The sequence below is a fragment of the Aquabacterium commune genome, assembly GCF_004362855.1.
In the GTDB taxonomy this organism is placed as follows: domain Bacteria; phylum Pseudomonadota; class Gammaproteobacteria; order Burkholderiales; family Burkholderiaceae_C; genus Aquabacterium; species Aquabacterium commune.
The window spans coordinates 173,015-230,685 of record NZ_SNXW01000004.1 but is presented as its reverse complement, the minus strand read 5'-3'; the positions used below and the strand labels follow the sequence as shown (position 1 = coordinate 230,685).

47 protein-coding genes, 1 tRNA gene and 1 pseudogene (2 of these 49 running past the window's edge) are annotated in these 57,671 nt (G+C 61.2%); 26 read left to right on the top strand and 23 right to left on the bottom strand.

The window, feature by feature from the left end; translation table 11 throughout:
- Together EV672_RS09420 and EV672_RS09415 are read right to left on the bottom strand one after the other, a co-directional pair.
- Nucleotides 1-281, bottom strand: the 5' end (the start) of a protein-coding gene (locus EV672_RS09420) for an NAD(P)H-hydrate dehydratase (RefSeq protein ID WP_133608580.1). It extends 1,285 nt beyond the left edge of the window; the window shows 281 of its 1,566 coding nt (coding positions 1-281); its start codon is at nt 279-281; the stop codon falls past the left edge of the window.
- Nucleotides 282-398: 117 nt separating this feature from the next.
- Nucleotides 399-1,316 (bottom strand): DUF3034 family protein, encoded by a 918-nt coding sequence (locus EV672_RS09415; protein ID WP_208110746.1) that lies wholly within the window; start codon nt 1,314-1,316, stop codon nt 399-401.
- 135 nt (nt 1,317-1,451) lie between these two features.
- On the opposite strand from EV672_RS09415, the gene EV672_RS09410 reads away from it, so the two are divergent.
- From EV672_RS09410 to EV672_RS09380, 7 genes are all read left to right on the top strand, one after another.
- On the top strand, nt 1,452-1,904 hold the full coding sequence (locus EV672_RS09410; RefSeq protein ID WP_208110745.1) for a group I truncated hemoglobin: 453 nt from the start codon (nt 1,452-1,454) through the stop codon (nt 1,902-1,904).
- Between the two features lie 94 nt (nt 1,905-1,998).
- Entirely contained in the window at nt 1,999-2,604 is a 606-nt protein-coding gene (locus EV672_RS09405; RefSeq protein ID WP_133608578.1) for a methylamine utilization protein, read from the top strand.
- Nucleotides 2,601-5,066, top strand: coding sequence for a putative bifunctional diguanylate cyclase/phosphodiesterase (locus tag EV672_RS09400; RefSeq protein ID WP_243738607.1), 2,466 nt, complete (start codon nt 2,601-2,603; stop codon nt 5,064-5,066). The genes EV672_RS09405 and EV672_RS09400 overlap by 4 nt, the downstream gene beginning before the upstream one ends.
- A gap of 64 nt (nt 5,067-5,130) precedes the next feature.
- Nucleotides 5,131-5,826, top strand: a complete 696-nt coding sequence (locus EV672_RS09395; protein WP_133608576.1) for a PA4824 family protein — start codon at nt 5,131-5,133, stop codon at nt 5,824-5,826.
- A gap of 435 nt (nt 5,827-6,261) precedes the next feature.
- Nucleotides 6,262-7,416, top strand: coding sequence for a hypothetical protein (locus tag EV672_RS09390; RefSeq protein ID WP_133608574.1), 1,155 nt, complete (start codon nt 6,262-6,264; stop codon nt 7,414-7,416).
- Between the two features lie 41 nt (nt 7,417-7,457).
- Nucleotides 7,458-8,282, top strand: coding sequence for a DUF3293 domain-containing protein (locus EV672_RS09385; RefSeq protein WP_166643516.1), 825 nt, complete (start codon nt 7,458-7,460; stop codon nt 8,280-8,282).
- Nucleotides 8,283-8,671: 389 nt separating this feature from the next.
- Nucleotides 8,672-9,802 carry a hypothetical protein gene (locus tag EV672_RS09380; protein WP_133608570.1) on the top strand — a complete coding sequence of 377 codons (1,131 nt, stop codon included), beginning with the start codon at nt 8,672-8,674 and terminating at the stop codon, nt 9,800-9,802.
- Between the two features lie 94 nt (nt 9,803-9,896).
- Here EV672_RS09380 and EV672_RS09375 read toward each other — a convergent pair whose 3' ends face one another.
- The 5 genes and pseudogenes from EV672_RS09375 to EV672_RS09355 form a co-directional block, all read right to left on the bottom strand.
- Entirely contained in the window at nt 9,897-10,256 is a 360-nt protein-coding gene (locus EV672_RS09375; RefSeq protein WP_133608568.1) for a hypothetical protein, read from the bottom strand.
- Between the two features lie 65 nt (nt 10,257-10,321).
- Nucleotides 10,322-11,107 (bottom strand): hypothetical protein, encoded by a 786-nt coding sequence (locus tag EV672_RS09370; RefSeq protein WP_133608566.1) that lies wholly within the window; start codon nt 11,105-11,107, stop codon nt 10,322-10,324.
- A gap of 298 nt (nt 11,108-11,405) precedes the next feature.
- A pseudogene (locus EV672_RS19015) lies at nt 11,406-11,651 on the bottom strand (PAAR domain-containing protein); the annotation flags it as partial.
- A gap of 44 nt (nt 11,652-11,695) precedes the next feature.
- Entirely contained in the window at nt 11,696-11,980 is a 285-nt protein-coding gene (locus EV672_RS09360; RefSeq protein ID WP_133608562.1) for a hypothetical protein, read from the bottom strand.
- Nucleotides 11,981-12,120: 140 nt separating this feature from the next.
- Nucleotides 12,121-12,372 (bottom strand): helix-turn-helix domain-containing protein, encoded by a 252-nt coding sequence (locus tag EV672_RS09355; RefSeq protein WP_133608560.1) that lies wholly within the window; start codon nt 12,370-12,372, stop codon nt 12,121-12,123.
- A gap of 222 nt (nt 12,373-12,594) precedes the next feature.
- On the opposite strand from EV672_RS09355, the gene EV672_RS09350 reads away from it, so the two are divergent.
- Together EV672_RS09350 and EV672_RS09345 are read left to right on the top strand one after the other, a co-directional pair.
- Nucleotides 12,595-13,212 (top strand): hypothetical protein, encoded by a 618-nt coding sequence (locus EV672_RS09350; protein ID WP_133608558.1) that lies wholly within the window; start codon nt 12,595-12,597, stop codon nt 13,210-13,212.
- 26 nt (nt 13,213-13,238) lie between these two features.
- Nucleotides 13,239-13,652, top strand: coding sequence for a hypothetical protein (locus EV672_RS09345; RefSeq protein WP_133608556.1), 414 nt, complete (start codon nt 13,239-13,241; stop codon nt 13,650-13,652).
- 33 nt (nt 13,653-13,685) lie between these two features.
- Here the strand turns inward: EV672_RS09345 and EV672_RS09340 are convergent, their stop codons facing one another.
- Both EV672_RS09340 and EV672_RS09335 read right to left on the bottom strand, forming a co-directional pair.
- Entirely contained in the window at nt 13,686-14,990 is a 1,305-nt protein-coding gene (locus EV672_RS09340) for a Y-family DNA polymerase (RefSeq protein WP_133608554.1), read from the bottom strand.
- A gap of 9 nt (nt 14,991-14,999) precedes the next feature.
- On the bottom strand, nt 15,000-15,428 hold the full coding sequence (locus tag EV672_RS09335; RefSeq protein WP_243738606.1) for a LexA family protein: 429 nt from the start codon (nt 15,426-15,428) through the stop codon (nt 15,000-15,002).
- 10 nt (nt 15,429-15,438) lie between these two features.
- Here EV672_RS09335 and EV672_RS09330 point away from each other — a divergent pair, with 10 nt between their 5' ends.
- The 6 genes from EV672_RS09330 to EV672_RS09305 all read left to right on the top strand — a co-directional run bounded on the left by EV672_RS09330 (nt 15,439) and on the right by EV672_RS09305 (nt 28,194).
- A complete protein-coding gene (locus tag EV672_RS09330; protein WP_424923136.1) occupies nt 15,439-16,122 on the top strand; it encodes an SOS response-associated peptidase in 684 nt (227 codons plus the stop codon).
- A 306-nt stretch (nt 16,123-16,428) separates the two neighbouring features.
- The gene (locus EV672_RS09325) at nt 16,429-20,706 is read left to right on the top strand and encodes a hypothetical protein (protein ID WP_133608550.1); all 4,278 of its coding nucleotides are present in this window, start codon (nt 16,429-16,431) and stop codon (nt 20,704-20,706) included.
- Nucleotides 20,707-21,361: 655 nt separating this feature from the next.
- Nucleotides 21,362-23,980, top strand: a complete 2,619-nt coding sequence (locus tag EV672_RS09320; protein ID WP_133608548.1) for an AAA domain-containing protein — start codon at nt 21,362-21,364, stop codon at nt 23,978-23,980.
- Nucleotides 23,970-25,190, top strand: coding sequence for a hypothetical protein (locus tag EV672_RS09315; protein ID WP_133608546.1), 1,221 nt, complete (start codon nt 23,970-23,972; stop codon nt 25,188-25,190). The genes EV672_RS09320 and EV672_RS09315 overlap by 11 nt, the downstream gene beginning before the upstream one ends.
- Nucleotides 25,190-26,716, top strand: coding sequence for a phospholipase D-like domain-containing protein (locus tag EV672_RS09310; protein WP_166643515.1), 1,527 nt, complete (start codon nt 25,190-25,192; stop codon nt 26,714-26,716). The genes EV672_RS09315 and EV672_RS09310 overlap by 1 nt, the downstream gene beginning before the upstream one ends.
- The gene (locus EV672_RS09305) at nt 26,716-28,194 is read left to right on the top strand and encodes a sigma-54-dependent transcriptional regulator (RefSeq protein WP_133608542.1); all 1,479 of its coding nucleotides are present in this window, start codon (nt 26,716-26,718) and stop codon (nt 28,192-28,194) included. Before EV672_RS09310 ends, EV672_RS09305 begins: the two co-directional genes overlap by 1 nt.
- 367 nt (nt 28,195-28,561) lie before the next feature.
- On the opposite strand, the gene EV672_RS09300 is transcribed toward EV672_RS09305, so the two are convergent.
- Nucleotides 28,562-29,008, bottom strand: a complete 447-nt coding sequence (locus tag EV672_RS09300; RefSeq protein ID WP_133608540.1) for a hypothetical protein — start codon at nt 29,006-29,008, stop codon at nt 28,562-28,564.
- A 3-nt stretch (nt 29,009-29,011) separates the two neighbouring features.
- A complete protein-coding gene (locus EV672_RS18700; protein ID WP_166643514.1) occupies nt 29,012-29,185 on the bottom strand; it encodes a hypothetical protein in 174 nt (57 codons plus the stop codon).
- A gap of 21 nt (nt 29,186-29,206) precedes the next feature.
- Here EV672_RS18700 and EV672_RS09295 point away from each other — a divergent pair, with 21 nt between their 5' ends.
- The 4 genes from EV672_RS09295 to EV672_RS09280 all read left to right on the top strand — a co-directional run bounded on the left by EV672_RS09295 (nt 29,207) and on the right by EV672_RS09280 (nt 32,637).
- Nucleotides 29,207-29,494 (top strand): hypothetical protein, encoded by a 288-nt coding sequence (locus EV672_RS09295; protein WP_133608538.1) that lies wholly within the window; start codon nt 29,207-29,209, stop codon nt 29,492-29,494.
- 625 nt (nt 29,495-30,119) lie between these two features.
- On the top strand, nt 30,120-31,496 hold the full coding sequence (locus EV672_RS09290; protein ID WP_133608536.1) for a hypothetical protein: 1,377 nt from the start codon (nt 30,120-30,122) through the stop codon (nt 31,494-31,496).
- Nucleotides 31,474-31,794: a hypothetical protein gene (locus tag EV672_RS09285; protein ID WP_133608534.1), complete on the top strand. Its 321-nt coding sequence runs from the start codon at nt 31,474-31,476 to the stop codon at nt 31,792-31,794. The genes EV672_RS09290 and EV672_RS09285 overlap by 23 nt, the downstream gene beginning before the upstream one ends.
- A 219-nt stretch (nt 31,795-32,013) precedes the next feature.
- Nucleotides 32,014-32,637 (top strand): hypothetical protein, encoded by a 624-nt coding sequence (locus tag EV672_RS09280; protein ID WP_133608532.1) that lies wholly within the window; start codon nt 32,014-32,016, stop codon nt 32,635-32,637.
- On the opposite strand, the gene brxL is transcribed toward EV672_RS09280, so the two are convergent.
- The 9 genes from brxL to EV672_RS09235 all read right to left on the bottom strand — a co-directional run bounded on the left by brxL (nt 32,615) and on the right by EV672_RS09235 (nt 48,032).
- Nucleotides 32,615-34,660, bottom strand: coding sequence for a protease Lon-related BREX system protein BrxL (brxL, locus tag EV672_RS09275; protein ID WP_133608530.1), 2,046 nt, complete (start codon nt 34,658-34,660; stop codon nt 32,615-32,617). The two genes, EV672_RS09280 and brxL, sit on opposite strands and share 23 nt — an antisense overlap.
- Nucleotides 34,661-34,671: 11 nt before the next feature.
- A complete protein-coding gene (gene pglZ, locus EV672_RS09270; RefSeq protein ID WP_133608528.1) occupies nt 34,672-37,278 on the bottom strand; it encodes a BREX-1 system phosphatase PglZ type A in 2,607 nt (868 codons plus the stop codon).
- A gap of 14 nt (nt 37,279-37,292) precedes the next feature.
- Nucleotides 37,293-37,931: a hypothetical protein gene (locus tag EV672_RS09265; RefSeq protein WP_208110744.1), complete on the bottom strand. Its 639-nt coding sequence runs from the start codon at nt 37,929-37,931 to the stop codon at nt 37,293-37,295.
- A gap of 92 nt (nt 37,932-38,023) precedes the next feature.
- The gene (locus EV672_RS09260) at nt 38,024-39,181 is read right to left on the bottom strand and encodes an AAA family ATPase (RefSeq protein WP_133608525.1); all 1,158 of its coding nucleotides are present in this window, start codon (nt 39,179-39,181) and stop codon (nt 38,024-38,026) included.
- Nucleotides 39,182-39,247: 66 nt separating this feature from the next.
- A complete protein-coding gene (gene pglX, locus EV672_RS09255; protein ID WP_133608523.1) occupies nt 39,248-42,793 on the bottom strand; it encodes a BREX-1 system adenine-specific DNA-methyltransferase PglX in 3,546 nt (1,181 codons plus the stop codon).
- Nucleotides 42,794-42,814: 21 nt separating this feature from the next.
- Nucleotides 42,815-46,489 (bottom strand): BREX system P-loop protein BrxC, encoded by a 3,675-nt coding sequence (gene brxC / locus EV672_RS09250; protein ID WP_243738604.1) that lies wholly within the window; start codon nt 46,487-46,489, stop codon nt 42,815-42,817.
- Nucleotides 46,490-46,510: 21 nt separating this feature from the next.
- The gene (locus EV672_RS09245) at nt 46,511-47,077 is read right to left on the bottom strand and encodes a DUF1788 domain-containing protein (protein WP_243738603.1); all 567 of its coding nucleotides are present in this window, start codon (nt 47,075-47,077) and stop codon (nt 46,511-46,513) included.
- Nucleotides 47,078-47,085: 8 nt separating this feature from the next.
- Entirely contained in the window at nt 47,086-47,691 is a 606-nt protein-coding gene (locus EV672_RS09240) for a DUF1819 family protein (RefSeq protein ID WP_133608519.1), read from the bottom strand.
- Nucleotides 47,688-48,032: a helix-turn-helix domain-containing protein gene (locus tag EV672_RS09235; RefSeq protein ID WP_133608517.1), complete on the bottom strand. Its 345-nt coding sequence runs from the start codon at nt 48,030-48,032 to the stop codon at nt 47,688-47,690. The genes EV672_RS09240 and EV672_RS09235 overlap by 4 nt, the downstream gene beginning before the upstream one ends.
- A 326-nt stretch (nt 48,033-48,358) precedes the next feature.
- On the opposite strand from EV672_RS09235, the gene EV672_RS09230 reads away from it, so the two are divergent.
- The 3 genes from EV672_RS09230 to EV672_RS09220 are packed head-to-tail and all read left to right on the top strand — an operon-like array spanning nt 48,359 to nt 50,762.
- Complete coding sequence (locus tag EV672_RS09230; protein ID WP_133608515.1) at nt 48,359-49,447, top strand: hypothetical protein; 1,089 nt, start codon at nt 48,359-48,361, stop codon at nt 49,445-49,447.
- Nucleotides 49,431-49,679, top strand: coding sequence for a DUF4224 domain-containing protein (locus EV672_RS19370; RefSeq protein WP_208110743.1), 249 nt, complete (start codon nt 49,431-49,433; stop codon nt 49,677-49,679). The genes EV672_RS09230 and EV672_RS19370 overlap by 17 nt, the downstream gene beginning before the upstream one ends.
- Nucleotides 49,680-49,700: 21 nt before the next feature.
- A complete protein-coding gene (locus EV672_RS09220) occupies nt 49,701-50,762 on the top strand; it encodes a tyrosine-type recombinase/integrase (RefSeq protein ID WP_208110742.1) in 1,062 nt (353 codons plus the stop codon).
- A gap of 51 nt (nt 50,763-50,813) precedes the next feature.
- Here the strand turns inward: EV672_RS09220 and EV672_RS09215 are convergent.
- A tRNA-Ser gene (locus EV672_RS09215) sits at nt 50,814-50,903 on the bottom strand.
- 171 nt (nt 50,904-51,074) lie between these two features.
- On the bottom strand, nt 51,075-51,902 hold the full coding sequence (locus EV672_RS09210) for a symmetrical bis(5'-nucleosyl)-tetraphosphatase (RefSeq protein ID WP_133608511.1): 828 nt from the start codon (nt 51,900-51,902) through the stop codon (nt 51,075-51,077).
- 64 nt (nt 51,903-51,966) lie between these two features.
- On the opposite strand from EV672_RS09210, the gene EV672_RS09205 reads away from it, so the two are divergent.
- Complete coding sequence (locus EV672_RS09205) at nt 51,967-53,259, top strand: hemolysin family protein (protein WP_133608509.1); 1,293 nt, start codon at nt 51,967-51,969, stop codon at nt 53,257-53,259.
- A gap of 75 nt (nt 53,260-53,334) precedes the next feature.
- Here the strand turns inward: EV672_RS09205 and EV672_RS09200 are convergent, their stop codons facing one another.
- Nucleotides 53,335-55,935: a DNA internalization-related competence protein ComEC/Rec2 gene (locus EV672_RS09200; protein WP_133608507.1), complete on the bottom strand. Its 2,601-nt coding sequence runs from the start codon at nt 55,933-55,935 to the stop codon at nt 53,335-53,337.
- A 156-nt stretch (nt 55,936-56,091) separates the two neighbouring features.
- On the opposite strand from EV672_RS09200, the gene EV672_RS09195 reads away from it, so the two are divergent.
- The 3 genes in view from EV672_RS09195 to EV672_RS09185 are tightly spaced (at most 40 nt apart) and all read left to right on the top strand, a layout consistent with a single transcriptional unit that may run on beyond the window.
- Nucleotides 56,092-56,547 (top strand): RidA family protein, encoded by a 456-nt coding sequence (locus EV672_RS09195; RefSeq protein ID WP_133608682.1) that lies wholly within the window; start codon nt 56,092-56,094, stop codon nt 56,545-56,547.
- 2 nt (nt 56,548-56,549) lie between these two features.
- Complete coding sequence (locus EV672_RS09190) at nt 56,550-57,035, top strand: disulfide bond formation protein B (protein WP_243738602.1); 486 nt, start codon at nt 56,550-56,552, stop codon at nt 57,033-57,035.
- A 40-nt stretch (nt 57,036-57,075) separates the two neighbouring features.
- Nucleotides 57,076-57,671, top strand: partial view of a chorismate-binding protein gene (locus EV672_RS09185; protein ID WP_243738601.1) — the 5' portion only. 1,276 nt of this gene lie beyond the right edge of the window; only the first 596 of its 1,872 coding nucleotides appear in the window; the start codon lies at nt 57,076-57,078; its stop codon lies off the right edge, out of view.

Below are 57,671 nucleotides of genomic sequence, written 5' to 3'. Positions count from 1 at the left end.
GCGAGCGCGGCATCGCCCTGCAAACGCTCAGGAGGCACCAGGCTGGCCACCGTCACCGGCCAGCCCGCCGCGCGCAAGCGCTGCGCCACCACCCAGCCATCGCCGCCGTTATTGCCCGGGCCGCACAACACCGCCACGGGCCTGGGCGACCAGCGCTGCACGATGGCATCGGCCACCGCGCGGCCAGCCGCTTGCATCAGGGTGAAGCCGGGCGTGCCCCGGGCGATGGTGGTGGCGTCGGTGCGGGCCATCTGCGCCACGGTGAGGATGTCTGGGCTCATGGGAAACGGTGTGGACGGTCACTGGGCTGCAAAGCCAACCCTGGAGCGTCCACTGTCGCACACACCTGCGCCCCTTGGCACCCGTCGGCGACACCCGGTGCGCAAAAACGCCAGCGCTCAGTAAGCCAGTTGCGCCGAGAGGTAGAGGCTGCGCTGCTTCGGCTTGTTGGCGATGTTGCCCAGCTCCAGCCAGGCGGCGGTCAGGCTGACATGGCGGGTCGGGAACCAGGCCACAAAAGCGTCATAGGCGTTCTCTTCGCGGAAGGCGCTGAGCTTGTCGGGCTTGGCGCGGAACTCGGCGCCCACGGCCAGGTCGTCGCGCAGCAGCACCGCCATGCTGAGCTCGGGCATCAGGCTGTGGCTGTCGCTGCGGTCACCGCCAAAGCCCAGCAGGCCGAACTGGTTGGCACGCGTGGCGCGCAGGGTCGCGTTGAGCAGCAGGTTGTGACCCCACACCGCACCCAGCCAGACCTTGGTGGCGCTGATGTAGAGGTCGGTGTCGGCGTTGCGCCGGGCGCCCAGCAATTGCGGCACCACACCGAAATCTTCATTGACCTTGTGCTGCAGGCCCACGCTGATCTGGGGCCACCAGGTGTCCTGATCGTAAAGGGCGTTGCCCGAGATCCGCCACTTGGCGCCCAGCACGTTCATCCGCGCCGTCTCGCCAGGCACGGTGTCACTGAACTTGAAGCTCCAGCGCGCCATCGACACCTCGACCGTGTCATTCACACCCACCGCCACACCCTGGATGTTGAGGTTGTAGCCGCCCTGGGTGCGGATGTGGGTGGCGTAGGCCGAGGCCCCCATCTGGTTGCTGCTGCCCAAACCGCCCACCACCGCCCAAGGCACCAGGCCGCCGCCGGCCGCACCCTCGACCTGAGAGACGCCCGACGTGGCCAGGATGCGGTCGCCGGCCATCGCGACCGACGCCAGGTTCAGCGCGACGCATGCCACCGCCATCGCTGGGGCTTTGGGGATGGCCCGGAGGCGGAAAAGGCCGGTGGAGGCGATGATGGTGCGGTGGGAGAACAACATGGTGCGAACAGATCGGATCGTCTTCAGTTGAGGGTGATATCGGTCGATAAATGCACAACTGAACCCGGCTCATCGGACGATCGGAAACTGTGCAATGGTGCACATTCGGTGTCGATGCTTCCCAGAGTGACGCCCATGGTCTTGCCCCGCACCCGCCCCCATCCCTGCGCCGCGATCCTGCCCATCCTGATGGTGCTGCTGTTCACCGCCTGCGCGCACCGAGCGAATGACCAGCCTGCGCTTCACCAGCAGCTGGGCGGCACGACCACCATCGACACCTTCACCCACAAGGCCGTGGCCCGCGCTGCGCAAGATCCGCGCACGCGCCGCACTTTCGAGGGCGTGCGCCTGAGCCACCTCCAGCAAAGCATTGCCGCGCACCTGTGCACAGTCGCCGACGGCCCCTGCATTTACGAGGGCGAAACCATGCGCAATGCCCATGGTGACCTGGCCATCACCGGCGCTGAATTCGACGTGCTGGTGCAGATGCTGCGCGAAGAAATGGACGCCGCGAACGTGAGCACCGCCGCCAAGAACGAGTTGCTGCGACGTCTGGCGCCCATGCGCCGGGACATCGTGGTGCGCTGAACACCCCCCCCCCGACACCTGGACGATGCCGAGGACCCCGACCATGCCGCACCTTGCCCCCCTTGCGACCACCGCGCTCCGCACGCTAGGCACCTTGAGTACCGCCACCGTCGCGATGCTGCCCTGCCTGGCCACGGCGGTGCCCGTCGAAATCACCGTGCTGGACGCACGGAATGCGCCCTTGAACGACGCCGTGGTGTCCATCGAGGTCAAGGGCGTCAAGCCCACGGCTGCGGCCGGGACGCAAGCCGAGCTGGCGCAACGCAACCGCAGCTTCGCGCCCAGCGTGTTGCCGATCCAGACCGGGACATCGGTGCTGTTCCCCAACCTCGACACGGTGCGCCACCACGTTTACTCTTTTTCGGCCACACGCCCCTTCGAAATCAAGCTTTACGCCGGCACACCCGCCAGCCCGGTGACCTTTGACAAAGCAGGCACGGCCGTGCTGGGCTGCAACATCCACGACCGGATGGCCGGCTTCATCCATGTTGTCAACACGCCCTACTTTGCCAAGACCTCCGCATCCGGGGTGGCGAAGCTGGACGTCCCTCCTGGCGAGCACACCGTCCAGATCTGGCACCCCAGCCTGGCCGACACCCGCCAACCCCTGCGCCAGCCCTTGAAGGTGCTGGCCACGGGCACTCAGAGTCTCAGCCTGACGTTGCCAGCCAACGGCGCCAGCACACCGCCGGGCAAATGAAAGAAGCACCGCACCGGCAGCTCGACAACATCCGCTGGCACACCCGGCTGAGCCTGCGCATCGTCGCCGTCTTCCTGGGCCTGCTGGTGCTGGTGCAGGTGGTGACGCTCGCGCTGGTGCGCACCGGCATCGACGACAATGCCCGCGAGCACCTGAGCGAACAACTCAACCTCGGTGAGCAGGTGTTCATGCGCCTCCTGCACCAGAACGCCGACCACTTCATCGAATCGACGCGCGTGCTGGCGCTGGACTTCGGTTTTCGCGCGGCCATTTCCAGCAACGACCAGGCCACCATCGCGTCCGCCCTGGTCAACCACAGCGAACGCCTCGGAGCTGGCTTTGCCGTGCTCACGGACACCGCGGGCCACATCCGCGCCAGCACGACCGAGCTGGGCCAGACCGCGGACGGCCTGGTGTCCAGCCTGATGCGGCAAGCTGGCAACGAACAAACGCAGGACAGCAGCAGCATCCATGTGATGGTGCTGGACGGCCGGCTCTTCCAACTGGTGACCGTGCCCGTGAAAGCGCCCTTGACGATTGGCTGGGTGGTCATGGGCTTCAAGCTGGACAACGCCCTGCTGCTGGACATGCGACGCCTCACGGGCGTGGACGTGGTTGTCCTCAGCCGCCAGGGGAAGCGGCCCTGGGAGACCACCTTGTCTCAATTGCCGCAGACCACTGCGAAAGCGCTGTTGACGCAGTGGTCACCCATGGCAGAAGCGGGCCGGGAGCAAGGCCAGGCACCCAGCATGCTGGCCCTGCCCGAGGGTGAGCATGTCTGGCGCAGCATCACGCTCGAAGGGCCCCAGGGGCAGGAGGTGGAGGCCCTCTTGCTGCGCTCGGTGGACGAAGCGATCGCCCCCTACCATCGGCTGGAAGGCACCATCCTGCTGTTCAGTGTGCTGGGGGTGGCTGTGTTTGCAGTCGGCAGTGCATTGACAGCACGGCGCATCGTCGGCCCAGTGCACACGCTGACCAAACTGGCCCAGCGCCTGTCGGATGGCGACTACGCCGTGCCGGTGCCGCAGCAAGGAAACGACGAGATCGGCGCACTGAGCATCGCCTTCGAGTCCATGCGGCAGGCCATGCAGCAGCGAGAAAATGAAATCCGCGCCGTGGCTTTCACCGATGGCCTGACCCAGATGCCCAACTGGGCGCGCTTTTCGGCCGACGTCAAAGAAGCCGTGGCCGACGTGCGCCAGCAGCCTGGCAGCGCCTGCGCCGTGCTCATGCTGGACCTCGACCGCTTCAAGCACGTGAACGATGTGCTCGGCCACGACACCGGCGACCAGCTGCTGCAGCTCGTGGGCCAGCGCTTGCGCCGCCTGATCTTCGACCCCCGCAACACCGTGGCCAGGCTCAGCGGTGACGAGTTCGCCGTGCTGCTGCGCCAAGGCGATGTGGCCCAGGCCAAGGCCGTGGCGCGCACCATCCTCGACCGGCTCGACGCGCCGCTGATGCTCAACGGCCAGACCGTGGACGTCGGCGCCGGCATCGGCATCGCGGTGTACCCGGAGCACGCGAATGACGGCGACGAGTTGATCCGCCGCGCCGAAGTGGCCATGTACAAGGCCAAGCAAACCCATCTCGGCCACATCGTGTTCCGGCCCGAGCTGGACATGCGCTCGGACGAGGCCCTGTCGCTGCTGGGCGAGTTGCGCCGCGCCATCGAGCACCAGGAACTGCGCCTGTTCCTGCAGCCCAAGGTCTGCATGGCCAGTGGCGAGGTCAAAGGCGCCGAGGCCCTCGTGCGCTGGCAGCACCCCACACGGGGCATGGTGCCGCCCATGAAATTCATCCCCTTTGCAGAGCAAACCGGCTTCATCCGCCAGATCACGTACTGGCTGCTGGAAGAGTCCGCGCGCATCTGGCGCCAATGGGCCGACAGCGGCTTGAGGCTGGACCTCTCGGTCAACCTGTCGGCGCGCGACCTGATCGACTCCGACCTGCCCGCCCACCTCAACCGCTTGCTCATCCTGCACGGCGTGCCGCCCGAGCACCTGTGCCTGGAGATCACCGAAAGCGCCATCATGGACGACCCGAACCACGCGCTGCAGACGCTGGAGCAGTTCCACTACATGGGCGTGAAGATGGCCATCGACGACTTCGGCACGGGTTACTCCTCGCTGGCCTACCTCAAGCGCCTGCCGGTGGACGAGTTGAAGATCGACAAGTCCTTCGTGATGAACATGCAGCACGACAGCCAGGATGAAAAAATCGTGCGCTCGGTCATCGACCTGGCCCACAACATGGGCCTTCGCGTCGTGGCCGAAGGCCTGGAAGACCGCCGTGCCTGGGAGCAACTGAGCGCCCTGGACTGCGACCTGGCGCAAGGCTACTGGATCGCCAAGCCCATGCCCTCAGACCAGTTCCTCGCCTGGGCGAGCACCTGGCAACTGCCTGCTCAGCCCGAAGCGGGCGACGCTGTGGCCACACGCCAGACCCAGGATGCCACCGCCTGAGACCAGGGCAGCTCCCTCGCCACCTTCCACAAGACATTCACACGCTGGCGTTAGCATGCTGCCCATGCGATTTTCCACACTCGTCTTGCTGGGCGCCTGGCTGCCACTGGAAGCCATGTCTGCGCGCCCCTTTGTCACCGACGACGCGCGCCTGACCACGCAGGGCAGCTGCCAGCTGGAAACCTGGGTGCGCTCGTACAAAGACAGCCACGAGGTCTGGGCCCTGCCCGCCTGCAACCCGACGGGCAACCTCGAGTTCACCGTGGGCGGCGGCCGCGCGCGCAACAGCGGCGAGCACGGCACCAGCGATTTCGTCTTCCAGCTCAAAACCCTCTTTCGCCCACTGAGCACCAACGGCTGGGGTTGGGGTCTGGGCGTGGGCACCGTGCGCCACCCGGAAATCAGTCCAGGGCCCAACCTGTTGGGCAACACCTACGCCTACGTGCCGATGTCGTTTTCCTTCCAGGATGACCGCGTGGTGGTGCACGCCAACGTCGGCTGGCTCAAGGAGCGCACCACACACCGCAACAACGCCACCTGGGGCCTCGGCGCCGAGTTTCAGACGGCGCAACGGGTGATGCTGATCGCCGAAGCCTTTGGCGACCACCGCCACAACCCCTACGCTCAGATCGGTGGCCGCCTGGCCATCGTGCCCAACCGCGTCCAGGTGGACCTGACCGTGGGCCAGCAAATGGCAGGGCCAAGCAACACCCGCTGGATCTCGATGGGCCTGCGCTTCACGCCCGACGAATTGTTCTGAGCACAACTGCGCCGCGTGGCCTGTGCCAGATGGCGGGTGCGGTGAGATTCGAACTCACGGAGGGCGCAAACCCTCGCCGGTTTTCAAGTTCACGGCTTTATCCAAGCCCATCAATCACTTAGGACAAGATCGTCTCCGCATCTGCTCGAAAAGTAGGCAGGCGCTTTCCTGGGGAAATGCTCCCTTGGACGACGCGTTGCGGAAACGGTTTTTGAGGGGTTCGGCCCCCGCGAAACAGGCCTCCCCCCCGCCCCTCCACGGCCCGTGGAGGGGGGCGCTTCACCGCCCGGCGGGGGCTCGATCGGAGCTGCCCGCACTGCGTTCAGCTCCGCCTCGCTGTGTAGCGTCTTCGGCTCCGTCAGCCGTCAAGGGCTTCGCAAGCGCGGCCTGCGGCCGCGCCCTTGACCGCTGCCTCCACCGACCCGGGAGGTCATCATGATCGAGCCCCGCATCGATTACGTGATGAAGGTTCGCTTGAAGAACCTGGTGGCCGGGGCCGAGGCCCAGCAGATCCATGAACAGAAGGTCGCCAAGGTGGTGAACTTGATCCACAAGTGCCACATTGCAGCGACGCCAGGCATCGCGGCGCTGCTTGGCAGCGACACGTCGAATGCCAAAAAACTGGTGGACAAACTGGTCGCCCAGAAGATTCTTCAAGAATGCCAGGTCGATTTCTGCAGCCGCGCACCACGCGGCGTGGTTTACAAGCTCGGGCCATTTGGCGTGCTGAAAGCCGAGCGGTTGTCCGAAGATTTTGTGGAGTATCGATACGACACAGGGCCCCGAGTTTCTGGCCTGCCGCAAGCTGAACACGACCTGTTGTGCTCTGAAATCGCAGCTCACTGGATTTGCGGGGGCGGCGAGTTGATCGACACGGACTACACCATTCGCCGCAGCCAGACGGCTGAGCAGCCCGTCAAAATCGTCGACCTTGTCCTTGGCCACAATGACGCTTTCTATTCAGTCGAGGTTGAGAAGTCACCGAAGTCTGAGCGAGAGGCCGATCAGATGGTACTGGCTGCGCTGAATTCGACCTGGCGCTTCACCGCGTGGGTTTGCATCGCTGGCGCCACAGCCAACCACCTGCGTCGCATGCTCGATCAGCGACACGTGAACGAATGGGTTTTGAACGGCTCGAACAAATGGGTCAAGTCGGGAACATCGATCCCCCTGCCATTTGAGTTTCGGCGTCGGCAGTTGGTGATTCATGTCGCAAAGGAAGCGCTGCCGCGCACCCCGGTGGAGTGGCTGAATCGCTTTCAAGTGAATTCCACCGAGGCGACAGCCAAGGTTCACCAGCGGGTGCGTACCAAGGGCTGGATCCTCTCCCCTTTGAAACCATCATCGTGGGTGCAAGGGGCTTCTGAATTCGAGTTGTCGCAGCCCTCAAAAAGCGACCACATCCTCGCCGGCACACACCTTGGTGACGGCAACTGGCGGCTGCACCTCGCAGAAGAACCACCAGAATCTGGGCAATCTGTTTTGGCGCGCATCCGCCCGGCCAAAGAATTCGACGGCCGCCCTGCCCCCGCTGGCGTGATCGAGGCCATCGTCGATTGTCTGGACGTCATTGACAGGGTTGGCCAATGAGCAAGAAGCAAAAGTCGTCACCATGGGACGGGTGGGATTACATGCTGTCCATCATGGGTGAGTCCGTCACCTTGGATATTCGTTGGCCCATCATCGACGTCAGCCAGACCTCCGTCACGCTCAATACGCCGGCTGGTGCCCTGACCTTTGCAAAGGGAAATTGGCCCGGTGGCAGTTCGGCCGTGCTGGTCGACGTTGAGGAGGTCGATGAGTTCATCGAACACCTCTCTACCTTCTTCACCGATACCCCAGAGCCCGTGATTCGCCAACTTCATACAGCCGTGGCTTTGATTCGCCGCGAAGATGCCAAGAAGGAGGCCATCGACAGACCGTTCAACCCGCTCGCTTCCTACAACGCAAACCCCAGACCTGCTTCCGCTGCCCGCCAAGCCATGACCACAGCTTCGACCTTCATTCTTTTCGACCGGCCCACCGCTCTCAATCCAGAGTTGGTGAATGCCTATTTGGAAACCGACTACAAGGTGTTTGCATCCGAAGGCGACACCCAGGAGCGCACATTCACGATGCGCGTTGGCCAGGCATGCGAGCCACTGGCCCATCTGTTTCAGGAGCGAGGCATCCAATGCGCCGCCTTTGTCACGGCGTACAACCCGTACAGCGCCGCCCATGAGGACCAGGACAACGAGACACGCCAAGCATCGTTGCTTCAGACCCTGGATCAGCACAAGGTGGTTTACCGGCTGGGCGAAGGGCGCCATCCATTGGGCAGGTGGTCCGCTGAGCCCAGTGTCTTGGCGCTGAACCTGCCGCTGGATGCCAGCAAGCGCCTGGGTATGCGCTTCCGTCAAAACGCTGTACTTTGGTGCGGCGCTGACGCCATTCCCCACCTGGTTCTACTCATGTGAGGGCCGAAGCCTTGATTGGCCTTGGGGTTGCCAGCGATTGCCCCACGGCATGGCCAACGGCTGGAATTTAGGCCGGCGATTCCAACTTTCCCGGACTTGAAGTCCGGGAAAGTTGTCACCAACATGTCGTGTTTCGGCCACCGTCGCCAAGAGACGAAGGCGGGCCCCGCAGATGGCAAATGCCGCCACCGAAGCCAGGGGATGACATCACTCAGATACCCCTTAAAATGCAAGCAGGCACCCGCCCTACTTGCACGCGAGTAAAACAAGGTTCTCTCGTCATTGAATGGCTGCACCACATCGGTCGGCTTTCTTTCGCCCACTCCTCGCAGGGTGCTTAAACGCGTGCATTCCTCCCAGCGAGACAGGGCATCAATGAAAGAATGACCATGACTGTTTCCAACATCGTGCACCGCATCCGCGAGCAAGCCAAAGGCGCCGGCTTCGCACTCAAATCCACCCACACCTACGAACTGCTGGCCTCGGCTTTCGGGCAGGGCACCTGGGCTTCGTTCACCACCCGATACTGGCTCACCGACAGCCCAGATGGCCCAGTCGACGCAGTTGGCGAGCGCCCGGAAACCACCCACACCTTGGTGGCGGCCAGGGCGCTTCAACTGGGGCTGGAACCCGCATCTGCGCCGCAGCTCGGCACCCTCGTTTTGAATGCTGTGCAGGCAGCGCGGCTTGGCAAGGTTGAGAAGGCCGCATTTGATCGGCTTCGGCTCGCAGGGCTGCGCCTGCCGGCCGGCTTGCCCCAGTCCCCTCTGTTCATCTCCCAACTGAGCGCTGCTGCCTCGGCTGGAGATGCTCAGGCCCATCACCGCCTGGCCGCGATTTACCGGTGCAAGCGCCCCAACCCCTACCTCTACGACGAGTCGCTCAAAGGGCGCACTCTCACGGCGCAGGAGACAAAGTGGGTCGACGAGTACCTTGGTCAGGCGCAGCACTATCCGCTGTACCAAGCCCATCTGAAGGCTGCCGCGCAAGGCGGCGTCCGAGCAGCCGCCTTGGAATACGCGGAGGCCTTTGAAGACCCCAGCTTCTTTGAGTTGGCGGACAGATTGTCGGGCCCGGTCGATGCCAAGCGCATGGCCCAAGCGGCACCTGATGCTTCAGCGCGTCACAAATGGCTCAGGGTTGCGGGCCAGCATGACCTTGAATCATTGGAAGAGTTGGCCAGCGAAGGCGATGTGGATGCCATGCAGCAGTTGGCCATCGCCGGGGACGCTTACCACTTGCGCGCACTCGCAGAACGCGCACTGGAAGACGAGAAGCAGATTGAGGCTTGGGCTTGGCAATACATCGCGCTGGCGCATGGACATGACCTGACCAGATCGACGCTTGCGGCACGTCACGACGGCGGCTCACATCATGGCGAGTTCTATGACAGTGACTTCGGTGGCCCACTCTTCGTGGACGGAGAGGAAGGCATCGAACTGCCGCAACTGCCACGCCGCCAAATGGCTGAGGCCAAACGATTGGCGAAGGAACGCATGTCAGCTCAATCTTTGGACTGATTCGAGGAGTCTCCGGTCCTTGAGACAGAGTGCAGACCCAACGAGTCGGCGCTCTGTCTCACGAGCAATCGCCTGCCCCTAGCTGCGCTGCCCTTCAACTCGCAAACCACGCAGCGCGCAACTTCAACCTGGCCCCCAGCCAGGCCGGTGAGCGCCTGACCTCCACGCGGTATCGCCCCTCTTCGGGGCTGCTGCCCTGCATCACCAAAGCATCGCCATCGACGTCGATGCGCTTGGCTGCAAAGGTGCGTGATGGAAAGACATAGAAAAACCGACCGAGCTGTTTTTTGGCGACCGGCTTCAGACCTGCATCCAGCAAGGTGACCACCGTCAACTCTTCCCACGGGTCGTTGTAGTCAGTGACAAGGAGGTACCCGTTTTCAGTCTCGAACTGATCGACAAGTTGCAACCCTTCCAGAGCAACGCCAGCGGGCCTGCCATCGACCAGCAGCATCGTGGTCGTGGACTCCCGATCCCGCACGGGGTCTCGGGGCTCCAAAGCAAACTTGTCGACTCGCTTCACTTCGACTCCGGCCAAAAATAATCAAAAACTTCTGCCGAGCCTACCCCAAGCAAAGCCGCACCAGCGAACATGCTGATGCCGACAATCCAACCGGGTGGCCCGCTCATTGCAAACGCAACGGCCGCACCAGCACCAATGCCACCAACGGCACCTGCGCCCAGGGCTACCCCCTCCTTGGCGGCCTGCCGGGTGCGATCTTCGGCTTCGATCACGTTGTACACAGCAATCGCGAACGTGAACACCAACAGTCCGCGCCCTGCGCGACCAAACCACTTTGCGCCTGCATTCATCTTCTGGCGCGGGCCTCCTGCCGCATGGACGATGTCCATCCATACGAGCTCCTTCTCTGCCTGGCTGAGTGCAGAAAACACCCGGCGGAAGCGCCTACCCGCATAACGCTCCTGTAAGTCAGCCAGCAGCAACCCATCCTTCTTGATGCCTGATGAGATGGCGGCCCCTAGGTCCGTGAGCTTGGCGCGAGCCGCCACCATGACCTGATTGCGCATTTCGTTGGCCGTCTTGGCGCCCTCATGGGGTGTGATCTGCCCCGCCTTGACCTTGGCGGTGATCTCGTCACATGCAGCACGCGATTGCTTGACGTACTCAGCCCTGGCTGCCGGGTCCTTGATCATGGACTGCGCAAACCCTGCCACCTCGACCTGGAATGCCTTGATGGCAAGTTCCAGTTCACTGCCTGTCGCAGCAACAGGCCTGGTGTCAGCGTTGATGGTCGATCGTCCGGAAGTGGTGGTGATCAGCTTGACTGCTGAGCCGTTAGCCATGACGCGCATCCCCCAAGATTTCGCATGTGACCTCGCCTGCGGCATCACCCGTCATGATCAACGCTGTCTTTCCGCTTTCATCGGTGACGCCCTCTACTACTCTGCCACCCGCGCGTAGCCGATACGGCTGATGAGCCAGGGGCATGTCGGTCAGCGAGCAGGTCAAGACAAAGTGCTGGTCAAAGGTAGAGGCCTGCTGCGCTGGCCTATCGCCCACCTTGGAGGTGCCAGTTGCAGAGCTGCTTTCGCTGCCATGTGCTGATGCACCACCACCGCCACCCCCTACCCTTGACACCACTTGGCTGGATATCAAGGTGGCTCCGCAAGCGCACTTGTCGCCGTGCCTTGCAACCGGTGCGCCGTCTACGATCATGGTCGGATCGCCGGTCACGATGACCGTCGTGCCATGGCCCTTTTTCGGGCAAGTGACCTGGTCACCCACTCGGGCCAGTCGTTTGCCGTGGGTATCCGTGGTCATGGTTGACCCCACGACCACGCCCCCATGATCGGTCCGATCGCCGATCACGATGAACGGTCTGCTCATGCGCTTCCCTCAGTTTGATTTGGTGAGGAATGTAGCAGCGCCGATCAGTCCGATGGCAACAGATCGTTAGCCCTCGTGTCCCCATCGTCTTCAGGCAGAAACCGTAGACGCATGGGATCGATTCCCACCATCTTGTTGGCTTCCCTACGCGCCAAGATCCGACTGTGGATCTTGTGCTTCAAGGCAGCGATCGTAGTGACAGGGATGTCTGCGCCAATGATGGCCACCACGCCCCCCGGTGTGACGACCTTGACCACCATTCGGCCCTTGCGGTCCCGGAAGATGCGGTGGTTGTCCTTCGGGTCATTGCTCCAGAACTTTGAATCCATTTGGTTCTCCTGCTGATGCCGACCAACGAGCGCGATCGGCCAAAGCGCTGCCCTCACCCGCATGGACCAGAGCCAGCGGTCATGGACAAGGAGAGTGGCCAGTGAGAACGCCCATCAGGGCACTGGCTGTTCAGAGGGATTCAGTCTTTTGTCGAGCTTGCGGCATCGGCAAGGATTTCATCCTCGACCAGTGCCACGATTTCGGAGGGTCTCCGTTTCAGAGGGACGGACAGTTTGAACAAGGTCTTGATCGTTGGCTGCTGCTGCCCCAACTCAAGAATGCTGATGTAGTTGCGCATCAGATCGGCATCCAGGCCCAACTGCTCCTGGCTGAGCCCGGCCTGCTTGCGCAACCGCCTCAATACTTTACCGAACGCTGTCCCGACTTCCAAGAAAATTCCTCCAATAGTTGGAAGAATTTCGCGTTTCAGCTAATATTTGTCTTCACACAATAATAGGAATTCAAGGTGAAGAAGCGAATCGCTTTGCGCATTCTGGCTGCATCTGCGCTCGCCGCCAGCGCCGCTACGGCCCACGCATTTCTTGGCATCGACTCCCCCTGGTCCATGGGCGATGGCGGCGGCACGTTCCTGTGTGTGCGAGGCGCAGACCGCATGAAGTTGGCCAAGGAATCCGCCGATCTGGACTACCTGCCCTTTGTGCAGAAGGCCTTCGCCGCGCCCACCATCACCTACGTGCCTGACGAGAAGAAGCCTGCTGTTGCCGAGACATGGCATCGTGACGGCGGTGGCTTGAACCTGTACCGCCACACACTGAACAACGACCGCCGCAAGATGATGGAAGCGGCCGTGGACTGGTTCAAGATCTTCTGCAAGGCCAAGGGCGGCGGCACCTACGAGTACCCCATCAACGAGACCACCGAGTTGGTCAACCTGACCCGGCTGGCTTGCCATGCACGCCCAACCACCCCCGAGCAGGTGATGGGCCAAATGCCGATGTTCGGCATCGAAATCAGCCCCGCCGACAACTACACCACCGACCGGCCCAAAGATCCTTTTGTGGCGTTCAAGCATTTCGGCAACGGCAGCTTGGTCAAGGCGGCCTGGGGCTACCCCAAGCGGTACGCCTTCGGCGACCAAACCAATCTGGGCATGGTGGTCGAGGTCAAGGTACCCATGGCCAAGGTGCAGACCGAGGTGGATGGCAAACCCTACGAGAAGTGGGTCAAGCTGATTGATCTGGTGCCGATCCCACGGCAACAGAACCAGTGAGTCTTTTTTCCGATTGAGAACGAATCATGGTCCAAGTGCAATCACTGATGGTCACGGCCATTGAAGGCCGTCGCAACTTCTCCTACGGTCAAGAGCTCCGGGAGGTCTGGTACCGCCGCGACGATGGCATCGAAGGCAGCCTTCAGTACTCGGGCGACTTTGGGGTGCGGGCAGGCAACAAGCTGGCCCTGATCTACTCCCCGGCCATCACCAGCCACTGGCTCGGCATCGTCAACTTCTCGACCGAGCTGTACATCAACTTCGTCCCGAACTGGGTGTCGCGCAAGACCTATCCATTCCCCGACCTGATCTGGCCGCTCAACAAGGCATTCCCGGATCTTCAGCAAAGTGCCTTTGGCAAGCAATCGCCTGCTTTGCATCAGGCCGTGGAGTCGGTCGTTGGGCAATTGATTGCCAGGCTTCACCAGAGAGCCGCCTGATCGGGTGCCGCGCAGGTCACAGCCCCGCACCCCTCATGCGCGTGCGGTCGGCACCTCTCGCCAGTCTGTCGTGTACCTCGGCGTGCGCCTGACCTGCTTCATGCCCCAGGTGTCGGCCCCTTGCTCGATGCCTGAGCTGCCCAGCAACAATGTCCGCTTGCCAAAGCGATCATTGACCTGGTCCATGGCCACCATCAAGCGGGAGCGGTCACGTTGCTCTGGTACAGCGTCGTCAAAGCCCAACTCGCCCTGAACCACGGTGTCTGGGATCAGATCCAGCAGCATGACGCCGGCCTTGGCCAGCTTGTAGCCAGGCTGATAGATGGCCCTCAGGCCTGTGAGCGCGGCATTGGTCAGCTCACTTGTGTCGGCCGTGGGTCGGCGCAGCGGCACCACGATGCTTCGCGAGTAGCGCGGCCCATCCCGGAAGGGTGAAGTCCTGGCAAACACCAGCACTTGGCCTGCCAGGTGGTGCTGCCGCCGCAGCTTCTCCGCCGCCCGGGTGGTGAACTCGCTGATGGCCTCTTGAAGGTGCTTCAGCTCGGTCACGGGTTGGCCAAAGCTCCGGGTGCAGGCGATCTGCTGTTTAGGTGCGGGCACGTTGTCCAGGTCGATGCAGGGCTCGCCCCGCAGCTCACGCCAGGTACGCTCCAGCACCACACCCCACTTGCTTCGCACCAGGTCACCAGGCAACTGCACGAAGTCGTGCACGGTGTGCACGCCCACGGCCTTGAGCTGGGCGCTCAACTGTCGCCCAACGCCCCACACCTCGCCCACCTCGGTGGCCGTGAGCACCTCGCGCAGTTGCTTGTCGCTCAGTGCAGCAAGGTTGCACACCGTGGCCAGCTCGTCGGGGTACACGCCCGGCTTGCGCTCTGCCGTCTTGGCGATGTGGTTGGCCAGCTTTGCCAGGGTCTTAGTGCCCGCGATGCCGATCCCGCACGGGATGCCGATCCATCGATGAATGCGGGCGCGTATCTTCCAGGCCCTGTCCACCAGGTCACCCCTGACGCCGTCCAACCCAACGAAGCTTTCGTCGATGCTGTAGATCTCTTGCGTTGGCCCCAGGCCTGCGGCCAGGCTCATCATGCGGTCGCTCATGTCGCCATACAGCGTGAAGTTGGCCGACAGGGCCACGAGGCCAGCCTGCTCTTCCAGGTGGCGGATCTTGAACCAGGGCTCGCCCATCTTGATGCCCAGGGCCTTGGCCTCGTTGGATCGGGCAATGGCACAGCCATCGTTGTTCGACAACACGACCACCGGGCGGTCGTTCAGGCTGGGCCGGAACACCCGCTCGCAACTCACATAGAAGTTGTTGCCGTCGACCAGCGCAAACACCACAGCACCTCAGACGGGAAACCGCTTGATGCTGGCCGTGACCACGCCCCACACTTCCAGCGTCTGGCCCTCGCGAGGGGTGATGTCGGGGTAGGTGGCGTTGGCCGCGCGCAGCTTGACCCGCCCGGCACGCTGGTACAGGTGCTTGACCGTGAACTCGCCATCGACCACGGCCACCACCACCTGTCCGTGCCTGGGCTTGAGCGCCTTGTCGACCACCAGCATGTCGCCGTCGAAGATGCCTGCGTCGCGCATGGAATCACCGCTCACGCGCAGCAAGAAGGTGGCCTGGGGGTGCGTGACCAGCTCTTGGGTCAGGTCGATGCGCTTGACGGTGAAGTCTTCAGCCGGCGAAGGAAAACCGGCCTGCACCTTGTCGCCCGCCAGCGGCAGCGCCAGACTGCACTCTGACAGGGGCACGGGTTGGCGGAAATCCATAGAACTGTACATGCATACAGTACATGTGCTCGCTACGATGTTGCATATGTGCGCCCACTACGAAGCCGTCTCGAAACCTGAACGAATGCACGACACGTTCAAGGTGGCCATGCCGACTGGCGCGGTGGCCGACGTGTGGCCAGGGTACGCAGGCATCTTTATCCGCCACCCAAGGGAAGCTCAGCAAGACGATGGTGTCGCCCCTTGGCGTGAGGCGATGGCGGGCTCGTTCGGACTGATCCCGCATTGGGCGAAAGACCCGAGCCTGGCCAAGAAGACCTACAACGCGCGCAGTGAGACCGTGGCCACCAAGCCGAGCTACCGGGATGCATGGCGCTTGGGACGGCGCTGCATCATCCCTGCTGAGGCGTTTTATGAGCCGGACTGGCGATCAGGCCGGGCAGTGCCCACGCGCATTGCTCGCGCGGATGGCAAGCCGATGGGGATTGCGGGCATCTGGACAGGTTGGCGGGCGCCCGACGGCACCATCGTGCGCAGCATGAGCATGTTGACCGTCAATGCCGATGAGCACCCGTTGATGAGGAACTTCCATCGTCCGGAGGATGAGAAGCGGATGGTTGTGGTGCTGGAGGAAGGGGGCTTTGAGGCTTGGTTGGATCCGGCTTTGGCGCGGCCAGAGGTGATGCTGGAGTGTTTGCCGGCGGAGAAGCTGATTACAGTCCACGGGAGCTGACTGCATTAGGCTGATCTGAGACGTTCGCCCTTCGCCAGCGAGTGTCAGCTGTCCGCGAAACCGCTCGGTCACACGCTCTTGGCTCGAGCGACCGCTGCATTCTCAAAGCGAACAGTTGGTGGCCCAAACAGCCGACGTCGGCCGGGTGACCGCTTAGATCTCGCACGAGGTAAAAAGCCGAGTCATCGGTGAAACCCGAAATCCTGAACCCGTCTGGCCCTATTTTTCCAATAGCCTAAATGCGTCCCGTGCCAACTGCTGCATCATCAGCCATTGGAGGAAGGCTCCCACGAGGAAACGCACAAGGTGACCCAGAAGCTATTCAACTTGAACCGGGCGCTCTATGAGGTGAGCGGCAAGGACTGGTCCGACACTGACCCCGACATGGCCCGTGTGCTTAAGAAGCTTCTGGCCTGGCCTCAGCTACTCCAAAACAAGTGCTCCGTACTTGTGGGAAGCGCAAATTCAGGCAAGACCTCGGAGTTCCGTCTGCAGGTGCAAAGCCTCCGCGAAGCCAATGCGCATGCCTGCTTTATCGCGGTCCGAGAGCTCATGGACAGCGGGAATGTCGATGACGCTCTGGAGGGACTAGAAGCCAAAGGACTTGCAGCCTGGGACAAGACACCGACCGAAAAGCTCTACCTGTTCGTTGACTCCATCGACGAGGGTGCACTGGGCGGCCCGAGGGACCTCAAGGCATGCCTGCGCAAGCTCGTCAACCGCGTCCGCGGCTCCTTGGACAGTGTCACTTGGGTACTGTCGACGAGGCCGGCTGTCTTGAATCAAGAGGTCATCAAGGTCATCGAAGACGCCCTGGAGGTGGCGATTCCCCTCACCGCAAGAACCGCTGCAGCGCCCTCATCGATGGCGCAAGCTGCAAGTAGCAGCACGGTGTCGCGGCCCGCGACAGCTTCAGCGCAGCAAGTCGCGAAGGTCTATCGCCTCGCTCCTTTGTCACGAACGCAAGCAAAGACGCTTCTCGAGGATGCGTACAGCTTTCAGGGCGTGGACGCACTTGTTCAAGAAGCTGATCGCCTGGGCTTGGGACATCACCTTCTTACGCCGGGGAAATGCAAGCTTCTGACCAAGCTGGACCTGCTTTCGAATCCGCCCTCGAGCTTGGGCGAAATCTACGCACGATCGGTTGTCGCCCATCTTGATGCGCCGAACAGCGGCCGCGTTCGTTTAACAAAGACCTCCCGGGAGGAGTTGGACGCCGAGGCATTGCGGCTCGCTTGCGCCAGCACCCTCTGCGAGCGCTTGAACATCGAACTGCCGTCTGAGTCCGATGAATCCAGTCCGTTGGCTCTGTCCGCCCGGACGATTGTTCGTGCGTTGCGCGAATCGGACCTGACCTACTTGCTGGGCAGCGACTTCTTCGAGGAGTCGGGCCATCACCAAGTCAAGATTCAGCCGGACGACATCCGGTTCTACCTGGCAGCCCGCCGTCTCTCGCTGCTGATTGCGGGGCGCGAAGATGCCCTGAAGGTTTCGCAGTTGCTTGGCTGGATAGCTCCAACTGGCGAACGAGGCATCTTTGGACCCTTCATGCCGCTTGCCGGCTGGCTGTCAGCACTCAACGAGTACTTTCGTGACGAGTGCATGAAGCTGGACCCGCAGTGCGTCGCCTTCTTCGGCGACCTTCGGTCGACGCCGCCTCAAGATGCCGAGCGCGCGCTCAGGGCCGCCCTCTCAAGAATCGGCAGCGGCGAGCGAATCGGTCGAGGAGCCTACACGCTAACGTCAGAGAACTACTGGCAAGCCGGCGCCCCTTCGTTGCTGCCAAACTTTCCGAAGCTGTACGCGGAGCACAGTGCGAACGAAGACGTCCGCGAGTTGTTGCTCGAGATTGCGCGAACCGCGCGTTCGTCAGTGCTACTTGCCGACGCGTTCAAAGCGGCTGGCCAGGATTACCACCAGATCCTCAAGGATGCGGACTTGCTCGAGTACGTTCTCGAGGTCGGCACGGCTGCTGACAAGAGGAAGCTGCGCAGCGCCGCACTCAAGGCCACTGACCTCTCCGGCAGGAGCTTGCGCCTGCTGCTCAGCAGTAGTGCTTGGAGCGTCTTTGACGCCAAGGACATCGCCAAGCTTGTTCGCGGCTCAATGTCCAACTGCAACGGACAACAGTGGCTGAGCTACAGCCTCAAGAGTGACGTTGCTCCAGGTGCCAAGACAGACGACTTGTGCGAGCTGACCTCCCTGTTGCTGGACGCAGTCCTCGCTGCATTGCCGTCGAACCCGGATGACTCCATCCACGAAGCCCTTCATGAAGTGAAGTGGCTGGCCGAAGTGGTCGCAGAGCTGCTCGGCGAACTGGCCGGGCGCAAGCACTCCGCAGCGAGCAGAAGGTCCACTGCTGTGCTCATTGTCAAGTTTAAGAGTCGGGTGCTGGACAGGGAATACTCGACGTTCATCGACCTAGACGAACTTCGAGAGTCACTTCAGGCGCCGAGTGATATGCGGACCGCAGTGGTTCGGGAGTTCTTTCGTGTCGACAAGCCTTTGGACCTAGCAGCCGCATGGCGTGTTCTGTATGGTGGACGGGGTGTCTTCATGCCGACTTTGGAGGAAGCGCGGGCCGCCAAGTCGACGCACTTCGTCAGCGCGATCGAGCAGCATGAAGCAGCCCTTCAGCGAGGTTCGAAGCAGACGGCAACTGCCCCAAAGCTGAAGAGGACCGTACCTGTCAGCGATAAGGCTCGAAAGGACCTCACGAGGCGCAAGTCCGGCATCAAGGCGGGAGCTGACACGAACGCACTTGCCTGGTTCGCTCAGGTGCTTTCATCGACGAGTGGCCTGTCGCGCTACGGAGACGTTGACCTGACCGAGGTTCGCAAGGCCTACGGCGAAGCGCTGACCGCGGCTGTCGAACAGGGCCTGAAGGCACTGTGGCGGAACGAGGCACCCCGTCGAGACGAAAGCAACCCACGAAGTACCTACTGGTTGACGATTGCCGCCCTCCAAGGCTTGCACCTCGAGTTCACCGCAGCAACGGAGCACCTCCCCGCGAACAAGGCGGAGCTACAGCGAGCCTTGGACTACGGTCTGTATGAACTCAACGGCGTCCCGAAGTGGTACTGGCGTCTGGTCGCCTCCGACTATGCACAGTCCGTCAAGTTCTTCAGGCGGACCCTCCGGCAGGCCGGCAAAGGAGCGGTGTCACAAGAGCGAGCGGCCAAGGTGCTGACGTTGCTCGAGGAGGCGCCTGCAGTCGTCCAGAAGGGACTGGCCGACCTAGCTTGGTCTGCAGTATGCGGTGGCGACTTGGACCAGTATCAGACGGACGCCGTGCTGTCCTTGATTGTTCAGCAGGGCCTCGTGTCCTCGGCGGTCTTCGGCTTTGAAGCCCGCAAGCGAGTCTTGGCAGACCCTCGCGGTCCTCTTGCTGCCATCTGGTCGGTAAACTGGATGGCTGTTGATTCAACGGCGTTCCTCGATGCGGTTCAGGCTGCCCGCGCAAACGACGCCGACGCGGCCGATGCGCTCATCGCTGCTGTCGCCACAACCCTCGAGGATGGCCGCGGACCGAAGTTGCTGGAACTCTCGAAGAAGAGTCCGTCTGCCGTGCACGCGCTCAAGCAGCTATACCTCGAGCTCGTGCGGGTCGTACCGCGAGAGGGAGACAGGGAACGCGAGGCGTACAAAGTCTATGTCGTCAACGAACGTGAGCGTGCTCAACGGACGCGCGACCGCATACCTGGCTTGCTTGCGGCCACACAAAGCACTGCCGGCTACGTCGCCATTAAGGACCTCTGGGCGTCCGCCGAGTCCGACCAGGAACGCAACTACTATCTCCATCTGCTACAGCAGACCGCCGAGGGCATGGCCCGTCGGTCGCGCCCGATGACCGAGGCCGAGTACCTTGAGTTCGAGCGCACCCTTCAGGCCGCGCCTGGCAGCTTGGAGGAGTTTGCACAGCGCGTGGAGAACGACATCCTGGACGTGAAGGAAGTTGTGGAGGTCGGTGAGTTCAGTCCGCGCAGGTTCCTGTCAACCAACTTCCAGGACGTTGAGGCTGGTGCGATCAAGGCCATGGAGGACGAGTTTCAGCTCTACCTTGCTGGGCAGTTGGCGATCGTCGGCCGCAAGCGGTACTCCGTCTTCCGCGAGCCACAAGGTGCCGACGACGCTCGCCGAGACATTTCTGTCTCAGACGCGGCGAACGGCTGGAAGGTTACCCTCGAGCTCAAGGTCACCGGAGGCGGCTGGACAGTGGACGAGTATCGGGACTCGCTTCGCAACCAGCTTGTTGGCCTCTACATGCGCGAGCGCAACACCACGGTGGGCTTCTTCGTGGTCTTGAAGCAGACGTCCAGCAAAGGAGCCCCGCCGGACTTCGATGCACTCCTCGAGCTGCTGCGCTCGGATGCGCTCCAACTGCAAGCGGAGCGGCCGGAGCTGCGCCTTCGGGTCATCGGCATCGACGCGACCGAGCCCCTCAAGGCTGATGGCACTTTGGTTCGCACCAAGGCCGCTCCGAGGGCAGTCAAGGACGCCAGGAAGGCGGCTCGCAAGACCAAGCGTGCAGCAAGCTCCGGTGCCGCTTCAGGGACCGCGGCAGGCTCGCCCTCGACCGCCTAGGCCGACCGATGGCAGCGAACCCGAGGTCCGGACTGCCTCGTAGAGGTTTGATGGCGGCAGTACCTCGTACTGCTGCCGTTCGACCCAGCGTCTGAAGCGGGGTCCAACGACTGCTTGGTGGCACTCAGCGTGAGCACGACCGCCGGAGCTCACCGTCAGCACCCGCTGCAGAAGAGCCGCTCGTTTACCAGGGGCTGGTCAAGGCTGTACTCGGTCACTGAAGCTGTAGCTTCTGAACGGCCCATGCAACACGCAGCAGACATTCAAGTGTCGTCATGTCGCGTGACGGCAGCACCTCGCCCAGCGGGAGCTCCCGTACTCTCGGTTCGACCGGCGTCTACCGTGTCACCTAAGCAGTAGCGGTCGCTGCACAGCACGCACTGATTGTTTTGAGTGCTTCGTGCTGGTCAGAGCCGCTAGTAGAGGGGCGTCCAAGCGTTCGCTGCTTCACCGCAATGATATGCCTAACCAATCCGGCACTTCTTCTTTCGGCGGGCGTATTCACCTGAAGGGGGGCGAAAACACCCTAGTGATAGAAGTCCATAGACAGAAAAATGTATTATTGATAGGCAGTTAGGTCATCGTGGCTGGCTGGCGCCACTCTTGCAAATGTTGATGGCGGTCACTTTGGTCGCAAAGTTGCATGAGAGGTTCAATGGCGCTACTTCATTACAACAACCTGGATGTCGCTCGACCGGACATCCTCCTCAAGAACGCCTTCTACGGCCTGAAGACGTTCCATGACTTCCTCCGACGGACGAAGGACTACATGGAGGGCGACGCCGCCGTGAAGCGGCTCGCGTGGAAGGCCGGAACACCGCCTGACGATGATCAGACCGGCAGCCCGCGCGGCTTCTGGATCCAGCTCGAGGAACCCAGGGACCGTCCAAACGAGCCAGAGTCCACGTTCCGCGCGTTCATGGACGAAAACGTCCGTGACGTGTTCGAGAGGATCGCCGATGACCCGGACGCATCGGCTGACCGCCGCAGCACCGGCCGCAAGAAATTCGCCGACGACCGTAGACTCAATGTGCTCGATCGGGACCCCGAGACATCCCAGCTCTTGGTCGATCGCCGACCCAAGGGCGAAGAGCTGCTCTTACGCCCGAACACACTCACCCTGCTGCGGCAGGCTCAGGCGTTGCAGGCGCTCCAGAACGCGCCCCTGCCGTCGCATCGGCCGCTGCTGCGCTTAACGGAATCGACGGAGCACGCTCGGTGGCCGTCATTCGAGCCAGCCAGGATTGAGAGCGATGGATGGATGGTGCTGACGGATGAGATGCGCCCGGGTACAGACGAGCAACGCCGCTTCGTCCAAATCGCCCTAGCGACGCCTGACTTCGTGCTTTTGGAGGGGCCCCCAGGATCGGGCAAGACCACTGCCATCTGCGAGCTGGTGTTGCAGCTCGCCAGGCAGGGCAAGCGCGCGCTACTTTGCGCATCCACCCACGTCGCCGTCGACAACGTGCTCGAGCGGCTGATGGATGAGCGCAACCTGCACCGTGATTTGGTCATCCCGGTCCGAATCGGTGAGCGGAGAAACGTCTCCGAGAAGGCTGCCCCCTGGCAGCTCGAGCGCTTCGTGAAGACCGAACGCGAGCGTCTGCTCAGGCACCTCGACGGTCGCCGAGGCCTGAGCGATTCCCAACAAGCCCTGTTGGAGGAGCTCAGGAACGGCCCGACCGCCATCGAACGCATGGTGCTCGACGCGGCCAATTTGGTCTGTGGGACTACCATCGGCATCCTGCAGCACCCCGACATCAAGGCCAGCGGACACGCGGCCGCGAACTTCGATGTCTTGATCGTCGACGAAGCGTCCAAGACGACCTTCCAGGAATTCTTGGTTCCTGCGCTGCTCGCTAAGCGGTGGGTGGTCGTCGGGGACCCGAAGCAGCTGTCGCCCTACGTCGACGATGCCGCGATGGCCGTCAATGTCGAGGCATGCCTCGGCGACGAGCACACCCGGAATGCCTGCATTGATGTCTTCATGGCGAGCCAAGAGGACCCACGGAAGCGGCGAGTTGCCGTCGTATCCATCAATGAAGCGAAAGCGATGGGTGTGTATGCCGCGCAGGCCGCCGCTCGTGGTGTTGTGCTTGCGGACGCCAGCAACGATGCCGCGATATGGAGCGCTGCCGTGGTCGCCGGAGCAGCTACCCATCTCGAGCGCCGAATAGAGGAGCTACCCCTCGATGTCGCCACGGTGCGGCACGCCGGCGATGGCCTGGCCACTCTCCGGCGCAGGGCCGATGCATGGTTGCGAATTTCAGGGCGTGAACGCGAAGAGCAACCAGAGTGGGCCGCCGAGATCGCCTGGCGCATCGCCCGTCTGTACGAGCAGCGATTCGCGCACGAGATCGAGCCCGGTGAGGGAAAGCGCCGTTCGACAAGTCACAGGCTCCGGAATCAGATTGAACAGCTGCTGCCGGCATCCGATACAGGTGCAGACACAGAGCGGGTCTGGGGCGAGATCGACCGTGTCCGACGAGTCGCACTGCCGTCCATTCTCGAATCGCTCCGGCAAGGATTTGAGCGTGACCCGCAAGGGAAAAAGCCAACTGCGCTCTCAGACGGACTGCCGGCGTCAGCGCTCCGGCTGCGCCATGTGCTTCTCAGCACGCAGCACCGCATGCATCCTGAGATTGCAGCATTCCCGCACGAGCACATCTATGCCGGCGAGGCTCTCTTTACCCCAGAGCATATGGCGGACGAACGTGCCTGGAGCTTTCGTCGCCACGCGCACAGGGCTGTCTGGCTGGACGTTCGGGGCAGTTTCAACGGCCGCTTCAATTCGAACTCAGCCGAAGCCACCGCGGTCATCGACGAGCTGAAGGCCTTCGACACATGGGCCGCACAAAACCCTCGACGTGACGGACAGCCATGGGAGGCTGCAGTTCTGACCTTTTACCGCGGTCAGGAGCGTGAGATCCGAAGTCACCTTCGGCGCTGGACGCAGCATGGGAGTGGCATGCGGCATTTCACGCGAGGCCCGAAGGCCAAGTCGCATCTGACGATTGAACTTTGTACGGTGGACCGCTTCCAGGGCCACGAGGCCGACTTGGTGATCCTCTCCTTTGCAAGCGCCCGGCCAACGAGCTTTCTCGAAACCCCGAACCGACTGAATGTCGCGCTCACCCGGGCACGGTATCAGCGCATCGTCGTCGGAGATCGTCACGCCATGAAAAGAGCCCAACCTTCCGTGCTGGGCGTGTTCGCCGAACAAGAGGTTTGGGACGCACAGATCAAGAAAGCTGGAGGAACTCATGCGAGTTAACGGCCTAGCCGACATCGGCAAGCTATTGAAAGCAGCACCGGCGACGGCCCCTTCGGAGCAACGTGCAGCTCGATCAACCCAGCCAGCAGCCACAGGTGCTGCTGGTGCCATCCGCTTGACCCGGGAGATCCAGGTTGAGTGTTGGCGCGTGATTGGCCAGGTCGCGAAGGCGGCCAAGCGTAACGAACTGCTGCCGGTTCTACTGCGAGCGCGTGAGCGCGGACAGACCGATGCGAGGGACATTGCTGAGCATCTGCTTTTCGAGTCCGGTTCACGCCAGGTCATTGCCCAGCGGCTGCTGCATGTCGCAGAGCAGTATCGGCTTCTCGAGCAGGAGAACCGCCAGTACCACTTGACCGATTCCGGAAGCACAGCACTGGAAACGAAGCAGATCTTCGTCCCGGAGCATGGCACCTGGACCGTGTGGGTCAGCAAAGATCCACTGCTCAACGCCGTCATCCTCCGCGTTGAGCCATGGCAAGAGTCGACTGCCTATGACGAAGTTTGGGGCGAGGAGCGCGACAAGGCGCCAAAGCGTTGCTTCGAGAAACTGCCGCGGTGGGTGCGGGACGCGGTGGGCGTGATCACGACACCGTTGGTTGGTGGCGTATCACTGCGTATCGACCAGCTCGAGCCCGAGGGCGAGATGGTCGATGCTGAGACGACGCTGCGGGCGACATGGGATGTCACTGGTGGTCGCCTGAGGATCGACGGCACCCTGGGAGGCTCACGCGTCAATGCTGTCGCCAATGCGCCCGAGATCCCTGTCGATGCAGTCTGGATGCAGCTGATGCAGGCCGAGGGACTGTGGCCGCAATGGGACGGCTCGGCAGTTGCGCTGAGGGTTGGCTTTGACTTGACGATTTCCGGTGAGCGCGAATCTCTCGTCCGAGGGGTCCATTTCAAGCGACCCGACATCGAGTCACTTGGAACCTTCGACGCGACGACGGTCGAGGGGATCGCGCTGCGAGCAAGCTCCCACCAGGATGCAGCGCGCTGGGCGGAGTGGCGCCTTCGAGCGCGTGTGCAGGACTACGCGACCGCGGAGCAATTCGGCAAATGGACGGCTGAAGCGGTCAAACCGTTTGCCGAGTTCGATCCTTCCACGCCGGCCAGACAGGAGCTTGCAGATTCGGCGTGGCGTGAACGTACGGATAGACCGACACCGAGCACATGGCACTTGGTTGCTGCCGAGGACTGGAGCCTGTGATGACGACAAGGAATAGTGCCACTTGGCAGAAGCGTTTCGTCGAGACCATCGACCAGCGGAATCGTGAGTTGCCGCCGGCGTGGGTGCCCATGCCTTCTGTCGCCAACGCGCGCGGCGAACAAGGACAGGCGGTGTTCGAGTCTGGCCGGAGCCGGCACATGGCGAACGCCGTTGTCTCGTTGCTTTCCCAGGCTCGCGAGAAGGCGGTGATGTCCAGCTTCCTGCTGGCCGACAAAGGGGTCGAAGACGCGATCCTCGAAGCGGCAAAGCGCGGCGTTCGCGTCTACGTGCTGCTGGCATCGGAAGCGCGCCTTGGGCGGGAGGAGGGTGAAGGCGAGTTCGACAAGCGCGTTCTCGACCAGCACATAACGATGCTCACCAGTCTTGGTGGGTATGCGCTATTCCGGTCTGCACCTCACTTCCACGCGAAGGTCGTCGTGATTGATCCGGAAACCCGCCCTGCGGGCCTGTTGCTTACAGCGAACCTCACCACCGAAGCGCTCGAGCGGAACGAGGAACTGGCCGTCAACCTCACGGCTTTGGAGGTGATCGAGGTCACTGGCTACCTGAAATGGGCCATGTGGGAGGCGGCGGAGCACGAGGTGATCGATCCCAAGGATCGTTTCAAGGCTACGCGCCCCCTCGGCAAGGTGCCCCACCCTGACCCAGGGGAGCAAATTGTCGCGACCACAGCGAAAGCCAACGCCATACACGAGGAGGCACTGCGACTCATTGACGGAGCCAGGTCGCGCATCGTGGTCAGCAGCTTCGGCTGGGATGAGGATCATGCCGTCGTCAAACGGCTCTGCACGCGAGCTCTTGAAGGCCTGGACGTCACTGTGCTGGCGCGCATCCGTCCCTCGTCCATGCCCGCACTCTTGGTGTTGGCCAAGGCTGGTGCAACCGTTCTCGGCTTTCGCTGGTTGCACGCCAAGGCGATCTGGACCGAATCGGGTCAGTCGTTGGTGATGTCGGCGAACCTGCAGAGCGATGGGCTGGACCATGGCTTCGAGCTGGGCCTGCGACTGTCCGATGGGCGCTCGCGCGAGATATTGGAGCGGCTCGAAGGCTGGTGCGCCGCTGCGCCTTGGCGCCTCGAACCGAAACCACTCCTCGGTGCTCTCCTCGGCAAGGTAAAGCTTTGGAAGCAGCAGCAGCTCGTCGACGATGAGATCCTCACTTCGATTGACGTCGATCTCGGTGCCGTGACGGCTGAATCAGCCGCAGCGATCGAGGCTGGTCGGCCCAGGCTTCCGACGGAAACAGCATCGCTGCCGACCCTTGCCCACGAGCTTCGTTGCACTTGGCTGGTGACTGCGCCAAAGTTGGCCGCTAAGGCCAAGGAGAAGATGAGGCCGGCTGCAGAGAAGGATCAGCCCGGCACGAGCTATCAGCCCGCCGTCTTCCGGGAGCCGAGCGGCCGCCTGGTGGTCGCCGTTCGATCCGTCGCTGAGCTGGATCAGGCGCGCGTGGTGATGGGTGATGTAGGGGCTGCCACCATCGTGGTCGCCGAAGGGGCGAACTGATGGATAGGCGCACAGGGGCATTGCTGTGCTGGCACGCCGAGCGCGCCGGCGTCGAGGTGCTCGAAAGCGCCATCAAGGCGCTTCAGAACCGGCGTATCGACATCAATCGCGTGCTCTATCTTGTCCAGGCGCAGCGTGCGCCAAGTGTTCCCGCACAGATTGGACATGCTGTGGTCGAACCCATCAGCATCACGCTCGATGACCCAACCCACCACGCAGCGATCTACGAGCAAGTGCGCAACAGGGTGCTTCCACGCCTGCTTAACCTTCCATGTAGCCTGCACATCAACGTGTCGCCGGGTACGCCGGCGATGCACAGCGTCTGGCTCATGCTCCACGCAGGAGGGGCATTCCCCGCAGGTACGCATCTGTGGTCTTCGCAGGTCAGTCGCGAGACGGGTCGAGTCCGCATCGACCCCGTCGACTTCTCGATCACGACGTACCTTGCCGAGATTCAGCATGTGGCTCGTCTCCAGCCTCAGCTGGCAGTCTACGAGGCGCAAGCCCGCTCCCCCGCCCGTCGCCTTGCTTTGGAGCACCTCGCTCGCTATGCACGCGTTGTCGGGGCGCCGTTGCTCATCCTCGGTGAGCGGGGCACAGGCAAGACCCGCCTGGTTGAGACGTACGTCAACACCCTCAAAGGTCGTAAGCAAGTTGTCACCGTCCCATGTGGCGGTCTGGACTCAGCGCTCGCCGAGAGTCTCCTTTTCGGCCACCGCAAGGGTGCCTTCACAGGCGCGGCCGGCGATCGGCCAGGCCTTCTGAAGGAGGCTGATGGCGGGATTCTGTTTCTGGACGAAGTGCAGGACCTCCCCAAGCCCGTGCAACGCAAACTCGTTCGCGTGTTCCAGGATCGTCAGCGTCGACACAGGCCGCTTGGCAGCGATCGCGAGGAAACCGCCGACGTCGAGCTGGTCTGTGCATCCAATTTGCCCATGGCCGAACTGCGGGAGCGTCTTGACGCGGATCTGTTCGACCGGCTCAGCCACCTGTCCGTCGCGGTTCCGCCGCTGCGGGAGTGTCGAGAGGACTGCAGAGACGACTGGAACCGGGTTTGGGGCGAGCTCCGACGGCGTGACGACATCCCGGTGGATGCGCCATGGACACCGGAAATTGAAGCTGCGCTGCGGCGCAGCTCGCTGATGGGCAATCTCCGCGACCTTCAGCGCCTAGCAGTGCTGTGCATGGCCTGGTGGTCGGTGCCGGACCAGAAGGTGGACGTTGCCAGCGCCCTCGGTGAGTGGTTGCGCTTCGCCATCACTGAAGCGAGCGAAGTCAGCGATCTAGGGGAGGGAACCCGTGCGGAGCGAATTCGCTGGTTCCGGGATCGACTCGCCAAGTGGGCCAAGGCGCGATATGGAACCTGGGCCGCAGCCGCCAAGGCTCTCGAGTGTGACGAAAAGACCCTTCGACTCGACCAGGCCGCGGCCGGTGGCGACGATCCTGACTCTGATGTGCCTGGCGAGAAGAATCGATAGCGGATCGCAGGTTGAGGGATTCGCTCCTGCAGAGGCTTTCGATGGCGTTGGCCGTCTGGTTATGGTCGATAGCGGTCGGTCGCCAGACACCTCTGACCGGCCGCTTCCGCTGCAAAGCGGCTCCTGGCGTAGTACGTTGCCCATCAGGCTGATTCAACCTACTCCGCCTTGACCACATCCGTGGGATACACCGCCCAATAGGGATGTCAGACAATCAAGAAAAATCACCCTGGGAGTCTTGAATGCGTCTGGCTGTCTACAACGTCAAAAACCTGTTTGACCGGCCCAAGGCAACCTGTGTTTTGACCTCGAGACCATACGGTATTCCGTATGCTACGGAAAACCGTAGCACCCAGCCAGGCATCTCCTACTCCCCCAAAACCTCACTGCTGAAATCAACCCTGGTGATCAAGCCATGACCATAGTGCGGCTTCTGAAAGCTCACACTGATCGAGGCCAGCTTGCCCCCAACTGCAAGCGCCAACACCAGGTCAAACTCCCGCTCAGCCAACATGACCAAGCCATTCAGCACAGGCTTGGCTTTCAGCCAGGAACCAATGGCGGGCACGTCACCTGACGACGCGCAGGCGCGAGGGTCACTGCACACGGTCAACTCAAAGGCCGATACGCCAGCCACCGGATCGGTCAAGGCACCCTTGAGCTTCAGCCCATGCATGCTGCGCCGTTCGACACCTGTGCGTTCACGGTCAGCACTGAGATACAGGTAGCCACCCCACGACTCCACGAGCCCTACCCTGCGAAGCCATTCGCATTTGGTGCTGCGCTTTGACCCCGGTGGCTTTTTGGCAGGCATCAATCAGTGCCTGATGCTCATCTTCCGATTAGCCAAAGCACCTTGCTCCAGCAATGCCACCTCCACCCGCGCGGCGCGCGCCCGCCTGAGTGCCCGCAGGCCGTAGACGATGCTGATCACCACCAACGTCGCAGGGACCATGGCGGCAATCCCGCCCCACAGCAAGTAAGCAGTCATCAGGCCTCCGAACATGTGCAGTTGAACAAGTTCAAGTTGTACATGCACATTGTCAAGCTGACATTGGCACATGGCAACCCAACACATGAACGCGCCCGACAGATTGCCGACCGCCTACCCGACCAGCACCCCGACGGCGTCGGACATGCATCACTTGAAACCCAACAATACACATATGACATGGTTGCAGTGAACATTGCACATGTCATCTTTCAATGTGTACGTGCGCTGGTTCGCCCGTTCCTGCAAGACGGCAGCGCACCCGAGGTACGGCACCGTCGTGGGGTGACGGCGTTCGTCGCCGGGTGACGGAGTGCCTGCCGAGCAGGTACCGCAGCCCCTACCTCCGACCATGTCTCCGACCGAGGCCCGACGATGGCTAAGTCGGAGAAACCGTCGGGCAATCTGATCGGGGCAGCCGTCGGACATCACCGGGGCCTCAAGGGGCGGCTGGACGCCGCCCACGGCCCCTATCCCCGCTGAACGCGGGGCTTGCTGCCCGCCCGCTGTCCGGGGTCGCGCCTCCCCCTGCTGATGGCTTCGCCATCAGCACCCCGCTGCGCGGGGGCACCCGGCAGATCCGGCTCCCTGCGAGGGTCTGCTGCGCGCCCCTGCTTCGGTCGGCCCTAAGGGCTGGGGCTGGACGCCCCACCGGCCTCCCGGGTGCCCCCGCGCCTGCGGCGAGGGGGAGGCGGGGGCTTCGCCCCCCGCTCATGCACCGGCGCTGGGGCGCCTCAAATCGCTGGGGCGATTTGTGCCTGGCGGCTCCCCCCAGCCCCTCGGCAACCTGGCTGGGGCCAGGTGCACCTCGGGGGCCTGCGCAGCGCCTGCTGCTTGGCCCGCCGCGAAGCGGCGGCCAAGCCATAGGTAACTGGTAAAGTTCGAGTAAACAACTGCGGCATTCATTGCCAGCACTAACCAAAGTGGAGAAGAAGTGGCATTACATTGGGCAAAAACAGATGTGCCTCGCTACCTCAATGAGAAAAGGGCACGCAAGACCGCCAACCAACTTCGCCGGTCAACAAAGAGGAAAATTGCCAACGCATTGAATAGGCAACGCCTATATCAGCATTTTGGACAAAAGTCCAAAATTGTTGAAATGCTGGCCCACAACTCATCCCAAACAAAGATTTCTCACAAAGGAGCGCTTGTATTCAAACTACCAGAGCACTTCTCCGTCATTGACAACCCTGAGCAATCTGTCGGGTCTCTTTGCGCTTTAGCCGCACAGATGCTTCCTCGACGGATATCAAGCGTTTCTCTGGATCAGAGCGGACTGAAAGTTTACGATCTCAGCGCGAACGGAATCCTGGACATCCTGGTCGACGAACTGAGCATTGAAGCTCGCAGGACAGGGCGAAAGCTGAGATGGCGAGGAGCTTACCCAAAAGATCCGACCATACGCCGATTCGTGCAAGCCATGGGCGTAATTAAACGCCTAAAAATTGAGCACGAATACCCTGAACCTCGTGAAGCAGCAAAACTCGAACTTTTTGATGCCAGGTCAAAACATTACATTAGAGCCCTCCGCCCCAAGTACGCAGACAAAAAGGCCCATGTAACGAGAGCCTTTGCTGACCATGTAAATCGATGCCTACAAAGGGTAAACAGAGAGTTAACCCAAGACGCTCGCAGCAGGCTATGCCAGTATGTTGGCGAAATCATCGACAATGCCGAGGAGCATGCCGGGATGTTCGACTGGACAATCCAAGGGTATCTCGACACTCACACATCAACGCCAGTTTGCGAAATATCCATCTTCAATTTTGGGAAAAGTATTTCTGAAACGCTAAGCAGCCTACCCGAAGACAGCTACACAAAGACGCACACAAAGAAATACATTGACCTACACAGCGATCGAGGTTTATTTAGAAAAAACTGGAGGAAAGACGATCTATACACACTGATCGCACTCCAAGGCAACGTTAGTTCAAAAAACTATTCCGAATATGACACTCGCGGCAACGGCACTGTTGATTTGATCGAATTTTTTCAAAAGGTCCATGATGAATGCAGCGGGGGAAGCCGCGAATCAAGCAAGCTGGAAGCACGAATGGCCATTGTTTCAGGGTCCACCTATATCTTGTTTGATGGAAAATACAGAATGATCCCAACAGCCAACGGCAACAGGGTCATCGCGTTCAACGCGAAGAACGATCTGACCGCTGCACCAGATGCCAACTATGTCCGCCCAATTGAGGGGGTCATGTTCCCAGGAACCGTAATCGGCATACAATTTTCGCTCAAGACTGACGATAGCCAAGTCGTTCAGTCCGTAGGAGAGAGCCATGACCAACGCAGTGACGATTGACTTCGAAGGCATCGAGGGCCCGGTCTACACCGGTCGTGCTCGCGGCCAGCAGCTGCGTGCCGAGCTGGGATTAGACGCGCTCGATGCTCAAAACATCGACGTGGATGTCGCCATCCCTTCTTCGACGTACACCATCAGCAGCTCCTTTTTTCTGGGCTTGTTTGGTCCGAGCGTTGTCCGCGCTGGGAGCAAGGATGCGTTTTACAAGCGGTATCACTTTAAGTCCCCAGTCTTTCTGAAGGATGCGATGGATGGCTATGTGTCTCGCGCCCTCCAAAGTCGCAACCTGTTCGCCTGATCAACAGTGAGCAGTGGCAACGCCCAGACTGCGACGACTCTTTCTGCACCCAAGGCGGAATCCGCTCCTGCGTCAGCCACATCTGCCAGAAAGCAAGCGGTAACCGCTGGTTCCCCGACATCAGCACCGAGCGCCGCTGCCAGCTCGGAGCAAGCAAGCGTGTCACCCAACAGCCCATCAGGATGCACATCAGTTCCACAGGCCAATGGAACGATGATCATGATCTGCCAGCCTGAAAAGCCCGTCTGGTGGGAAAGCATGCTGACTTCAGCGCCATCGCTTGTGATGTCAGCGCTGGCATTTGGATTGTCGATCAGAAGCTTCTTCTACACGAGAGCCAAAGATGCGAAGGCAAGACGCCAGTCCATACAAGACGATTTTTGGCTACGCAAGGTCGTCTCACCGAACTCTATAGAGCCTTTCGTGAAGTACACGACTGAGCTGAGGGCAACCTTGCCCACGGTTGGGGTCTTGACGCACATCGAAGGTGCTCAGAGCCTGTGGAGCAGCCTATCGACCAAGTTGAGCGAGCTTGTCGCGGGCTTCCAATTACTTGATCTGGTCGACGAGACATTGACCCCAAAGGTTCAAGATCACCTCGACGTGATCGATGACGAATTAGCCACGTATTGCGGCAACTTCATTGCAATGCTCAGTGGCGAACCAGGCTCAGCTGTCCCTGATCGATCAGCAAGTCTGCTCAAAATTGCTGAGGCCCAAAAAGCCATTTTTGAACTTATCCATGCACATCAAAGTGCACTCGGAAATGATCCCCATGGTCCGTCCTTTGGGGAGCGGCTTAAGCGTTGGTGGACAACGCCTACTCCACCCCCAACGCCTTAAACACCGCATCCACCGGGTCCGAATAGAAGCTGGTCTGGAACTTCGCGAACAGCTCCCCGGGCACCGACGGGATGTCCGTCACGCTGGACATCGGCAACAAGATCCGCTTCGCACCGGCATCAAAGGCAACCTGCAGGCTCTCGGCCAGGTTGCGTGCCTGCGTCACCGTGCCACCAAGGCTCATATCCCCCATCACGGCCATCTGCGTTTGCAGTGGCCGCCCAAGGGCTGATGAGCAAAGGGCGATGCAACTGGCCAGAGTCAAACCCTCAGGAGCACCGGCGCTTTGCAGCTCGACCAGGTGGACGTGATAGTCCTTCTCCGTTGGGTGGATCGAGGCGCTGACGCGTGTGGCATTCGCCTTGAAGTAGTCAAAGGCCACGCGCACCGGTTCGCGTGCCACGGAGCCTGACACCGACAACTTGCCACCACCTGCCATCGATTGGATCTCGATGCGGTACACGCCCGGCATGCCGCCCTCACCCATCGCAATGGTGTGCAAAACACCGGGCTGCAAGCGCCCTTCCGGGATCAAGCCGCCGCCGCTCTGCTCTGGCACCGAGACGAAGCGCTCCTGCATGTCCTCCAGGTCGATGTAGGAGAAGTGGACGTCATAGAACTCCATGCCGCCGATCTTCTTGAGCTGCTCCTTCACCCGGCGGCGCGCTTCCAGCGCGTACTCAAGGCAGGTGCGCACCTGCTCCTTGTTGTATTCCCCATGGGGGCACAGCAGCTTCAACAGGCCTGATACCGTGCGGCGCACCGCGATGGTGTCACGCTGGTTCAGGTTGTTGCCCAGCTTGAAGTGCTTGTCGATGGCATCGGCAAAGCTGGTCTTGCGCATCTCGCGCAGGGCCTCGGCCAGGTAGTCCACGATCAGGCCAAACTGGTTCGTGAAGAACTCCGGCCGCATCTTCGGGATCTCCCAGCCTGGCACATAGGCATGGAAGCGATCGAAGAACGCGGAGTCGATCATCACGTCTGGGAACGGACTGAACAGGTGACTGGTCTTCACCAAGGTCTCAACCGTCTGCCCCTGCGGCAGGTTGCCCACGAACACCATGGACGCATTGGCGTTGATCGATTCGCGACCACGGCTGAACGAGCCCGAGGCCATGTAGTCCTTCATGATCTGGACGCCGTCCTGATCCTTGAAGTTGATGCCGGCCACCTCGTCAAAGGCCACGCAGTCCCACAAGCCCACGAGGCCTACCTTGCGAGCGGCCATGTTGTAGAACAGGTTGGCCACCGTGGTTTGACCACCCGACACCAGGATGCTGTTCGGGCTGATTTCCTTGTAAATGTGGCTCTTGCCCGTGCCGCGTGGGCCCAGCTCGCAGAAGTTGTAGTTGTTCTCCACCAGCGGGATCATGCGGGCCAGCAGGTGCCATTTCACCCGAGCCTTGAACGCCGAGGGCTCCATGCCGGTGGACCGGATCAGGGCGTCGATCCATTGCTCATCGGTGAACTGCTTGCGGCCATCGAACAAGGCCTGCATGTCCATGTTCGGCATCTGGATGGGCTTGAGGTCCTCCACGATGAAGGGCGAGCCCTTCTGGTTTTCCTCGAACGAGTAGCGCAGCGTCACGATGCACCAGATGCCGCCCACCAACAGCTTTTCGAACTGCCGAACGATGCGGTCAGAGATCTCGGCGCTCTTGACCCCAAGGTTCGAAAGCAAGGCCTCGTACACGTCGCGCTTTTCATTGAGCTTGACGGTGATCTTGTCGATGACCTTGTAGCTACCGCTCTCGCGGATCTTTGACTTGACCTTCTCGGCCTCGTCAGGCCGCACGTAGTTCTCGGCCAAGATGCGCTTGACGTTGGTGAGCCCCGCCTGGATCGTGGCCTCATCGTTGGACGCGCAGTACATGCCCAGCAGGTACTCCAGCACGTACACGGGTACGTTGGCCCCTTCTTTGATGAGCTTGGTCAGGTCTTTGCGAACCACCTTGCCAGCGAAGTGCCGATTGAGCAAGGTGTCCACATCAGAGGGGTCGACCGTGGGAATCTGTTCAGTCATGTCGGTCTGCCTCAAAAGTCGTTGGTGAACGCCAGGTCAATGCGCACCGGGGCACGGAGCACCTCCACGTAAGGAGGCGTCGCCTCACGAACCACCAGGAAGTAATCGCGGGTGCGGTCGTAGTTGCCAGAGCGAACCGTCAGGAACACTTGGCGCACCCAGTCATTCATGCTGGTGGACGTGCTGTCCAAGGTCAAGGCCTGCTCGTCACTGATCAGATCTTGGCCGTCGCGCAAGGACACCAGCACGCTGCGCGCCTGCACACGGGTCGAGACCGCCTCGGATTGAATGAACTCAAAGCGCTGCGTGTTCGTCACCACCTTGTTAGATGAGCCTAACAAGCTGATACCAACCATCCGCGTCTTGGCAGTGGCCGCCTCGCTGGAGCGAATGGTGATCAGTGGCACGATCAGCTCCTGGGGCATGGCGCTGCCATGCACAAAACGCGCGCCACCAGCAAAGTGGAAGCGCATCGTGCCCTTGGGCACCCAGAAATCCATGCTGCCATCGCCCGGCACCGTCCCTGCAGTCACTGACGTGTTGCCCTGCCAGGCCTTGCTGTTGGCAGGCAAATCGCGGCCGATCAAGTAGCGCTTCTTGGCCTTCACCGTGCCATCAGGCTTCTCGCCCAAAGCCGCTTTGTCGGCACCGTCCAGTGCCGATTCTTGGTAGATGAAGCCATGGTCGGCCGTCAGCAGCACCATCGAGCCGTTCAGGTTGTTGATGATGTGGCTGACCACGGCCTGCAGCTCCGTCAGCGTGTCTGCCACCGCGTCAAAGGTCTGCCCTTCAGAGGCCTGCTTGTCACCCAGCAGGTCAATGCGGTCGTGGTACACGTAGACCACCTGGTGAGCCTTGACCAGCTCACGGCCTTTTTCTTTGCCCAGCGCGAGCAAATCGTCGGCCTTGACCGCCATGCCCGCATGACGATCCAACACGGCGCTGCGGGCTTCGAGGGTCGAGGTCGGCAGGCCGTCCACTAGCACGGAACCATCCGGCTTGTACGACAAGGTTTCGTGTGGCAACAAAGCCGCCATGCCCAGGGACGTGTAGCTGGGCAGCACGCCGACCATTGCGTCCAGCTGCGCCTTCAGGCGGTTGGTACCGTTGATCAGGTGAACCAGCTCCTCACCAGCTTCGTAGCGGAAGGCATCAGAGATCAGCACGAACACACGCTTCACGCCAGACTTGAGGGCGCCAGACACCTTGTCAGCGAAGAAGTTCTGCTGCTTGGGTATGCCGGCCAAGGCTGAAAGGTTCAACTGCCCGTCGCCACCTTCAACAACCTTGCCCCATGCTGATGACAGCTGGGGCATGAACCAGCCTGAGTAGGCATCTTCGATGGCGCCCTTCAGCTCATGCAGCACGGCCCAACCCGTCGGCTCCACCAGCCCGGCCGCGCGATGAAAGCGCCGGTACAGTTGGTCGAAGCCATAGAGCTGGCTGCGGTAGCGATCGACCGCATCGGCGGCATCGACAAAGCTCAAGCCACCTGCGTTCTGCTCCTTCAGGGACATGAACTCGGCCGCCGCCTCCAAGGCGTCATAGCACGCCGACAAGGCCTTTGACTGCTCACTGGCGCCGGCCATCACCTGGCTGACCCATGGGCCGTCTCGGCGCCTGGCGATGAGTGGCCTTAGGCCGCTGAGCACCGCCCCGCCCTGCCCGATGATCCGCTGTTTAAGCACACCCAGAATGCGTTGCTCAACCACGGCAAAGGTCACCGTGTCTGCCAAGTCTTCGGGCTGGAGTGCTGCCAACAAATCGGCCAAGTTCAATGTGCTTGCCACGGCAGCCGACACATCGGCATAGGACTTGTGCAGGTTCAGATCGCCACGCCAGCGCCCGGCCATCACCGATGCATTGGCTGCCAACACTTTGTTGGGCAAGACCAGATGCGCCAAGGCGGCTGGGCATGGCACGTTCAAGCCACGGACGAAATCGGTCACCAAGATGCGGATGAGCAAATCCTTGAGCGATGGCACTTCTGCCTCGTACCCCAAGTTCATACGCATCAGAATCCAGAAAGCTGTGTCCAGCTCCTGGCCCACAACCTCTTGCCAGGCTTTGGAGTCTTCCTGAAGCCCCGCCTCGCCCGGCACCCACACGGCGTGCAGCAAGCGCATGGCCAATGCCAACGAATCAGACTCATCGGTGCGCAACAGCACCGCCATCATCTTTCGGTCGATGGCTTCGGCGTCATCGCCTGGCAAGGTCAAGCGCTTCAAGCGCTCCACCCGATCCTTTGCGCGCAAAAACTTGGAGCGCAACTTCAGGTGCGGCAGCAGCGTGAGCGTGGCCAAGCCCAAGTCCTCAAGCAACATCGATGCGGTGTCAGCCCGGAAGCTCTTGCTGCGCAGGCGAACATCAAGCAACCAATCTGCATCGGGCACTGGGGCCTCTTGGTTGCTGTAGAGCAACCAGGCGTGATGAACATCGGCCTCAATCTGTCGTTTGACCTTGATCGCGGATTCGTGATCCAGCTTCAGCACCTGAACGCCGGGCAACTCCAGGGCGTCGAGTTGGGAGGCGAACTCGGCATCCGCATCGTGCCAGAACACCACACGATGGCTGGTGTAGCAGGCAGACAGGCTCTCAGAAATTCTTTGAAGGTTCATGGGTGGGCCATCAATCAATGAGGCAGAGTGCGCACGGCATGGGTCAATGCTTGATGGAATGCTTGGAAGCTGGGCATGGTCTCCAGGCGGCCTGCATCCACATGCTGGTTGGCCAACCAGTCAGCCAACTCATTACCGCCGTGATGGTGCCCCAAGGCGGCATCTAGTTGGGCCTTGGCAGAGTTGGGTGAGGCGTCGTTGCCAGAAAGATCTTCCAGGTGCACACAAGACCCGCCTGGGTTGGCGCCTGCCACGCACAGCAGCCAAGCTTCAGATTTTGGTTTGGGCAACATGGGCACACCATGCTCAAACTCAGCCGCGTTGAAGCCATCGCACACAGACTGCCATTTGTCAGCCCACAAGCCCGCATGGCTGCTGCGCGTGCCATCGGTATCCCGAAAGAACACCGCCACCACGGCTTCACCGGCCTCATGGGCCAGGTTGATCGCCATGCGCCCCAGCGTCATGGCGTTGCCGTAGAAGTAGCCCATCTCCGCGCCCTTCTTCTTACCCCTTGCAGGCTGAAGGCGCCTAGGCATTGCCTTGGTCTCGTCACACAGGACGGTCTCACTGACGTATGAAAAGCTGTCCGGGAAATCGGCCAAGGAATATCCGAGCAAGGGTTCCAGTAGCTGGATGATCAGCTTGGTCATGGCTCCCTGCTTGAAATCAGCACCCTCGCACCGCCCTTGCGCGTTGCCGCACTCACCAAGATCGGTCGGCCCCTCACCGTTGAGCAAAAGCCTCATAGGTCATCCACCGTGATGATGCCGTCCTCGAAATCCAACTTCAGGCACTCTTTTGTCAGTTGCTTCAGATCGGTATCCACAAAGGCATCGCCAGGACCCATGGTGCGCAACTTGTCGTTGATGCGCGGGATCTTGAAGAAAGGGCGAACTCGGGTTTCGCCCAACGGCGCTTTGTAGATGAACTGAACCGCACCGCGTGCCACGTCATCATCCAGGTAGTTCAAGATCAACGGGCTGTGGGTGGTGACCAAAAGCTGATGCGGAGAAGCCACCAAGGTGTCCACCAAGGTCTCGATGACCTCTTGATTGATGCCGTTCTCGATCTCATCCAACAAGATCAGTGACTGATCTGATGCGGCCTGAGTCAGGACGGCCAAGATGCGCAGCAAGCCATCGTTCAAGTGGGCGGCGTCTGTTTCCAGCATTTGCTGAGAGAACTGCTCCAACACCGTCAGCTTCTTCCAGCCCGACCTCAGCGAGGACACTTTGAAATCGACCAAGTTGGGGTAGAAGCGTTGCAGTTGCTCAATCAAGCTAGCCTTGGCCGTCTGAGGCAGGGTGTCCAGATAGGCAGACAGCTTTTCGCCGCCGGAACCAATGCTCTTCTCAGTCGAACGTGCACGCTTGCGAAGCAACTGAGGGGACAACAGTTCCAGCGACTTGATACCCTGCAGCGCGTTGCGGAACTCCAGCAACTCTGGCGTCAGCTCAGAGTCTTTCAAGGCTGAAAGCAACGAGCCTTGATAAGTGAATGCGATCTCTTGGGCGGGCTTATCACCCACGGTGTACTTCTGATTGCCGACACGGAACACCTTTTCTGTGCCCTGCTCAATCAACTCAGCCGTACAATGCAACATGCTACGGTTGAAGGCCCCAAGCCACTTCAGCGACTTGCCGGTGCTGGTTTCGAAGTGAACCCCTACGGTAACGTTGCTCTCTTTGCGCACCTTGCAATTCAGGTCAGCCGCACTCCAGCCGCGAGCTTCCAGCCAGTCCTCGACGCGACCGATCATCAGCTGAGAGATGAAGTCAACCGCCTGCAGTACGCTGCTCTTGCCAGCACCGTTCATCCCGATCAAACAGGTGAACTTGGCAAGCTGCAATTCCACGTCACCCAGTGACTTGAAATTGCGGATGCGGATGGACTTGATCATTCTTCTCTCCAGCACAGCAATGTGCTGTGATTATCCGGCGGCTGATGGAGGCCACTTGAGATTGACTTATTCATCAGCCGCCCCGCCGGTGACAGCTTTCACTTCGGCCAGCAAGTCGCCAAACTTGCCATAGTTGACCTTGACGCCATCGTCCAGATCGATCGCAATTCGTTGGTCTGCGTAGTGGCGCAGCTTTTCGTCATAGGCCAAGAGCTCATGATGCTGCTTGCGCAGCGCATCCAACTGCTTGGTCAACTTGTTACGTTCGGCAGTAGAGCTGGCTCGGCGAATGTCAACCTCAAGACTTTCCATGCGCGCCTGCATCTTGCCGGTGAGTGGCAAAACGTATTCAGAACGCATGCGGGCCAGTGTGCCTTCGTGATAGCGATGCAGGTAAACCAGCGCTTGAAAAGCACCCAGTTTGCCGCTGCTGAAGAGCCAATAAATCGGTCGCTTCTTGTAGGTCTGGAGGTGGTCCTTGAAGAACTTGTCGGCCAGGTAGCGGCGAATCGTCTCCTCCGGGGTTTCGGCTCCCTTGGTACCGAGGTTCTCGGCCAGCCAAGCCATGTTTTCGTCCAGCGTGTCCAAGCCCCATACAGCGCGCATGAACTCCCGCACTCGGCTCGCAGCGTCATCCTCGAACCAGCGATCGTCGGTGACCGGCACGATACCGTCGGCGTCAGCCGGGAATTTTTTCTCATACCGGCTCGGGTCGAAACCGATGTTGCCAGCGTGCGCGTAGATCAGCCCCGGTTCATCTAAGCTGTAGCGGCCCATCATACAGCCGATGGCATAAGAAATCAGTCGGCCTGACTCAGTTGTTAGCTCTGGCCTCAGGTACTCAAACTCGCCACTACTTGACTCTGGAGAAATCTCATTTTCGAGGCCATACGCGGAAATCAACGTCATGTTAATTGCTCGCGTGACGCTGTTAGCGTGGAGGATTTCGGCCTGCCGATCCTTAAGAAAATCAAGCGACGCCACCCGGACGTTCTCCGATTTATTTCGGAGAATTTGTGGGCAGCTAAAGTTCCATGAAGTTTCAGCCGAATCCCACTCCTTCTCGGCAATTTTCACCAGTTCTCGAGCATTAGCTTTCAAATCGTCTACTGAATCCGATGATAGGTCCGGTATTGGGATTAGGCGGATCGCACCCACATTGAAATCAAGCGTTGGCGCAAGAAATTCAAACATCACATCGGCAACCTTCGAATTCAAGAGACTTAATATGAACCAGATATCTTCGCCTTTGGGGAAGGCGCTCGCACCCTTCGCACTGAAGGTATACCCATCTGGACTCAAGCGGGCTCCGAAAGTACCCCCCATTGCGGACCAGGTAACGCCAGGCTGAAAGTAATACCCTCTTGACGGCAGACAATTTCCAGACACGGCCAGATTCTCGTAGCTCTCTTGATCGAAGGCAACCAAATAGTCGTTGTTACCGAACCACTTTCGCAACTCACCGCCCTTATTGTAGGGTACCCACTTCCTGCCGCTGGCGAACACCTCCTCTTTACAGCCGGCGGAGAGTATTGTGCGACCGAAGCTAACCTCATGCCACAGGCGAACGAACCTATCGTTATTTCCGGTTTGAAAGCCCTGTCGGACAGGCGCCATAGACTCTATATTTCTGCCTTTGTCAAAGCAGGCTATCACGGCCTCCGATAGCCAGTAGGCCATACGACCCTCTGGAATTCTCGAGAAATCCTGTTGAAGAAACTTAATGGAGCTCGATTCAGCGAGGAAGACATCGCGCTTTTCTGTCTCTGTTTTCGGTTGCACAAGCCGGAAACAGTCGAGGACATTCCTACCTGCAAAAGATTTTTGAAATACCGTGAACGCAACGACCCTGACAATCTCACCTGATATTGCCTCAAATGCGCGCGGACCAAGATGCAGAAGGTTTGCTATCGAGAAATCATTTTGAATTCTCGTCCTCACGGCTTCAAACGACGGCAGGAACATCCACCCCTCCATCGTGAGGAGCGCCATTAAACCATGGCCTTGCTTAAGCAGTAGCAAACTTCTATCGATGAATGCCGAATAAATATCAGCCTTGCCGCTGGAGAAATTAAATTCGGAATAACTCTTGAGAGCGTCATTCATCCCATTTCGTCCACCCATATACGGCGGATTTGCCACCACTGCATCAAATTTCATCCCCAACACCAACGCCTGCCAAACTAGCGCCGACACATCCTTGGCAGCCTGCCGCGCATACATATCACCGTCTTGCAATGACTGCTCCAAACCCGCCGTCATTAAAGCCAGTTGCCCGTTGAGCTCCTTGGGGATCTTGATCAGGGATCCGAATGTCTTAGCGTGCTCGAAGGTGTCAAGCAGCGCTTTGAGCAACGCGCGCTGTAGTCCGAAGGGGGCCAGATGGGTGGCAAGTTCATCGACCTCCAGGCCCTTGCTTTCCTGTAGGCTCAGCACGTTTAGCTTGGGCGGATCGTTGAAAAGGCGGCGGTCGTCGGCGCGGGCCTTCATCAGCAGGGCGAAGGCGGCGAGCTGGGCGGCGCGGTCGTCGATGTCCAGGCCGTAGAGGTTCTTCTCCAGAATCAGGCGCGGGATGGCGCGGGGCTGGTAGCCGCGTTCCAGGTAGATGGCCTTAAGCACGTCGTAGGCCACCACCAGGATGTGGCCGCTGCCGCAGGCCGGGTCGAGGACAGTGATGGTTTCAGGGTTCAGTGCCTCGCCGTCCTCGCGGATGCGGGTCTGTATCAGCGCGTCCAGCTGCGCCTGCACCTCGGGCGTCTGCTCGGCCGGCTGGATGTAGTAGGGCCACTGGCTGGCCAATGTGCTGTTCGGGTTGGCCATCAGCCACAGGCGGCCCACGCTGTTCTGCACCAGATACTGCACGATCCAGTTGGGCGTGAAGAGCTGTGTGGCGGCGGGGATGTCCTCGCTCTTGACCACTTTGCCGATGACCTGTTCCTTCTTTTCGCTGATGTAGAACTGATAAAGCCAGCCAATGGCCTCAACCTCGGTCCAGTCTTCTTCAGGGATCTCAGCCACCAGCTTGGCAACGATGGAATCGCTCAGCAGTAGGTTGTCAGGCAGCAGTAGCTCGGTCTCGTCGTCAATGGCCTCAAACAAGAAGGGCATCGCGCCATGCAAAGCGTTGCATTGCGCAATCAGCGCGCGGCGAAACAGCTCTCCATCTTGGTTGTCCAACTTAAGCTGGCGCACTTGCTCAAGCTGCAAGCCTGGCAAATCACCAGCCTCAGCCAGTTCCACGGCATGGCTCAAGACTTCGGGCAAGGCGCCATCTGGGTTTGACAGAACACGGCGGCCATGACCCAGGTAGTCGTGCAGCTCCATGTACCGCAATGCTGCAAAGCGGTTGAACCAGGTGTAGGCCACCGCCTCCAAGGTTGCGGCGTAACCATCGCGCTTCATGCGCTGCAGCAGGCGGTCACGCTTGCCTTGCACGCTTGCGGGCCAGGGGCGGCCGGCGATCAAGGCCACATCGCCATTCACTTGGCAAGGCTCGGCATGGGGTTGCCCACCCACTTCGGTCAGGCCCAGCAGTTGCGCACGAGCGGTCACGGCGGCGATGAAGTCTTTGCGGGCCTGGGGGGCGTAACGCTTCAGGTTGGTCTTGTTCATGGGTAATCTGGTGAGCTTGCGTTACTGGATGCGGACACGTTGGCCGGCTTGAATCACGGCCATCAACTTGGTGCGCAGGCGATCCAGGTAAGCATTGACGTCTTCTTCTGTTTCCAAGTAGCTGCTGGGCGATAAGTTGGCCGCATGCACCGTCTGGCTGGTTTTAGGTGCGGTACCCACAGCTGTTGGAGGGGACGGCTCATTGGCCGTGCTGGTGGTAGCACTGCCGCCGGTTGCGGGCAAAGGCTTGGGTACCGCACCACCAGCCCCTGTCGGGGCAGGCGGCTTGGCCGCAGTGGCAACAGCTGCGCGTATCTTCTCCATGGCCTCGTCCAGCCGGTCCCCAGACTGCCCTTGCAAGTACAGAATTTGGGGAATTGCAGATAGGCCGGCCACTTTGTTCTTCAACGCTTGCAAGGGCTGAAGCACTGTGTTGCTCAGTTCAGGCGTCGCTTTGGCCTGCGCCAGTGCCTGCTGAACTTCTTCGATCTTGTTGTCGATCGAACGCAAAGCCTTCTCGCGCTTTTCGCCGGCCAGCGCATCGTTGACGGCCTGCACGGTGGCCACCAAGGGCTCGATGCGGCTGATCTGGCTGTAAGGGCTGGCGTTGTCACGCAGAGCGTCCAGGTCATTCAAGGCTGCCTGAGCCTTGGGATCTTTGACCAGCGCTTCGCGGTTGGCATCGAACACCTGCAGGGCTTCAAGCATCTTGCGCCAAGTGGGCAACTGCTGCTCATAGAAGGCCGAAAGATCGGCCTTGTCATCACCTGCATCCAGCCAGTCGTTCTTGTCACGGTTCAGCGCTTCGACATACTCGAATGCATCGCGAATGGCCTGTTGCTTGCCAATGCGAGCAAGCAAGGCATCGATGGCGCTTTTTCCTGGATGGTGCTTCTGACTTGCAATGCCCACAAAGCTGCGCAAATCTTTCGCCCATTCGTCCAACTGTGCGCGCCAATCGGCCACCAGCCCGTCTTCGTCTTCACGGGGCAGCCTGGCGAACAGGTCTTTGTGCAGGTCGCGGGCACGCTTGAGGCTGCCCGCATCCGCCAGCTTGCGCTTGAGGATGGATACCTGTTTGAAGCGAGCAGGTTTGGTCAGCGGATCGATGGCACTAGTTGGGTCCAGATCAGAGCCTTCCAGCGTCAGCTTGATCTCGCCAGCCATGAAAAGGCGGGCAATGATCAGCACCGTTTCCCAGTCAGGCTTCCAGCCATATGGAATGGCGCTGTAGCGGTCCACCACGTCAGACAACAGCACGCGCTTGTCTTTGGCCACCAGGTTCAGGTGCTCTCGCACATCGGCGATGGCTTGTGGGTTGCCCTCCTCCCCACCCAGAGCCAGGGTGCGCTGGGCCAGGTCATCAGCCGACAAGACGGCTCGGATCTCGGAAATCGGATCAGGTTGGCGCACCTTCAGCAACTGCAGCTTGAGGTAGGTGTTGGTGACCAGGTAGTTCACCAACTCGTCCAACAGCGTGCCAGGGCTTGAAGCCTTGCTGGTGAGCTTCTGCCCCTTGGCATAGAAGGTGCCGCTGGTCATCAATTCGCCGATCTGGGTCACCAGTCGGGATCGACGCTCGCGGTTCTCGTCTTTGCGATCGCCCATGATCTTCTTGAGCGAAGGTGTGGCGGTGGCCGCTTTCGGGCTGTCCACGTACTTCTCGATCTGAAGGTACAGCGACAGCTCGACGTCCAGGCGGCTGCCCTCATCCAGGCGAATCAACGCACGTCCATCACCCTCCGCACTGCGCAACACGCAGTTGGCGTCGTTGCTCAGGCGTTCATAGTCATCGCCCAAGGGGGTGATGACTTCGATGGTCAGTTGGTGGGTGGCTTGCTTGTAGGGGATGCCGTCCAGGAGGCGGTTGAACTCGTAGTCAGCCTTCGTGTCGCGGTGACGAACCTTGGTCTGGCCGGACAGGATCTCGTCGAACACGATGTCGCTCAGCAAGCGCACCTTTTCTGAGGCGGCCACATCCACGTGGCCGATCTCGCGCGCCACATCGCGTTCTTCGTTGGTTAGGAAGAACCACTGGTCGCCATTTCGGCTGACCAGCTTCTGAGACTCCAGCCGCTCCAGGCTTTGCTGGATGCGCCGCTTGAGGGCCAACTTGTCCTCGTCGATACGGTCCAGGCACAGGGTGGCCAGGTTATCGACCGTGGGCTTGATCACCTCAGACACATAGCGGATCAAGAACAAGGCCTTGAGCAGTTGCAGATCGTGCGGCAGCTCCAGCGCACCGTTCTCTTCGGCCTGGTCGATGGCTCGCTTCACGGAGGTATCCAGGAAACTTTCAATCGACGGGTAGAAGTTGTACAGCGGCACCAGGGCGTCAATGCCACGCTCTGAGCAAGTGCGTGTGGCTGACTGGAAGGCATCCAACAAAGAGCGCTCGCCGCGCGAGAGGTGCTTGCCAGTGGCCCCTACCCTGCGGATGGATTCGAAGATCTTTTGCAGCAGGGTGAACTGGTACGGGGCGAAGGGGTAGTACGCCACGAACTCAGCCGCATCCTTGTAGCCACGCAGGGTCACCGTGGTGCCCACGAAAGAGAGCTGGTTGTTGATGATGTCAGCCTGCTTCTCGTAGACCGTGCGCAAGGCTTGGTGTGCGGCTTCGGTCTTGGCCAGCAGGCGCTCGCCGATCACCTCATCGGTGTTCGAACTGGCCAACGACAAGCGGGTGTGAAAGCGCCCTTGAATCTTCGAAAAGTCTTGGCTCTTGGCCTTGTTGGCATCGCCAATGGCCGCGTCGATGTCTTCCTGACTGGTCACGATCACCCAGGCACGACCTTGGCACAAGGTGCCCAACTGCTCGGTGATGGTCTGCAGCGTGAGCATCAACTGGGTGTTGGTGCCAATGAACTGACCGACTTCGTCCACCAGGAAGATGACGCGGTGGCCGTCAGGCTTAGTGTCCAGGTATTCACGCAGCAGCTTGGCGAAGTTTTCAATGTTGATCTTGTAGCTATCACGCGCGTTATCGAACCATGCGGCGGCAGACTCGGGCGTCATCGACAGAGCTGCCGACAACGCGGCCACGATCTCGTCACGCAGGAAGTCAACCGCATCGCGCTCTTCACGCCAAGTCGAGCCCTTCTGCTCAAAGAACACCTTCTGGAAGGCCTCGTAAGCGCCTTTTGAGGCCAGGTAGCGCTCCATTTCAGCCACATGAGGGGCATCACCCGAGAAACCCAGCTTCTCATTGAAGACTCGCAGGAAGACCTGCAGGATCACATCACGGTCAGACTTGCTGTCAGCCTTGGCATCGATGTTGAAGAGGATGACATCGGCACTGCCCTTGGTGGCACGTTGGATGTCTGCCAGCAACATGGGGTCTTTGATCTTGCTGGCATCGAAGAATTCTGCCGCCCGACGGCTGGTGCCGGACTGAGGCTCATAGGCTTCGAGGTTCTCCAGCAGGTACGACAGGATCTTGATGAAGTGAGACTTACCCGAGCCAAAGAAGCCCGAGACCCACACGCCCATGCGTGCGGCCAAGACCGGGTCCTTAGGGTTGTCGGCCGCTGCCAGATAGGCATCGAAGAACTTGCGGAGATACTCGGTCAACTGCTTGGTGACCACGTACTCGTCCAGCTCCTGCCAGATGCTTGCGGCGTCGCGCTGGTCGGCCTTGATCACGCCGTTGATGGGGCGATCAATGGACTTGGTAAACAGTTCTTTGATTTTCAACATGCTTCTTGTCCCTGAAACAACTTATTCGACGAGCCGGAATGCTCGGTAGTAGTGGTCGTCTGCCATCTTGCTGAAGAGGTTCAACGAGTACCCGTCATAGCGGCCTGGGTAGAACATCAGCAAGGGGGTGTTGCCCATGACGGGGTGCAACGCAGACAACAAGGTGTTGGTACGCACCATCGGGTATGAGGCCCCTACTCCTGTGAGGATCACCATGTCGATGTCCTCCAGATTGAGCTGTTGCGCGATGCGCTGAGCCAGCTTGTCTTCCTTGAGGACCGAGCGCAGGGGGGCCAAGACGGCGTCATTGCCCTTGTCCAACTGCATCTGGATGACCTTGTCCAACAGCCCACGCTCCTCCAGCAATTCCAGGATCAGCTTGAACAGGTCGATCCGTTGCGCACGGATGGTGGGCACACGCTTGCCCAAGGCAGGCAAGACCGTGCCATCCAAAAAGGCTCGCACGTCCAGCTCACACTCGGGTGGGTAGTCAAAGATCCAGAAGCCGATTTCATTGCCCAAGCCTTGGTTCTGAAGAAACTCCTCAGACGTGATGCGGTCAAGAATGAGGTTGAGGCGCTCGGCCAAGGTTCGGCTCATGGGCGCAGCTCCAAGGTGTCGATCAAGGCGTCTTCTCCGTGATGTTTGAGCAGCGCACGCACTTCAGGGTGAAGGCTTGGCGTGCGGAGCTTGAGTGTTCGGTTTGATTCGAGGTATCGCGCGTCAACCAGCATGCTGACGATGACCTGAAAAAGTTTTGTGCGCGTTGAAGCTGTCCAGCTCTCAACAGCGGGATCTCGGGCTGCGCATTCAGACAGGAAGATGTCCCATTCGCGTCGGGCAATGGCTTCGTCCATACGGCGTACGTGCCCGGCCACCACTGACCGCATGAAGTCAGCGATCAGGGTGCTGTGCTTGATGCAGGCAGCAAACACTAGTTGGGCCGCAGCCTCTTGAGAGCCTGAGGCAATGAGCTTCAGTGCGGCCTTGGGCAAGGTACCGAACCTGGCCCGCAACAGATTGGCCTGGCGCGTTGACGTGGCGGGAGTGTTCTTCTGCAGCAGGTTGTCCGCGCAGATCGCTTTGACCCAGTCTGCTTGGGTCGGGTTCGTCTGCAACAGCGCGGCGACCTTACGGGCCTCGGGCAGCATCAAGCCGCCAGCGGTGATGGTGGCGCTGTAGCGGATGACCGAGTCGATCATTCGTCTCCCTCGGTCGAAGGCTTGGGCTCGGGCGTCTTCTTGGCTGACTTGGCAATTGCCTTCTGAGCGCGGGCCTTGCCGCGCTCGATCTCGAAGGCATGGAACTCATCGGCAATGTCATCGGGCAGGAGCAACTCCAGCATCTGCTCTCGCGTCAAGTCGTACTTCTGGCGGCCCCAGATCTTGATCTTCAACTTTGCGCTTGCAGCTCGCTGCCCTCGAACGACGTTGCCCAGGTAGACGTGACTCACCCCCAGATCAGCCGCCAACTCCCTAAGGCTCATGTTTCGCTCTCTTGCCAAAGCAAGAATTTGCTCAGCCCAGTCAATCGGTTGGCTCATGCGGCGCACCCCCAACTACGAGCGTCCAGGTCGTCACCACCACACGCAGATGCATGCGCCTTTTCATCAGTCCCTCTCAATAGCAATGACATGCCCCCTGATGGCTGGCCCGCGCCGACGGTGCCTACGCCACGGTGAAGTCTCAAAGATGTGTTCGTCATGCGAGTGCTTGGGACTTGTTGGTTCGGATTGACGCTTGACACATGGTTCCATTTAGATACCATAACGGTATCCTCAAGAAACCAGCGCAACAAAGATGATCAACCCAGCCGGTATCTAGAAGATTCCATTGTAGATCAACGGGTTGCCACAGAACGCCGAGCACGATGCCCTCCAAAGCCTTACCGCAACTTGACGCTGAACTCGGCGTTCACGTCCGCAGCTTGTTGTTTGATGAGCCACCAATTGCGCTCTCCCCCACTCTGGCCAGAGCCATGGGCTTGCCTGAGGCCGTTTTCCTGCAGCAGTTGCACTACTGGCTTGCGCACAAGGCACGGGATCCACTGCGCTACCGGGACTACATCCATGATGGTCGGCTCTGGGTTAAGTGGACTCAGGAAGAGTTGATGCAGCAGGTGCCGCTCGGGCGTTCGACTGAGCCCCACAAGCGCGTCATCCGAGTGCTGAAGGAGCTGGACATCTTGCTGGTTGAACAGCACCTTCGCTCGAGCTGGAATCAGTCCAATTTCTTCTCACTCAACTATGCGGCACTAGACGCGCTGCTGGAACAGCGTCTTTCACACCAATGCAGTGCAGTGAAAAACACAAGTCCAGCTGCAGACAAAACAACCCTCGTTGAGCGCGAAAAAACCACTCCGATTGGCGCCGCACCTTCTGATCACTATTCAAAGACTACAAGCAAAGAAGACATCAAAGAGCCCCCCACCCCGGACCTAGTACTCGATGAGCTGCCCAGAGCGCTGCGCGAGGAGGTGGCGAGGCTTGTTCCTCAGGGCCCGCTTGGGCAAGACTTTGTCGACCTACTGGTCGCACGCCTGAAGCGAGACAAACAGCTCCCTGTTGAACACCAGCTTCAATACCCTCTGAGTTGGCTGAAAACGATGATGCAGAAAAGTGATCTTGATTTCACTCCTGCGAAAAAAATTTCCGCCGATAGAAAAACTCAACAGAAAACAAAACAGCAAGTTGAGATGATTATCTCAACACCAAAATCAGAAAAGGCAGCCATCAGCGAAAGACTTCGCGCGGCAATGCAGTTCATCGAAAATTCGAGCCACGAGGCCCGCGCGAAATTAATCAAAGAGCATTTCACCGCAAGCCCAGGGCGGCAGATCCGATCAAAGGTTGAAGCATCCATCATGACTGGATCGCAACCCGAAGGTCGATACGTGCAAGAACTGATTTGCAGCATCGTTGAATCAGCGCAAGGAGGTCAAAATGCATCCGATGTTTGAAATCCCCACCCCATCGGAAGCGCTTAGCCCTGATGAGTTGCATCAAATCACGGGATCAAGCAGAAAGCGCGAGCAAATAACTTGGCTCGAACTCAACGGGTGGGTTTTCGTCAAAAACAGAGCTGGTGAGCCCATTGTTGGCAGGCTTTACACCCGCTTGCGACTTTCGGGCCTTCACCCCGCGACACTCGCAGATCAAAACTCAGTGCCAAACTTTTCGTTGGTGAAGTAAATGCGACCAAAAACCACCAGCATGGACCTGCCGCCCAGAATGCTTCGGCGCAGAAAGAAATTCAAGAGCGGCAAGATTTGGGAATCCTTCTACTACAACGGTCGGGACGATGATGGCAAGCGCATTGAAATCCCATTGGGCAGCGATCTCAACGAAGCAAAACGCAAATGGGCTGAACTCGAATGCAAACCAGCGCCCACTGAGACCGGAACCCTGAATTACATTTTCAAGAAGTATGAAACCGAAGTAATTCCAACCAAAGCACCAAGAACCCAGATTGACAATCAGTGGTGCCTCAAGCAACTTAAACCTGTCTTCAGCAACACCCACATCGATTCAGTTACGCCGCAGCACATTGCCATTTACAGGGACAAAAGAACTGCAAAAGTCAGAGCCAATCGAGAAATAGCTCTGTTCAGTCACATCTTCAATCTCGCTAGAGAATGGGGCTACACAACCAAAGAGAATCCGTGCCGGGGCATACGAAAAAACAGAGAAAAGCCTCGCGATTTTTACGTTGATGCCGAGGTATGGAACGCAGTCTACAAGGTCGCACCGGTTGAATTGAAGGACGCAATGGATCTTGCGTATTTGACCGGCCAGCGACCCGCTGACGTACTGAAAATGTCACTCGTGGACATCAAAGACAATGCGCTTGAAGTCCGTCAGAACAAAACATCGAAGTACCTTCGGATATTGCTCAAAAAGGAAGACGGTACGAACACGGAGCTTGGCGATGTGATTGAGCGCATCAAGGCTCGGCCGCGCAAGGTCAAAAGCCTTCACCTGCTAGCGACACCGGCTGGGACACCCCTGAACAAGCCCACGCTGCGAATCAGATTCGACAAGGCGCGCGATGACGCTGCCACCAAAGTACTCCAAGAAGCGTCTGATGAGAGCCGAGTAGATGCCGAAGTGCTGGCCACAAGGATCCGCCAGTTCCAGTTCCGCGACATTCGCCCTAAAGCCGCCTCTGACATCGCTGACCTGGCTGCGGCATCAGCCCTACTGGGCCATACCGAGCAGGAGCTCACACGCAAGGTCTACGTTCGCAAAGGAGCCACAGTCAAACCGACCAGATGACCCTTCAAGCTGTGCCAACCGAGCCAGGGCAACAGCTCGCCACACGTTGTGTGGCGGAGACGGTGAGATTCGAACTCACGGAGGGGATAAGCCCTCGGCGGTTTTCAAGACCGCTGCCTTAAACCACTCGGCCACGTCTCCAACGACATCATTTTTCAAGGGGTTGCGGAGATGATGCGGAGATGCGGAGACGCAACCCTTTACCAATCAACCACTTAGCCATGCTTACACCGGTTTTCAAGACCGGTGCCTTAAACCGCTCGGCCACACACCCTTTGAGCCCTGCATTGTAGGGCACCCGCGGACAGCATCTCAGGCCTTGCCCGGCTTCTGTGCCTGGGGGCAATCGATCTGGATGAGCTCTCGCACCGGGCCATCGACGCGCACCGCGGTGAGCTGCCCGCCCCACACGCAGCCGGTGTCCAGGGCCATCAGGTCATCGCGGTTGATCAGGCCCAGCGTGGACCAGTGCCCGAACGCCACCGGCGTGCCGGCCGTGCGCCGCCCGGGCACCTCGAACCAGGGCATGAAGCCTTCGGGCGCGCCACCCACGGCTTCCTTGGTGGTGAACTCCATGAGGCCGTCGGCGCTGCAAAAACGCAGCCGCGTCAGGCTGTTGACCACGCAGCGCCAGCGCGCCACGCCGGTCAGACCCTCGTTCCAGCGCTCGGGTGCGTTGCCGTACATCTGCGTGAGGAACTCGCCCAACTCGGGGCTGCGCAGCATGGCCTCCACCTCACCGGCCAAGGCCACGGTTTGCGCGGCGTCCCATTGGGGCAGCACGCCGGCATGCACCATCAGCCAGCCATGCGCATGCACGGCCAGGCGCTGGTGGCGCAACCAGTTCAGCCAGTCCTCGCGGTCGGGGGCCTGCAGGATGGCGTCGAGCGTGTCGCTGCGGTGCGGCTTGCGCACACCGTGGGCCACGGCCAGCAGGTGCAAGTCGTGGTTGCCCAGCAGGCAGGTGGCCGAGGCGCCCAGGCCGCGCAGGCGACGCAGCACGCCCCGGCTGTCCGGCCCGCGGTTGACGAGGTCGCCCAGGAAATGGACGTGGTCCCGCGAGGGGGAGAAATCGAGGGTCTGCAGCAGCCGCTCCAGCGGATCGCAGCAGCCCTGCAGGTCGCCAACAAGGTAGATCATGGCAGGGATTCTGCTACGCTTGAACGATCTTGACCGACGGCCCGGCGTGCGCCCGGCGCCTTCCATGGAACTTGCGCTGCTGATTTTCCTCACCTTCCTCAATGGCTTGTTCGCCATGTCGGAGATGGCCCTGGCCTCCAGCCGCAAGGCGCGCCTGCAGGTGCTGGCAGAAACCGGTGATGCCGGCGCACTCGCCGCCATCGAGTTGCACGACAACCCCACGCAGTTCCTCTCCACGGTCCAGATCGGCATCACCTCCACCGGCGTGCTCAACGGCATCGTGGGTGACGCGGCCTTCTCCCAACCTCTGTCGCTCTGGCTGCAAGCCAACTTCGACCTGCACGACCGCGTGGCCTCGGTCAGCGCCACCGGCCTGGTGGTGCTCATCATCACCTTCGTCACCATCATTTTCGGCGAGCTGGTGCCCAAGCGCGTCGGCCAGATGTACCCCGAGCCCGTGGCGCGCCTGGTGGCCAAGCCCATGCGCCTGCTCTCCAGCATCGCCAAGCCCTTCGTGGCCATGCTGTCGGCCACCACGGTCGGCATCCTCAAGCTGCTGGGCGTGAGTGACAACGGAGGGCGCAGCGTGACGGAAGAGGAAATCGCCGCGCAGCTGGAGGAAGGCCTGGACGCCGGCGTGATCGAAGCGCACGAACACCAGATGGTGCGCAATGTGTTCCGCCTCGATGAGCGCCAGATCGGCTCGATGATGATCCCGCGCGGCGACATCGCCTGGCTGGATGCCGAGGTGAGCATGGCCGAGAACCTGGCCACCATCGCCGAGCACGGCTACTCGCGCTACCCGGTCTGCCGCGGCGGCCTGGACGATGTCATCGGCGTGATGACAGCGCAGCAGCTGCTGCACCAGCTCACCCAGCACCAGAACAACGACCTGACGCAGGGCCTGCTGCCCGCGGTTTTCGTGCCTGAGACGCTCTCGGGCATGGAGCTGCTGGAACACTTCCGCGCCTCCGATGTGCAGATGGTGTTCGTGGTCGATGAGTACGGGGAGGTGCAAGGCGTCATCACCCTGCGCGATGTGCTGGAGGCCATCACTGGCGAGTTCACGGCCTCGGAAGACTCGGACGATGCCTGGGCGATCCAGCGCGAAGATGGCTCCTGGCTGATCGACGGCCTCATCCCCGCGCCGGAGCTGAAGGACCGCCTGGAGGTCAAGACCTTGCCCGACGAGGACCGCGGCCGCTACAACACCCTGGCTGGTTTGGTCATGCTGCTGCTGGGCCGCTTGCCGCGCACCACCGACGTCGTCGAGTGGGAAGGCTGGCGCTTCGAGGTGGTGGACATGGACGGCAAGCGCATCGACAAGGTGCTCGCCAGCCGCTTGCCACAGCACTGAGCCGACGGGCCGAGGTCAGGCGCGATCACGCGATCAAGGTCAAGGTCAAGGTCAAGGTCAAGGTCAAGGTCAAGATCAAGGGCCGTCGTTGGTCGAAGCCTCGTCCCACAGGCGGCGCGTTTGCGCGCGCCAGCATCGCCCCGCCCCCCAACTGCCATCAGACTGCCACAGCCAGGCACCGCACGCGGGGGTGGCATCGACATGCACGCCCAGCGCCGCATAGCGCGCCACGACGGGGGGTGAAGGGTGCCCATAACGGTTGCGCCGCCCCGCCTGGATCACCGCTGCCTGCGCCTGCACGGCCGCCAGGAAGGCGGGTGTGGACGAGGTCCGGCTGCCGTGGTGAGGCACGACCAGCACCGTGCTGCGCAAGCGCGCGGCGCCCTCCCGCGCCAGCAGCGCCTGCTCCTGCGGGGCTTCGATGTCCCCTGTCAGCAAGAGGCTTTGGCCGCCATCCGCCTGCACACGCAACACGCACGACAAGGCGTTGGTGGGCAGGCGTTGGCGGTTCTGCAGGTCGGCCTGCGTCGGGTGCAGCACCTCGAAGCGCACGCCGTCCCAGGTCCAGGCCTGGCCGGCCGCGCAGGGCTGGTGGGGCAATGTCCAGGTGCCGCTGGGCAGACGATCCGGCTGGCGCGCCAACAGGGCGTGATCTTCGGGGAGTGAACTGCGCAGCGCGGCCACCGGCACAGCTCGCACGACCGACAGGGCGCCGCCCACGTGGTCGTTGTCCTGGTGGCTGATGAGCAAGGCGTCGAGCCGACGCACGCCCAGGGCCTGGAGCACCGGCAACACGACGCGCACGCCCATGTCCCCGCCCGCGGGCAGGCTGGCGCCGGTGTCGAACAACAGGCTGTGCTGCGCGGTGCGCACCAGGACGGCCGTGCCCTGCCCCACGTCCATCGCGACGGCGGCAAATTGGCCCGACGCCGGTTGGGGCAAGGCGCGCCAGGGCTCGGGCAAGCACAGCAGCGGCAGCAGGAAGGGCCAGGCCAGGCTGCGCCAGCGCCAGGGCCCGGGCAGTGCCAGCGCGAACGAGGCCAGCACCGCCACGATGGCCACCCACATCGGCGGGCTGGGTGCAGCCCACACCGCCAAAGGCAGGTCCGACAGCCATTGCAGCCCTTGGAATGCCAGCCCGGTGCACGCGGCGGCCACATCCCACGCTGGCGGGAACACCGTGCCGGCCAAGGCCAGCGGCGTGATGAGCGCGCCGAAGATGGGCACGGCCAGCAGGTTGGCCACCACGCTCACCAGGGAGACCTGCTGGAAGCACACCAGCGACAGCGGCATCAGCGCAAGGCTGACCAGGCGCTGGGTGCGCCACAAGGCCATGGCTTCGTCGCGCAGCCAGCGCCAGGGGCCACGTACGCCACGGAGGCTCGCGCTCTGCGCCGGGTTGCCGGCGATGGCCACTTCCAAGGAGCGCTCACCTGCCGACATCAGCACCGCCACAGCGACGAAGGACAGCCAGAACCCCGGTTGCATCAGCGCGAAGGGATCCCAGACCGTCACCAAGGTGGCGCACGACAGCCATACCAGCGGCCAGGGCCAGGCGCCTCCCAGCAGACGCAAGGCGCTCATGAGGGCCATGGTCCAGACGGTGCGCTGTGCCGGTACGCCACCGCCCGACGCAAGTGCGTACGCCGCGGCCCCCAGCACCGCCACCCACAAGGCCGCGGTGGGGGCGGGCAGCCAGTGGCAGAGTCGGCTGGAGCGCGACCACAGCCGCCGCGTCAACGCCGCGCACAGGCTGCCCAGCATCGCAACGTGCGCACCGCTGATCGACACGGCATGGGCGACGCCTGTGCGGCGGAGCACGTCCCAGTCACCTGACGCGATGGCGGCCTGGTCACCCACCGCCAGGCCGGTCAGGACGCCCGCCTCGCGCGCCGAGGGCACCCGCTGCAAGATGGCCTCGCGCACGCCTTGTCGCCAACGGTCGATGCGGTCCTGCCAGCTGGGCGCATCGCCGTCGCCTGCCGGTTGCAGGCTGTCAGCCCCGGGGCGCAATTGCCCCACCGCCCGCACACCTCGGCCAAATGCAGATCGGGTGCCAGAGTTCACGCCAGGGTTGGACAAACCGTCGGGCGCGTGAAGCCGCAGCCGCATGCGCCAGGCTTGTCCGGCCCGGGGCGTTTCGAACGCAGGCCAATCGGCATAGAGCGTGAGGTGCTCGGGCAGCCGCCAACCGGGCTCGGGCTGCACGCCCTCCCAGCGCAGCACCGCGGCATCGAGGCGCCAGCGCAGGGCCCTGCCCTCGGTGCCGGCGGGGGGCAACGGTTGCGGCAAGCCCTCCAGCTTCAGCACGGCCCACACGTCAACGCCGTTGAGGTGCGAAGGCCAGCGTTGCGCCAGCACCTGTGACGCCCGCCAGCCTGTGCTGCCCCATGCCAGCAGCGCCGCGGCCAGTGCGAACACAGGCAGCAGAACCAGGCGCCGCCAGCGCAAAGGCGCGCGCCACTCCAGCCAGACACCCGCCAACAAGCCCACCACGCCCAGCGCCACACCACCATGGAACCACGCTGCCGGCGCCAGGCGCACCGATTGCCACTGCCACGCCACGCCCAGCAACCACCCCAGACAAGCCACCACCCACAGCCAGAGCCCCAAGCCGCTGGGTGCTTGGCGCACGCGGGCCTCGGGGGGCTGCACCACCGCCATCGCCCTCGCCATGTCCCCATCCCTGCTTTGTGTTGTGGGCGCAGTGTAGGATTTCACCCTCTGGCGCACCGTGACACGCGCTCCCTCTGAAGGGGGTGCATGTCGCCAAATGCGCCCCCTGAATCGCAGCCAGATCCGCCGCTGGCCCACCGCCCCACCCCACACGCCATGTCCATCGAACAACGCCTGCAAGCCCTGGGCATCACCCTGCCCCCCGTGGCCGTGCCCGCCGCCTCTTACCTGCCTTTTGTCCGCACCGGCAAGCTGATCTTCCTGTCGGGCCACATCGCCAAGAAAGACGGCCAGGTCTGGGTGGGCCAGCTCGGCAAAACCATGACCACCGCCGAAGGCCAGCAAGCCGCACGCGCCATCGCCATCGACCTCATGGGCACCCTGGCCGTGGCAGCCGGCGGCCTGGACAAGGTCCAGCGCATCGTCAAGGTCATGAGCCTGGTCAACAGCACGCCCGACTTCACCGAGCACCACCTCGTCACCAACGGCTGCTCCGAACTGCTGGCCGAGGTGTTCGGTGACGCCGGCCGCCACGCCCGCAGCGCCTTTGGCGTCGCGCAGATCCCGCTGGGGTCTTGTGTCGAGATCGAGCTCATCGCCGAAGTGGCCTGACCATGCCGCGCCTCACCCCCCGCCTGCTGCTCACGCTCATCAGCCTGGCGTGCGCTGGCTCGGTCGGCCTGGCCTTGGTGGCGCAGCACCGCTACGGCATGGAGCCCTGCCCCTGGTGCATCCTGCAGCGCATCCTCTTCGTGCTGCTGGCCGTGCTGGGCCTGCTGGCAGCGGCCCTGCCCGGGTTGGCGCGCCGCGTGCTGGCCGGCGTGGCCCTGCTGGGCGCGTTGGGTGGCATGGCGGGGGCCCTGTGGCAGCATTTCGTGGCGGCGCAGTCGAGCTCCTGCGCGCTGACGCTGGCCGATCGCATCATCACCGCCACGGGCCTGGACGTGCGTTGGCCCGAAGCCTTCGAGGTGCGCGCCTCGTGTGCCGATGCCGCCGTGAGCGTGCTCGGCGTGCCGTTTGAGCTCTGGAGCCTGGCGCTGTTCGCCCTCACCGGCGTGATCCTGCTGGCGAATGTGCTGGCCTCGGGCCGGCGCGCCTGAGCGCACGAGCCTGGTCACGCACCCAACACCCCTTCCCACCGTGCTGGACCAAGACCCCTCAGCGCCGACAGCGCTGATCGACTTCCCCCCCACCGAAGCCGGTGGCCCACGCCAGCGCTGGCGCCTGCACCAGCCCTCGCGCTGGCTGGTCGCGCACGACCCCAGCCAGGTGCCCGGCCTGCTGGACGCCGCCCACGCCCTCAGCCGCCAGGGCCAGTGGGCCGTGGGCTGGGTGGCCTATGAAGCCGCTCCAGGCCTGGACGCCTGCCTGCCGGTCAAGGCCCTGCCACCAGGCCAGCCCTACGCGGTGTTTGCCATCTTCGATGCCGCCGAGCCCTGGGATGGCCATGCCGCCGACCACGCCTGGCACGCCGGCCCCTGGCAGGCCGCGCTGAACGACGACGCCATCACGCAGCGCATCGGGCAAGTGCGCCACTTGATCGAAGCCGGCGAGGTCTATCAGGTCAACCTGACCGACACCCTGAGCGGCCCCTTCGAAGGCGGCACGGCGGCCATCGAGCCCTGTTTCGCCGCCCTGCGCCGCAGCCAGCCTGAGGGCTACAGCCTGATGCTGGACGCGCGTGCCGCCTGCCGCGCACCGGGCGTCGTGCTGAGCGTGTCGCCCGAGCTGTTCTT

Excerpts from the sequence above, each read along its gene's own strand:
- EV672_RS09330 (WP_424923136.1), top strand. The coding sequence starts at position 15,439 with ATGCATACAGTACATGTGCTCGCTACGATGTTGCATATGTGCGCCCAC.
- EV672_RS09350 (WP_133608558.1), top strand. The coding sequence starts at position 12,595 with ATGAAGTTGGCCAAGGAATCCGCCGATCTGGACTACCTGCCCTTTGTG.
- EV672_RS09375 (WP_133608568.1), bottom strand. The coding sequence starts at position 10,256 with ATGCTGCTGGTCGATGGCAGGCCCGCTGGCGTTGCTCTGGAAGGGTTG.
- EV672_RS09280 (WP_133608532.1), top strand. The coding sequence starts at position 32,014 with ATGATCTGCCAGCCTGAAAAGCCCGTCTGGTGGGAAAGCATGCTGACT.
- EV672_RS09195 (WP_133608682.1), top strand. The coding sequence starts at position 56,092 with ATGTCCATCGAACAACGCCTGCAAGCCCTGGGCATCACCCTGCCCCCC.
- EV672_RS09410 (WP_208110745.1), top strand. The coding sequence starts at position 1,452 with ATGGTCTTGCCCCGCACCCGCCCCCATCCCTGCGCCGCGATCCTGCCC.
- pglZ (WP_133608528.1), bottom strand. The coding sequence starts at position 37,278 with ATGAACCTTCAAAGAATTTCTGAGAGCCTGTCTGCCTGCTACACCAGC.
- EV672_RS09265 (WP_208110744.1), bottom strand. The coding sequence starts at position 37,931 with ATGACCAAGCTGATCATCCAGCTACTGGAACCCTTGCTCGGATATTCC.
- EV672_RS09320 (WP_133608548.1), top strand. The coding sequence starts at position 21,362 with ATGGCGCTACTTCATTACAACAACCTGGATGTCGCTCGACCGGACATC.
- EV672_RS09345 (WP_133608556.1), top strand. The coding sequence starts at position 13,239 with ATGGTCCAAGTGCAATCACTGATGGTCACGGCCATTGAAGGCCGTCGC.
- EV672_RS09360 (WP_133608562.1), bottom strand. The coding sequence starts at position 11,980 with ATGGATTCAAAGTTCTGGAGCAATGACCCGAAGGACAACCACCGCATC.
- EV672_RS09400 (WP_243738607.1), top strand. The coding sequence starts at position 2,601 with ATGAAAGAAGCACCGCACCGGCAGCTCGACAACATCCGCTGGCACACC.
- EV672_RS09200 (WP_133608507.1), bottom strand. The coding sequence starts at position 55,935 with ATGGCGAGGGCGATGGCGGTGGTGCAGCCCCCCGAGGCCCGCGTGCGC.
- EV672_RS09380 (WP_133608570.1), top strand. The coding sequence starts at position 8,672 with ATGACTGTTTCCAACATCGTGCACCGCATCCGCGAGCAAGCCAAAGGC.
- EV672_RS09385 (WP_166643516.1), top strand. The coding sequence starts at position 7,458 with ATGCTGTCCATCATGGGTGAGTCCGTCACCTTGGATATTCGTTGGCCC.
- EV672_RS09305 (WP_133608542.1), top strand. The coding sequence starts at position 26,716 with ATGGATAGGCGCACAGGGGCATTGCTGTGCTGGCACGCCGAGCGCGCC.
- EV672_RS09315 (WP_133608546.1), top strand. The coding sequence starts at position 23,970 with ATGCGAGTTAACGGCCTAGCCGACATCGGCAAGCTATTGAAAGCAGCA.
- EV672_RS09370 (WP_133608566.1), bottom strand. The coding sequence starts at position 11,107 with ATGGCTAACGGCTCAGCAGTCAAGCTGATCACCACCACTTCCGGACGA.
- EV672_RS09335 (WP_243738606.1), bottom strand. The coding sequence starts at position 15,428 with ATGGATTTCCGCCAACCCGTGCCCCTGTCAGAGTGCAGTCTGGCGCTG.
- EV672_RS09260 (WP_133608525.1), bottom strand. The coding sequence starts at position 39,181 with ATGATCAAGTCCATCCGCATCCGCAATTTCAAGTCACTGGGTGACGTG.
- EV672_RS19370 (WP_208110743.1), top strand. The coding sequence starts at position 49,431 with ATGCATCCGATGTTTGAAATCCCCACCCCATCGGAAGCGCTTAGCCCT.
- EV672_RS09240 (WP_133608519.1), bottom strand. The coding sequence starts at position 47,691 with ATGATCGACTCGGTCATCCGCTACAGCGCCACCATCACCGCTGGCGGC.
- EV672_RS09415 (WP_208110746.1), bottom strand. The coding sequence starts at position 1,316 with ATGTTGTTCTCCCACCGCACCATCATCGCCTCCACCGGCCTTTTCCGC.
- EV672_RS09390 (WP_133608574.1), top strand. The coding sequence starts at position 6,262 with ATGATCGAGCCCCGCATCGATTACGTGATGAAGGTTCGCTTGAAGAAC.
- EV672_RS09210 (WP_133608511.1), bottom strand. The coding sequence starts at position 51,902 with ATGATCTACCTTGTTGGCGACCTGCAGGGCTGCTGCGATCCGCTGGAG.
- EV672_RS09190 (WP_243738602.1), top strand. The coding sequence starts at position 56,550 with ATGCCGCGCCTCACCCCCCGCCTGCTGCTCACGCTCATCAGCCTGGCG.
- EV672_RS09235 (WP_133608517.1), bottom strand. The coding sequence starts at position 48,032 with ATGAGCCAACCGATTGACTGGGCTGAGCAAATTCTTGCTTTGGCAAGA.
- EV672_RS18700 (WP_166643514.1), bottom strand. The coding sequence starts at position 29,185 with ATGACTGCTTACTTGCTGTGGGGCGGGATTGCCGCCATGGTCCCTGCG.
- EV672_RS09205 (WP_133608509.1), top strand. The coding sequence starts at position 51,967 with ATGGAACTTGCGCTGCTGATTTTCCTCACCTTCCTCAATGGCTTGTTC.
- pglX (WP_133608523.1), bottom strand. The coding sequence starts at position 42,793 with ATGAACAAGACCAACCTGAAGCGTTACGCCCCCCAGGCCCGCAAAGAC.
- brxL (WP_133608530.1), bottom strand. The coding sequence starts at position 34,660 with ATGACTGAACAGATTCCCACGGTCGACCCCTCTGATGTGGACACCTTG.
- EV672_RS09310 (WP_166643515.1), top strand. The coding sequence starts at position 25,190 with ATGACGACAAGGAATAGTGCCACTTGGCAGAAGCGTTTCGTCGAGACC.
- EV672_RS09230 (WP_133608515.1), top strand. The coding sequence starts at position 48,359 with ATGCCCTCCAAAGCCTTACCGCAACTTGACGCTGAACTCGGCGTTCAC.
- brxC (WP_243738604.1), bottom strand. The coding sequence starts at position 46,489 with ATGTTGAAAATCAAAGAACTGTTTACCAAGTCCATTGATCGCCCCATC.
- EV672_RS09220 (WP_208110742.1), top strand. The coding sequence starts at position 49,701 with ATGGACCTGCCGCCCAGAATGCTTCGGCGCAGAAAGAAATTCAAGAGC.
- EV672_RS09300 (WP_133608540.1), bottom strand. The coding sequence starts at position 29,008 with ATGCCTGCCAAAAAGCCACCGGGGTCAAAGCGCAGCACCAAATGCGAA.
- EV672_RS09285 (WP_133608534.1), top strand. The coding sequence starts at position 31,474 with ATGACCAACGCAGTGACGATTGACTTCGAAGGCATCGAGGGCCCGGTC.
- EV672_RS09395 (WP_133608576.1), top strand. The coding sequence starts at position 5,131 with ATGCGATTTTCCACACTCGTCTTGCTGGGCGCCTGGCTGCCACTGGAA.